The following is a 57229-nucleotide window of genomic DNA, read 5'->3' as shown; positions in this document are numbered from 1 at the left end:
GGCACCAGCCATTTGCATCCGCACGCGGGGCCGGCCCGACCGAGCGATGCTTTGCGGCATGAAAGCGAAACTACGCTTGACGGCGACATCTCTACCGATCAAGTTGAGTTGCCGGTTTGATCCCGACCGGCATGGGCGTTTTCCCGGGATCCGCGGCTTTTGACCGGGAAGCAGCTTGCTCCGCGTTACCAACAGCTAAAGCGCGCGATGCTCAGGCGACAGCGCCAGGTATCGTGTTCCCCTCTGCAAGGCATGAGGCGATACGATGCACATCCTCCGAAACAACCCTAGACGTGCCGGAAGGCACCGCACCGAGCCACCTGCCGCCCGCAGAGGCGGCTAGCCCCTCCCCTTTTTCCGGCGCCATTTGTCGCCGCCCCCGTTTCGTGTGCCGTTGCCGCGGCTGCACTCCCTTTCTTGCGCCGTTTCGGCCGCCATCCAAGGATTAGCCAGATGACCCTCCAGACCCTCGACCGCTCCACGGAAACCAAGCTGTTTGATGTCACCCCGCTGCAACCGAGCCTCGGCGCGTTGATCAGCGGCATCGACCTCGCGAAGCCGCTCGACCGTCCGACCTATGACGCGCTGCGCGCCGCGCTGCTCCAGTATCGCGTGCTGTTTTTCCGCGACCAGAATCTGACGCGCGAACAGCATATCGCGCTCGGTGCCGCATTTGGCGACCTTGAGGAGCATCCGGTTTTCTCGCTGCCCGATTATCCGCAGATACTGCCGCTGATCTCGCAGGAGCTGAAAGGCAAATATCGTCAGTCAACCGACAGCAACTGGCACGCCGACACGACCTTCCGCACCGAACCTTCGGCGGCGTCGATCCTGATCCAGCGCATCTCGCCCTCGCTCGGCGGCGATACGGTTTTCGCCAACGCCGTCGCCGCTTATGAGACGCTCGACGAGGAAACGAAGGCACGGATCGACGGCCTCACCGCGATCCACGACCCGAGCATCTTCATCCAGTTCCTCGACACCGAGGAGAAGAAGGACGCGCTGCGCGCCAGTTACCCGCCGGTCGAGCATCCGGTCGTGCGTATCCATCCCGAAACGGGCGAGAAGGTCCTCTACGTCAATTCGGTGTTCACGCGACATATCGTCGGGCTGCCCGAGGACGAGAGCAAGGCGCTGCTCGCGCGGCTGTTCGACCAGGTCAAGCGTCCCGAATTCCAGGTGCGCTGGAGCTGGCAACCGGGCTCGATCGCCTTCTGGGACAATCGCGCGACGCAGCATTACGCCGTCCCCGACTATAGCGAAGCACGCCATATGGAGCGCGTGACGATCGTCGGCGACCGCCCCGTCGGCCCGAACGCCGCCTGACCGGAACTCAGCGGATGAAACTCTCCCTCACGCCCTTTCGCACGCTCGCCGCCGGTGCCTTCCTGTCGCTCGCGGCGTGCGGCGCTGCGCCCGATAGCGGCAAGACGCTCAAGATCGGCGACCAGCTCCACGCGCTGAAATCCTCGCTCGACGTGTCGGGCGAAGGCGCGCCGACTGGCTACAAAATCGAATGGGCCAATTTCGTCGGCGGCCCGCCGATCATTGCGGCGCAGACGGGCGGGTCGCTCGATGTCGGCTGGATGGCCGAAACACCGCTGATCTTTGCGCAGGCCGCGGGCAGCCCGGTGAAGGTCGTCGCGGTGAGCAAGACGGTCGCAGGCGGCGGCTCGCCCTATGCACTCGTCGTCAAACCCGATTCCCCGATCCGGAGCATCGCCGACCTCAAGGGCAAATCGGTGTCGTTCATGAAGGGCACGGTGCTGCACTATTTCGTCGCGCGCCTGCTCGACAAGCAGGGCCTGTCGCTGAAGGACATCAAGACGGTGCAGGCGACGGGTTTCGGCACCGGGCTGCTCGACAAGGGATCGGCCGATGCGATCACGATCGGCGAGCCCTATCTGACGCAGGCGCTCGACGCCGGGAAAGTGCGCGTGCTCGCGAGCGGGGCGCCGCCGAACACGCCGGGCTTCTTCTATCTGGTGGCCTCCGACGCCGCGCTCGCCGATCCGGTGAAGGCGAAGGCGATCGGCGATCTGGTCGCACGCGCGGCGCGCGCGACGCGCTGGCAGCGTGAGAACCCGGCCAAGGCCGCACCAGCACTCGCCAAACGCTATAATGTCGATGCGGCGGTCGCGGAAAAGATCATCACGCGCGCGCCCGCCAGCTATGCGCCGATCGACGACGCGATCATCGCGGCGCATCAGGACGAGGCAGACCTCTTCTTCAAGGAAGGGTTGATCCGCAAAAAGCTCGACGCGGCGCAAATCTTCGACAAGCGCTACGATGACATCGTCGCGGCGCAGGAGTCGGCGAAGTGAACGCGCAGTCGCCGATCGCGCTCGCGGGCGATCCCGGCCGGCTCGTCCAGCCGATCGTACGCAAGACGGCGGGCCGCTCCGAGCGCTTCTCCGTCGCGCGCCGCGCGGCGGGTCCGCTGATCATCGTCGCGCTGTGGGCGATCTCGACGAGTGCGGGGTGGATCGATCCGTCGATCCTCCCCTCACCCGCCGGGCTTGTTGCGGGGTGGCAGCAGCTCTGGACCGAACAGGCGCTCGCGTCGCAGATTGCGACCTCGCTCACCCGCGCGCTCGTCGGCGGCGCGGTCGGCATCGCCTTCGGGCTGATCCTCGGCACGATCGCGGGCCTTTCGAAACTCGGCGAGGAAATGTTCGACGCGTTGCTCCAGATGCTGCGCACCATCCCCTTCCTCGCGCTCGTGCCGCTGTTCATCGTCTGGTTCGGGATCGGCGAGGCGCCGAAGCTTCTCCTCATCGCGCTCGCGACGATGTTCCCGATGTATCTCAACACCTATGCAGGGGTGCGCAACGTCGACCGCAAGGTGATCGAGGCGATGCGCAGCTTCGGCCTCGGCGGCCGCCGCCTGATCCTCGAGGTCGTGCTGCCGCTCGCGCTGCCGCAGATCTTCACCGGGCTGCGCTTCGCACTCGGCGTCTCGGTGCTCGTGCTGATCGCCGCCGAGCAGATCAACGCCTCGGCCGGGCTCGGCTATTTGCTCAACAGCGCGCAACTGTACCAGCAGGTCGACGTCATCCTGATCTGCATCGCCATCTACGCCGTGCTCGGCCTTAGCGCCGACCTGATCGTCCGCTCGCTCGAACGGCTGTTCATGCCGTGGCGCGCGGGCATCGCCATCCGATAGGAGACATATCGATGACCGCCGTCCTTTCGATCGATTTCGCCGCCGCCGAACGCGTTGCCGCTCCCGATTTTTCGCACCGCCCGGTCGCAGTCGAGGTCAGCGAGGTGAGCCGCAATTTCACCGGCAATAGTGTCCTCGACAGCCTGAACCTGACGATCCACAGCGGCGAATTCGTCGCGCTGCTCGGCGCGTCGGGCAGCGGCAAGACGACCCTGCTGCGCATCCTCGCCGGGCTCGACGCGCCCGACGGCGGCGAAGCATGGGTGCCGGAGGCGCGCACCGTGGTGTTCCAGGAACCGCGCCTCGTCCAGTCGAAGAGCGTGTGGAAGAATGTCGTGATAGGCCTGCCCGGCAAAAACGCATCGCGCGAGCGTGCCATCGCGGCGCTCGCCGAGGTTGGGCTCGACCATCGCACCGACGCCTGGCCCGCGACGCTGTCGGGCGGCGAGGCGCAGCGTGCGGCGCTCGCGCGCGCGCTGGTACGCGAACCGCGGCTGCTGCTGCTCGACGAGCCTTTCGCCGCGCTCGATGCGCTGACGCGGCTCAAGATGCAGCGGCTGATCGGCGAGCTGTGCCAGGCGCACGGCCCCGCAACTTTGCTCGTCACGCACGATGTCGAGGAAGCGATCCTGCTCGCCGACCGCATCCTCGTGCTGAAAGAAGGGCGGATCGGCTTCGACACGCGCGTCCGCCTGCCGCACCCGCGCCGCGCCGGCGGCGAGGAATTCGACGCGCTGCGCGATACTTTGCTCGCGGAACTGGGCGTACCGCAGGCGCATTAGCCCGCCATCAGCGAACCACAGCAAAGGCTTTGACCGCCCCGGCATGCATCGGCATGCTGGGGTCAGGGGGATTTGGACTCATGGTAATTTCGCGCGCACGGGCCTGGGCCACGCGCATGCCCGGATCGGGCTGGATGATCGTCGCGCTCGTCGTCGGCTTTACGATCGGCACCTTCATCGCGGCATCCTCGCCCGTGGTCGAGGCGGCGCAGCTGGTCGGCGGCATCTGGCTCGACGGGCTCCGCATGACGATCGTCCCGCTGATCTTCGCGCTCGTCGCGACCGGCGTCGCCAGCCTTGGCATGGGCGACCATCACGAAGCAGCACGGCTCGGGCGGCGCCTGCCCCTTGTGCTGATCGGCCTGCTGATCGTCTCGGCGGTCATCGGCGCCCTGATGGTCCCGCCGCTGCTCGGCGCGGTTACGACCGCCCCCGCCGACATCGCCGCGCTGCGCAGCCTCTTCCCCGCCTCACCCGCACCGGCGGTCCCCGGCGCGGCCGAGACAGTGCGCGCGATGATCCCAACCAATGTCGTCGCGTCGGCCGCCGAAGGCGCGGTGCTGCCGCTGGTCATCTTCGCGCTCATACTCGGGCTCGCGGTCGGCAAGATCGACCGCGACCGCGCCGAGGCGGTGATCCAGCCGCTGCGCGGGCTCGCCGACGCGATGATCGTCGTCGTCGGCTGGGTGCTGCGCGTCGCGCCCATCGGTATCTTTGCGCTCGCGCTGGCGATCGGCGCCACCGTGGGGACCGCGGTGCTCGCAATCCTCGCCCAATATCTCGCGATCTCGATTGCCGTGACGCTGGTGCTGATCGTCCTCGGCTATGCCATCGCACGCTTCGCGGGAGGCGTCCCACTCGGGCGTTTTGCCCGCGCGATAGCGCCGGCGCAGGCCATCGCGGCGAGCACCCAATCGTCGATCGCGACGCTGCCCGCGATGATGGTGAGCGCCGACCGCATCGGTATCGAGGAACGCAATGCCGCGGCGATCCTGCCGATGGCGGTCGCGACGTTCAAGATCACCGCCCCGTCGAACACCGTGATGATGGCGCTGGCGCTCGCGTGGATGGTGGGGGTCGAAGTGTCACCGCTACAGCTCGCGGTGGCCTTGCCGCTCGCGGTGCTGTCGTCGCTGGCGATCCTCGGGATGCCGGGGCAGATCAGCTTCTATGCGTCGGTGGCGCCGACCGCGATCGCAATTGGCGCGCCGATCGAATTGCTGCCGATCCTGCTCGCGATCGACGTCATCCCCGACATGGTCCGCACGGTCGCCAATGTGACACACGATGTCGCCGCCGCGGCGGCAATCGCGCCGCCCGTCGCGGTCGATCAATAGCGGCCGGACAGCAAAGCCCCGGCGCCCGGAACCTCGGTCGGCAGCCCCAGGCGCGTGAGCATCTGGTGCGCGGTGCAGATCGCCGCCGATACGACGGGCAAGCCGATCGCATCCTCGATCTTCTGCACCGAGGGAAGCGACGGCATCTGGACGCACGCCGACAGCACGAGCGCATCAATTCCGGTCAGATCGAGACGCTTGTAGTGGTCGAGCAGGTTCGCCGGATCCTGCGCCGCGACCTCCAGATTGTCGGGGATTTCGAGCGCAAGCCAATCGCTTACCTCGACGCCTTCATTCTGAATGTAGGACACGACCATCTGCGTCAGCGGCTTCATATAGGGCGCGACGAGCGCGATGCGCTTCGCGCCTAGCGTGTTGAGACCTTCGATCAACGCACCGGCGCTGGTGACGACGGGCGCAGCGCGGCCGTTCTCGACCGTGCGCTGGTGCAGCCGTGCCTCGGACACGCGATGATAGCCCTCGCCCATGCTCATAATCGCGACGAGGCAGGCATAGCCGAGCACATCGACCGCGGCGTCGGACAGTTCGAGCGCGCAGCGATCGGAATCGGCGTCCATCGCCGCGAGTTCTTCCTTCGTCACCTTCTTCATCCGCATCCGCGACGAATGAAAGGTAAAGCGTTCGGGCGCGATGCCTTCACGCGCACGGAGCAGCGCGGGGATCTCGGTCTCCATCGTGACGTTCGAGCTGGGCACGATCTGCCCGATGCGGATAAGTCTGGTCATACCCCGCCCCCTCAGACCGCGACGATCGGGTTGCGCAGCGTGCCGATCCCCTCGACGGTGCATTCGACGACGTCGCCCGGCCACATGAACTCCTGCGGGTTTCGCCCGGCGCCGACGCCCGCGGGTGTGCCCGTCGCGATGATGTCGCCGGGTTCCAGCGTCATCACGCTCGAAATGTCGGCGATCAACTGGTTGATATTGAACAACATGAAGCGCGTGTTGCTGTTCTGTTTCTCAACCCCGTTCACATGGGTCAGGATGTTGAGGTTGTGCGGATCGCCGATCTCGTCGGCGGTGACGATGCACGGGCCCATCGGGGCGAAACTGTCCTGCCCCTTCGACACGATCCACTGCCCGGCGCGGCGGCAGTCGCGCGCCGACACGTCGTTGATCACCGTATAGCCGAACACATGGTTCAACGCGTCACTCTCGGCGACGTGGCGCGCGGTGCTGCCAATGATCACCGCGAGTTCGGTTTCCCAGTCGAGCTGCTGTGTAACCTTGGCATTGTGACGGATCGGATCGTTCCACGCGACAACCGCGGTCGGCGGCTTCGAGAAGATTACCGGCTGCTGCGGCAGCTCATTCGACGTGTCGAGCGAACGCGCCGATTCAGCGACATGCTCGGTGTAATTGAGACCGATCCCGAAGATATTCTTGCGCGGCCGCGGGATCGGCGCGAGCAAGGTCACATTGCCCTCGGGAAGCGAGGTGCCGACCAGATCGGCGGTCGTAGCCGCCGCGACGGCTTCCTGCAGGAAGCGCAGCGCGACCGGGCCGAGATCGATGAAATCGAGCATCGTCGACGGCAGATCCTGCCCGATCGCGTCGCCGAAATATTCGACGTCAATCACGAGGCCGCCATGAAGAAGGCCGAGCCGCGGTTCGGTCTCGACCGTGCGATAAGTCACGAAACGCATATTCTGTCCTGTCTGTTCAGGCGGGCTGATGGCCGCCATTTTCGGAATAGGGTTCCTCGATCCGGACGCCGAGCGCCTCCATCACGGGGAAATCGTTGAACGAGAAGAGGAAAGCCTCTTCGGAAGGATCGAGATTGACATGCTCGTGCCAGGTCCATGCGGGTACGCAGAAAATGTCGTGCATGCCCCAGTCGAAGCGCTCGCCGCCGATGATCGAATAGCCGCGCCCGCCCGCGACATTATAGACGACATTGCCGGTGTGGCGGTGCGCCTCGCCGCGGAAGCCGGGTTTGAGCATCTGCATATGCGCGCCCATCGTCTGAAGCGCCCAGCCGCCGGTGAGCGGGTTCGAATAGCGCACCATATGCCCATCGAACGGCGTGCCGTTGGAAACCTTGGCGAGGTTCCACAGCGCGTCGCGCGTTGCTTCCCAGCGATAGACCATCACCGGCGAATAGGGCTTGTCCCATCCGCCGATGCCTTCGGGCCGCAGCGACCCGCCACCATAGCTCAGCGGCAGGTCGTCGGTCGGAAAAGCCGCGGTCTGCGCGGGCTGGTCATAGACCGCGTAAAAATTGGTCTCGAGGCTGTTCATCAGCGGGATGTCGAGCCCGTCCTGCCAGATCGACACTTCGCCCTCGGCGACGACGCCATGATCGTGCCAACAGCCGCCAGGCGTCAGCACATAATCGTTCGCGCCCAAGGTGATATGGTGCCCGTCGACGACGGTATAGGCGCCCTTCCCCTCCATGATGAAGCGGTGCGCCGACGCGGTGTGGCGGTGCGCGGGGGTGATCTCGCCGGGGCGCATCGCCTGCATCCCGCTGAACAGCCAGCCGCAGACCGCGGTGTTCTCGCGCCCCGCGTCGCTGTCGTTGAGCAAGGTGACGACGCGGCGCCCCGCCTCTTCGGGCTTCACCAGATCGAGCGCGCGGAGGCACATGTCGCGCATCTCGGCGTAGCGCCAGAGCGTCGGGCGATAGCGTGTTTCGGGCTCCCACGGCTCGATCGCATTGGCGCGCTTCCAGAAGGCACCTGCATTGCGCCCCGCAAGCTCTTGATAAAAAGCTTCGAGTTCGGGCGTGTCGGTCACGCGGGCGCGGCCGAGCACATCGTCGCGCGGATCGATGATGGTGGAATTTTCCGTCATGACGGCTCCTCCTCGCCGGGATCGACGGGCTGCGGCGCGTCGACAAACAGGGCCGACGCGCGGGGAGTCCGGTCGACCGTCAGGTTGAAGATGTCGAAGCGGTTATAGCCGCCGATGATGTCGTGCATCAGCTTGGGCCGGATGCAGTCGCCGAGGTCGATATCGGCATAGACAATGCCCTCTTCGTCAATCAGCGCCTGACCAACCAGATTGCCGTGCGGGTCGATCACGCCCGAAAAGGCACTGTTTGGGCGCGACAGCAACTCGCGGTTCTGCGGGCGATCGGCGCTCATCGCGTCGATGATTTCGGGGCTCACCGCCGAGCAGGCGACGATGGTGAAGACCTTGCCCTCGAAGCTGTGCGCGGTCGCGCGGATCTTGATCGCTTCGGCCATATTGTACGACGCGGGCGCGACGGGCAGCGCGATATAATTGGCGACATGGACGAGTTCGCCCTGCGACAGCAGCGCAAAGCGCGCGAGCGTGTTGGTGTTCTCGCCGCACGCCAGCGTACCGAGCGGCCCGACCGGCGTGTCGTAGACGCGGATCGAGCTGCCGTCGCCGCCCGCCCAGGTCAGCTTCTCGGCCCAGGTCGGCACCAGCTTGCGGTGGCGTCCGAGCAAGCTGCCGTCGGCGCCGATGATGAGGTTGGTATTGTAGAGCGTCCCGACGCTCACCGGATCACGCTCGTTGATGCCGATGACCACGGTGCAGCCGTGATCGCGCGCGGCGGCGCAAAGCGCCGCGACCTCGGGACCATCGACCAGCACCGACGCGCGATACTGCCGCTCATGCCACTCGGCGCCCTCGATCGGTGTCATCAGCCAGTTCCAATAGGGATAGGCGGAAACGAACACTTCGGGAAAAGCGACAAGCTGCGCTCCGTTTCCAGCCGCCTCGGCGATCAGCGCGCACGCCTTGTCGACCGTGCGCGCGGTATCGAGGAAAACGGGAGCGGCCTGTACCGCGGCAACGCGCGACTTCGGCAGGAAAGGCGCCGACACATCGCTCATGTCACCGCTGCCCGCTGGTGATATTGCGGTTTGTCCCATGCGCGGGTGGCGCAGACCTTTTCCAGTCGCTCGACAGTTTCGACGATGTCGCGATAGCGCAGGTAAAGCGGCGTCAGGCCGAAGCGCAGGATATCGGGGGCGCGGAAGTCGGCGATGACGTCAAATTCCTTGAGCGCCTGCACGATCTGGTAACCCTGTGGATGCGCATAGGCGACCTGGCTACCTCGCTCGGCGTGCCCCTGTGTACTCACCAGCTCGAAGCCATAGGTCTCGCACAGCGGCTGCATCTGCTCGATAAACAGGTCGCCGAGCGCGAGCGACTTGCGGCGGATTTCGGTCATGTCAGCTTCGAGCATCAGATCGACGCCGACTTCGAGCGCGGACAGGCCGAGCACCGGCGGGGTGCCGCACTGGAAACGCTCGATCCCTGCCGCGGGATCATAATCATCTTCGAAAGCGAAGGGCCGCGCGTGACCGAACCAGCCCGACAGCACCGGCGTGGCGGCATGGTGCCGCGATGCAGCGAACAGATAGGCGGGCGCGCCGGGGCCGCCATTGAGGAACTTATATCCGCAGCCGATCGCGAAATCGGCGTTTGCGCCATTGAGATCGACCGGGATCGCGCCCGCGCTGTGGCTGAGGTCCCAGACGACGAGCGCGCCGACTTCGTGCGCGCGCTTCGTGATCGCGGCCATGTCGCGCACGCGGCCCGACTTGTAATGGACCTGCGTCAGCAGCAGCACCGCGACATCCTCGTTCAGCGCATCGACGATGGCGTCGGGCGCCACGGTGACCGCCTTGACGCGCCCGCCCGAAAACGCCTCGATGCCCTGCATCATATAGACGTCGGTCGGGAAATTTGTGGCTTCGGACAGTATAACCGTCCGTTCACGCCGCAATGAAAGGGCGGCGGTCAGCGCCTTGAAGATATTCACCGAAGTCGAATCGGTCGCGACGATCTCACCCGGATTCGCGCCGATCAATCGCCCGATCTTGTCGCCGATGCGGCGCGGCGCGGTCGACCATTCGGCGCCGAGCCACGAGGTAATCAGCCCCTCGCCCCATTCGCTGCCGACAACCTCGGCGAGCCGGTCGCCCGTCGCTTTGGGCAGCGCGCCGAGCGAATTGCCGTCGAGATAGATCAGCCCTTCGCGCAGCTGGAAGCGGTCGCGGAAGGGCGCGAGCGGGTCGGCCGCGTCGAGCGCCGACACATCGGTGGCAAGGAGTGTGTCGGTCATGCAATTTCCCTCAGGATAGCGCGCACCGGGCTGGCGTCGGCGCCGACGATGCGGAGCGGCAGCGCGACGAGTTCGTACCGCCCGGGCGGCACGTCATCGAGCACCAGCCCTTCCAATATCCGCATGTCGGCCGCCTTGACCGCGTGGTGCGCGTCGAGCGTCTTCGACTGTTCGGGATCGAGCGAGGCGGCGTCGGTGCCGATCAGCCGCACGCCCATCGTGCCGAGCCGCGCGATCACATCGCTGGCGATCGCGGTGAAATCCGAGTCCCATTGGTCGTGCGGGAAATGCTCGTAGGTCCGCAGGAGCACGCGTGTCGCGCCTTCGATCGCATCCCAGTCTACATCGCCAATCTCGACCCGCCCGCGCGCATGACGGACATCCAGCAGCATGCACGGCCCGATATAGACATCGAGATCGCAATCGGCCGACGAGGCGCCGTCATTGGCGTAATGCAGCGGCGCATCGCCGTGCGTGCCCGCGTGCAGCGGCGTGAACATGCCGCCGACATTGACCGGGCAGCCGTCGCCGATCACCGCATGGCTGTGCAGCGCGAAAGCGGGCTCGCCCGGCCACACCGGCACTGCGGCATGGAGCGGCTGCGAAATGTCCCAGATCCGGCTCATGCGCCCTTCCCTTCGGCATAATCGCCACCTTCGCGCGGCGCGACCATCTCGGTCCGCATCGACCAGAGTTCGGGGAAGAAGCTGAGGCTCAACGCCTTGACGAGATAATTGACCCCCGACGATCCGCCGGTGCCCGGCTTGTGCCCGATCACGCGCGCGACGGTCTTCATGTGCTTGAAGCGCCATTCCTGGAAATAATATTCAAGCGCGGTGATCTTTTCGGCGAGCGTATAGAGATCCCAGTGCCGGTCGGGTTCGGTGTAGATCGCGAGCCACGCCTTTTCGACCGCCTCCGACGCCTGATAAGGCTTGGTCCAGTCGCGTTCGAGAATGTTCGCCGGAATATCGAAACCGCGCCGCGCGAGCAGCCGCAGCAATTCGTCATAGAGCGACGGCGCCTCGAACGCCCCGCGCAGTCTTTCAGTCGCTTGCGGGTCGTCCTTGTGGACGATCATCATATCCTCGCGCTTGTTGCCGAGCAGATATTCGAGTTCGCGATATTGCTGCGACTGGAACCCTGACGCGCGGCGCAGGAAGCCGCGGAAGGTCAGGAAATCATGCGGCGTCAGCGTCGCGAGCACTTCCCAGCTGTGGATCATGTGCCGCTGGATCGTCGCGATGCGGTCGAGCCCCTTGCCCGCGATCTCGAGCCTGTCGGCCTTGATCGCGTCATAGACCAGCCGTCCCTCGTGCAGCACCAGCTTCAGCCACAACTCCATCGTCTGGTGCATGATGATGAAGAGCATCTCGTCGGGCTTGTCCGACACGGGCACTTGCGCCGAGAGCAGCTGCGCGGTCTGCAGATGCCGCGCATAGGTCAGGCCATTGTCCCACTGGATCGTCTCGCCATCGATCTCGGTCTCGAAAATGTCGGTGCTGCCGTCGCGCGTCTGCCTGATCATAGCGTTGCCTCTCCGCTTGCCGGCGCGGCCGGCAGGCGTCCTTCATATGCCAAGTCGCCGCGCCAGGCATCCCCGGGTTCAAGCGCCGGTTCACCGGCGATTTTCCGGTAGATGCTCGCGAAGTCGGTTTCCTCGGTCGCGCGCAGCAAATCCTCGAAACCGGCGACGACGAAATAGGTCTGCTGGAATTCGTCGAAATTATAGCGCGTGCGCATCACGCGCTCGATATCGAGCCAGATGCGGCGCGGTTCGGGCGACGTCAGCGCGGAAAGCGTTTCGGCGAAGCTCGACATGAGGCCGCCGCCAAAGGCGCGGAGTTCGCCGTCCTCGACGACCAGACCAAACTCGACGGTATAGAGCCAGAGCCGGCCGAGGTAGTCCGACGCCCCGAGCTTTTCGGCGCGCAGCCCCGCCTGCCCATAGGCAACGAGGAAGTCCGAAAAGGCCGGATCGGTGAGCATCGGGATATGGCCGAAAATGTCGTGAAACATATCGGGCTCTTCGCTGTACGCGACCTGCTCGGGCGGACGGAGGAAGTTGGCGGCGGGGAAACGCTTGTTCGCGAGATGCTCGAAAAAGGGCTCGTTCGGAATCCAGCCGGGCACCGCGACGACCTCCCAGCCCGATACGGGTTTCAGCAGCGCGTTGAGTTCGGCGAAATCGGGCACCCCCGGCCTCAGCTTGCGAAGAATGTCGAGGCCATCGAGGAACGACCGGCAGGCATAGCCACCCAGCGCCGCCGACTGCTGATCAAACAGGGCTCGCCACGTCGCATGTTGCTCGGCGGTGAAGGCCGACCAGTTCTGCGGCATCGTCCAATTGGCCGCGACACCTTCGGGCGGTGCGTCGAATATATGTGTCGCGGCCATCGGTCTCTCTCCAAACCTTCGGCGCAAGTGATAGCGCGGGGCCGCGCGAACATTGTGCGGATTTCGCGTCAACGGGGTGCGGAAAATCGATAATCGTTCTGTAAATTATCATATTTGCAGGAATTTGTTCTTAGGTTTAGAATAGATCGGCTGAATTCTCGCATAAACCCGATTCAGGACGGAACGTATGGACAAGCTCGACTGGAAGATCATCGCCGAACTCGAACGCGACGGACGGCAATCCTACGCCGATCTCGGCGAGCAAATCGGCCTGTCGAAATCGCCATGCTGGTCGCGGGTCAAAAACCTCGAAGAGAGCGGCGTGATCGAGGGCTATGCGGCGCGGGTCGATCCGATCGCGATCGGCCTCGCGGTGCAGAGTTTCGTCGAGGTCCAGATCCGCTTCGACGCGCATACCGATTTCGAGGCCGCGGTGCTCGCGCACCCCGCCGTCGTCGAATGCCACACGACCGCGGGCGAGAGCGACTATCTGCTCAAGATCTTCGCGCGCTCGGCCGATCATCTCGACGAATTGCTCCGCCACAACCTGTCCAAGCTGCCCGGTGTCCAGCGGTTGAAGACGGTCGTCTGCCTCAAGACGATCAAACGGCACGGCCGTCTCGCTGAATGGGCGCGGACGACGGAGGGGCGTGCGTCTCTGCCCTCCTGACGCCGCCGCGGCGTCAGTGCTTCAGATACTGGCTCGGCGGCACGCCGAAGGCACGGCGGAACATCGCTGCGAAGCCACTGGGGCTGTCGTAGCCGACGTCATAGGTGACCTGCGTGATCGACGCGCCCGCGGCGAGCATCGAAAGCGCCTCCATCAACCGCACCTGCTGCCGCCAGACGGCAAGCCCCATTCCCGTTTCCTGCTTGAAACTGCGCGTGAAGGTGCGCCGCCCCATCGCCGCGAGCGCCGCCCAGTCGTCGATATCGCGCGGGTCCGACGGGTCGGCGATGATCGCGTTGCAGACGCGGAGCAGGCGCGGGTTCGACGGCATCGACACCTGATAGGGCGCGTTCGGCATGCGTCCGATCTCGTCGAGCAGCAGCGTGATGATCCGCCCCTCGCGCCCGTCGACATCGTAGAGTGCGGGAAAATCGACGACCTCGAGGATCAAGGATTTGACGAGGTTCGACACTTCGAAGACGCGGCATTCCTGCCCGGTCTCGTCGCCCCGGCACGGCAGGTAGAGCGTGCGGAGCGACACCGCGCCGCGGCACGCGACCTCGTGCCGTGTCCCCGCGGGCAGCCATACCGCGCGTTGCGGCGGGATGACGAAGCTGGTCTCCGGCGTGCGGACCGACATCACGCCCGACGAGGCGTAGAGGATCTGGATATGGTCGTGGCTGTGCATCGGATCGATGAAGCCGGCAGGATATTCATCCTGCAGCGCGATGACCGGGCGGTCGTTCGTCAGAACATCGGCACTATGCTTCATGGCCCGATCCTCACAAGCCTTGGACAATTGCACAATATAGGCCGCGCACGCCGCTGGCCAGCGATGATGTGCCCGCTGGCCTGTCCGCTGCGGTGATTGGCCCAAATGGGCGATAGATGGGGACGCGCAAAAGCTATCAGGCAATCAAGGATCGTTTCGAGAAGGATAAGCGAAATATGTCAAAGGGCTTAAGCGTCATGCAGAACGACATGGCCGACCCCGATATCCGGCGCTTTGTCGATGCGATCAACGCCGCCTATGTGGAACATGGCGCGCCGGCGGGGGCGAGCATGGCGACGCGCCGCGCTGTCGCCGAACGCGTCCGCGCACCGTGGCGCGAGGGTGGCCCGATAATGGCCGATAGCCGCGAAATCGACATGGGCGGCGTCCGCCTGCGGCTCCACCGCCCGGTCGCCGATGCGAAGCTGCCGGTCATGCTCTATATTCACGGCGGCGGCTGGACGCTGTTCAGCATCGACACGCACGACCGGCTGATGCGCGAATATGCCGCGCGTGCGGGCATCGCGGTGCTCGGCATCGATTACAGCCTTTCGCCCGAAAGCAAGTTCCCGGTCGCGCTGGAGGAATGCGCGGCGGCGCTCGACTGGATCGCGGCAGAGGCGGACGCGCTGAACCTCGATGCCACGCGCGTGCTGATCGGCGGCGATTCCGCGGGCGCCAACCTGTCGGTCGCGGCGTGCCTGTTGCAGCGTCAGCGCGGGCGCCCGCTGCCGGCCGCGATGCTGCTGAACTACGGCGCCTTCGCGCCTGAGCGGACGCCAAGCTATGCCCGCTTCGGCGCGGGCGACTATTCGCTCGAGGCCGACGAGATGGACGCCTTCTGGGCCTCCTATGTCGGCGGCGTCGAGCAGCTTGCCGACCCGTTGGTCGCACCGCTCAATGCCGACCTGACCGGCCTGCCGCCCGCGTTCCTCGCCATCGCCGAGTGCGACATATTGGCCGATTGCAATGCCGCCTTCGCAAGCAAGCTCGAAGAGGCGGGCGTGCCGACACGCGCGGTCACCTATCGGGGGGCGACGCACAGCTTTCTGGAGGCGGTATCGATCGCCCCGCTCGCGGGTCGCGCGCTCGACGAGCAGGCGGCGTGGATCCGTGATATCGTCGCGGCATGACCGACCTCTACACGCCGCGCGGCCCCGCCGACATCGGGCAGCTGATCGCCGAATATCCGCTCGCCTGGGTGATATCGGGTGCCTTCCATTCCAGCCCGCTGCCGCTGATCGCCGAGACCGACGATGCGGGCGCGGTGGTCGCGCTGTTCGGTCATTGTGCGCTCCGCAATGCGCTCGTCGGCGATTTCCGCGCCAACCCGCGCGGGCTGATCCTGTTCAACGGGCCATCGGGCTATGTTCCGACGACTTTATTGTCGAAGCCCGACTGGGCGCCGACGTGGAATTATGCGGTGCTCCGCTTCACCGTCGAGGTCGAGTTCGTCGGCGACGAGACGCAGGACGCGATCGAGCAGCTCGTCGCGAAGATGGAGGGCGGCGGCTGGTCGACAGCGAGCCTCGGCGCGCGCTATGAAAAGATGCTCGACCAGATCATCGCCTTTCGCGCGCACGTCCGCTCCGCCGAACACAGCTTCAAGCTCGGGCAGGATGAGAGCGCCAAGGGCTTTGCAGAGATCGTCGCGGGTCACAGCGACCGGACGCTCGCGAAATGGATGGAAGGACAAAGGTGAAGCTTTTCTTCGACGATCGCCAGACCGCCCACTCCCCCTTGCGCGAACTCCACAATGGCGACTGGGTGCCCTATGCCGAAAATATCGAGCGTCCGCGCTCGATCGTCGAGCAATATAGCGATTGGCAGCCGGTGCGCGATTTCGGCATGGCGCCGCTGCTCGCCGTGCACGACGCCGATTACCTCGCCTTCCTCGAACGCGCGCATCGCGACTGGGTCGCGGCGGGGCGCAATGGCGACGCGATCGGCTACACCTTCCCGATCCGGCGCCGCCGGCCGCTCGCGTTCGGGCGCATCGACGCCGATCTCGGCGCATACAGCTATGATGCCGGGACGCCGATCGCGGCGGGCACGTGGGAATCGGCCTATTGGTCGGCGCAAGGCGCGCTGACCGCGCTCGACCATCTGGCGACGAGCGGCGACGCGCATGCCTTTGCGCTGTGCCGCCCCCCGGGGCATCACGCCGGGCGCGACTATATGGGCGGCTATTGCTATCTCAACAACGCCGCGATCGCCGCGCGCGAGGCGCATAAGCGCCGTCTCGGGCCGGTCGCGGTGCTCGACATCGACTATCATCATGGCAACGGCACGCAGGACATCTTTTACGAGGATCCCGATATCTTCTTCGCCTCGATCCACGCCGACCCGCGTACCGATTACCCCTTTTACTGGGGGCATGCCGACGAGACCGGCGAAGGCGCGGGCGAAGGAGCAACGCTCAACCTCCCGCTGCCCCGCGGCACCGACGGGCAAAGCTATGCGCCCGCGCTCGACACCGCGCTCGCGGCCATTGCGGATTGGGGGGCGAAGTTCCTCGTCGTCTCGTTCGGCGCCGACACGCACAGCAGCGACCCGATTTCGAGCTTCGCGCTCGAGCGCGAGGATTATGTGGAGCTCGCGGGACGCATCGCGGCGCTCGGCATCCCGACGCTGATCATGATGGAGGGCGGTTACGCCGTCGGTGATCTCGGAAAGAATGTCGCCGCTTTCCTTTCGGGCTTCTGAAAAAAAGGCCGCCCCGCTCGATGAGCAGGGCCGGCCCGTTTCTCTTTGTCAGTTCAGGCTGAAGCGAATACTCGCGCCCAACGTGCGCGGCCGCGCGACCGATCCGGCGAAGGCGAAGGGCGCATTCAAGATGCCATATTGGTTGAACAGATTCTTCGCGAAGAGGCTGAGTTCGATCCGGTCGCTCACCGTCACCGACGCGTTGAGATCGACGAGGTGGAAGTCGCCCTTGTCGAGCGTCCCGGCGAAATCGACGGGTGCGCTCGACAGATAGCGATGCGCGATCCCGAAGCGCGGCTTCAGCGACATGTCGGGGAAGCTCAGGTCGAGCGAGTTCGACAGCGTCCATTCGGACGCGCCCGGCAGGCGCGTTCCCTTGGCATAGCCGCCGCCCGGCGCGAAGCTGTCGGGCAGGAGCGACGACAGCCGCGCATCGTTGTACGCGATATTCGACGTGAAGCTGAGGTTGCGCGTCGGGCGCAGGTTGAGGCTGATTTCGACGCCGTCGATGTCCGCGCCGCCGCCGTTCACGGTATAGGCGCGGAAATCGCCGGGGGTGAACAGGCGCGCCTGAATATTACCCCAATCGATATGATAGGCGGTCACATCGACGCTCAGCGTGCGGTCGATCAGGTCGAAGCGCGTGCCGATTTCATAATTCTTCGTCGTGTCGCTTTCGAAGGTCAGCGGCAGCCCCGCGGTCGCGAGCGAATAGACGTTTAGGCCGCCGATGCGGAACCCTTCGGAATAGAGGCCATAGATCATGAAATCCTTCGACGGCTTCCAGGTCAGCGACGCCTTCGGGATGAAATCCGAATCCTTGCTCGTCTCCGGCGCATAATCGAAGGGCGGTATCAGGTCGGCGTTCGGCAGATATTGCAGCCGCGGCGCGGTGCGATATTCGAACAAGCGCCCGCCGAGCGTCAGCGTCAGCGTATCGACGATGTCGAACGACGCTTCGCCGAATACCGCCTTTTCGGTAACGCGGTTGCTGCTCACCGTCCGCGACGCCAGATCGTCGGGCGCAAGCTCGCTCCCTGGCCGCCCGCCGAACTCGCCGGGATTGGCGTCGATATAGTCGGAGATGCCTTCGATAAAGGTGCCGTCGGTGTTGTTCGAACGCAGCCGCGTATAGTTGACGCCGAGCAGCCAGCGGAAACGCCCGCCGTCGGGCGACGCGAGCCTGAGCTCGCCATATTCGGTTTTCGACTTGCCCTTACCGCTCGCGAGTTCGGGGGTGCCGGTGCGCGGGTCGTTGCCGCCAAAGATCGAATTGTCGAACGCCAGGTCGGCCTTTTTCTCGGTATAGCTGCCCACCGCGGTCAGCGTCGCAAAGCCCAGATCCTGCTCGATCCGCAGGCTATGCATCATGAACTGCGTGTCCTGATATTCGGCAACGTTAGTGGCGCGCTCGAAGGTCTTGGGCGGACCGAAGATCACATAGGTCTGATCGTCGAGATCATATTCCTGATACATGCTGAGCGCCGAGACGCGCGTGGTCTCGGTCGGCGTGAAAACGATCGAACCGCGCAGGCCGCGGACGCGCAGGTCGTTGCTGCCCTTCTTGCCGAGCAGCGTGTTGTTGAGGTAACCGGCGTCATAACGCTGGAGCGCGACGAGACGGACGGCGAGCTTGTCGGTCGCGATCGGCACATTGACCATCGCCTTGACCGCATAGCTCGCCTCCCCCGCGCGCTTGGTCGTCGAAACGCCGCCTTCGAAACCCGCATCGAACCGCGCGGGATCGGCCTCGTTCACGACATAGTTGATCGCGCCGCCGAGCGACGAGGAGCCGAAGAGCGTGCCCTGCGGTCCGCGCAGCACCTCGACGCGGCTGATGTCGAAGCTGTCGACGTCGGGGATGACGAGCGGGAAGCCGGGTTCGATCAGCGGAACTTCGTTGAGATAATAGCCCGTCGTCGCCTGGTTCGCCTCGTGATAGGTCGACGAGGCGACGCCGCGGATCACGACTTCGGAAACGCCCGGCTGGTAATCGTTGAAGATGACGCCGGGGACGCGCGTGATGTAATCGGAGAGGCTTTGGGCATTGAGCTTTTGCAGCGTCGCTTCGCTGACCGCGGCGACCGAACCGCTGACGTCGCGCACCGACTGTTCGCGCTTCGCGGCGGTGACGACGATCTCGTTGTCGTCGACCTCCTGCGCCAGCGCGCCCGATGCCTGTCCCAGCGCCAGGATCGAGATGCCACATGCGGCGATCCGCCTGATCGATGCAAAGCCCATTTTTGCCTCCCTTATTGATTTTGCCTATTGGTAAGAAGATCCGATGCTGAAGCTAACATGCGAAATTGGCGTGGCGGCGATGGTCGGGCCAGTTTCCAGCCGGATCGGGCCAGCAGCTTTGCTAAGGAAAGCGCGGTTTCATGAGGGCTTGCGGCCAATTTGCCCGATCGATGGATTGGGCGGCCTGATCGGCGCAGTAAGCCAACCGGCACGACATAGACTGGGCGCGACATCCCCACCGGGCGAGAGAGGGTCCCATGCAGAACATCGAGAACAAGGGTCGGCGCGCGTTTATGGGGAGCGCCGCGATAGCCGCACTCTTGCTGGGAAATCGTGCGGCTTGGGCGCTCGAACAGGGCAGCACCGGGCGCTGGCCGAAGATCGCGCCGCCGCAATCGCCGCGCATCTCGCATGTGATCGATCAATTGGGCCGCCAGCGCGACGATGCCTATAGCTGGATGAAGTTCATTCCGACCACGGGCGAGCGCACGCGCGATAATTTGCCCGACGCCGTCGGCGCGATGCTGAAGGCCGAGAATGACTACGCCGACGCGATCCTTGCGCCGCTGGCCGGCGAGCGCGCGAAGCTGCTCGAAGCGATGCTCGCGCGGGCGTCGGGCGAGGTGGCGCCGCCGGCGCTCGAAAAGGACGGCTGGGATTATGGATCGGCGCGGCCCGCCGGCGCGGCGCATGCGATCTATACACGCAAGCGGAAGGGCGAGAAGCCCGAACAGTTGATCGACGAGGCGGTGCGCGCGAAAGGCCAACCTTATTTCCGCAGCACCGGGCATCAGCCGAGCCCCGACCACCGCTATTTCGCCTGGGCCGAGGATGTGATCGGCAACGATCGCCATCGCATTGTCATCCGCGACAATCAGAGCGGCGACGTCCGCACGATCGTCGACAAGGACGCTTATGGTTACGGCGGGCTCGTCTTCGCGCCCTCGTCGCGCTGGCTGTTCTGGATCTGGCGCGACGCGCGCAACCGCCCGACGCGGCTCTATCGCACGTCGGTCGACGGTAGGGTCACCGACCTCGTCTATGAGGAAAAGGACCCGGCGATCTTCATGCAGGTGAAGCGCACGGCCGCCGACGGCTTTATCGCGCTGACTCTCGCCGGCCCCGAGACCGCCGAAGTGCGGCTGGTGTCCGCCGCCGATGAAACCGCCGCCCCCGCCGTCGTCTGGCCGCGCAAGACGGGGGTGCTCTACGACATCGACGAGTGGAACGGCGGCCTGATCGCGCTCACCGATACCGGCGAAGCATTCGACATGGCGCTGCTGCGCCTCGATCCGAAGAGTTTTCGTACGCTCGCTACGCTCGTGCCGCACCGCGCGGGCACGCCGATCCTCCAGATCCAGCCCTTCGCAGCCGCACTCGTCCGCCTCGAGCGCGTCGACGGCCTCCACCGGCTCGTCATCCTGCGTCCTGACGGGTCGGAACAGACGGTTGCGTTCGACGATCCCGCCTATGCGATCGAACTGCCGGCCGAGCAAAGCTATGGCGCGTCATCGGTGATGATCGTCCACCAGTCGCCAAAATCGCCGCGCCGCTGGATCCGCGTCGATCTGGCCAGCGGCAAGCAGAGCGTCGTCCAAGAGCAGGCGGTCGCGAACTTCGACCCCGGTGATTATGAGGTCGAACGCCTGCTCGCCCCCGCACCCGACGGCGAGATGGTGCCGATCACCCTGCTCTCGCGCCGCGGCGCGCCGAAGGACGGCAAGGCGCCGCTGCTCCAATATGGCTATGGCTCCTATGGTGTTCCGAGCGATCCCGAATTTTCGATCCCCGCGCTCGCCCTCGTCGATCGCGGCTGGCGTTATGCCATCGCGCATGTGCGCGGCGGCTCGGAGAAAGGGCGCCGCTGGTTTCTTGGCGGGCGCAAGTTCACCAAGCGCAACAGCTTCACCGACTTCATCGCCTGCGCCGAACATCTCGCCGCCGAAGGCTATACGGCAAAGGGCAAGGTCGTCGCTTATGGTCTGTCAGCGGGCGGCCTGCTCGTCGGCGCAAGCATGAATATCGCCCCGAGCCTGTGGGGCGGCGTGATCGCACAGGTGCCGTTCGTCGACATGCTCAACACGATGAGCGACGGCGCGCATCCGCTGGTGCCGCTATTCCGTCCCGACTGGGGCGACCCGCTCGCCGATCCGAAAGCCTATGATTATATCGCATCGATTTCACCCTATGAGAATGTCCGGGCGGCCGCCTATCCGCCTTTGCTCTGCACCGCCGGCCTCAAGGACGACCGCGTCGCCTATTGGGAGCCCGCCAAGCTGGTCGCCGAAGTGCGGCGCCGCTCGACGAGCGGCAACCCCGCGCTGCTGCACACCGACATGGACAGCGGTCACCAGGGCAGCGCCGACCTGAAAAGCGAATATCAGCAGAAGGCGCTGTTCTGGGCCTTTGCGATGCGCTGTGTCTAGAAACCGCGGAACGACGGCACCGGCGCGAACATCAGCGCGATGAAGCCGTAAGCGCTCGCGAGCAGCAACAACACGCCCGCAGCGCCGACCAGCCAGTCGGCGCGCAGGCGGCGGACCAGATACGCCCCGATCGGCGCGGCGATCACCCCGCCGATGAGCAGGCCGATCGCCGCGGTGCTGAAGCTTTGCCAGCCCATCGTGCCGATGAAACCCGCCGCGATCGTCACCGTGACGAAGAATTCGGACGCGTTCACCGTGCCGATGACGGTGCGCGGTTCGGCGCCCTGCGCGAGCAGGTTGGCGCTGACGATCGGTCCCCACCCGCCGCCGCCCGATCCGTCGGCGATCCCGCCGATCAGCCCGAGCGGCCCGACGAACTTGATGCTGCGATAGGTTTGCGGACGCCGCGCGCCGCGCCACAGCAGATAGATGCCGACCGCGCCAAGATAAGCGAGCACGACCGGCCGCGCGATGCTGTTGTCGATATTGGTCAATAGCCACACCCCGATCAGCCCGCCGACGATCCCCGGAACGACGAGGCGGCGGAACAATCGCCAGTCGACGTTGCGCTGCATCGCATGCGCGAGGCCCGACACGCCGCCGGTAAAGCTTTCGGCGACATGCACCGCCGCCGACGCCGACGCCGGCGGCAAGCCCAGAACGAGCAACAGCGCAGTGCCGATGACGCCGAACGCCATGCCGAGCGCGCTGTCGATCAACTGCGCCGTAAATCCCACGACGATGAAGGGCAGCAGCGCCCAGAGCGTCAGCCCGTCGAATATCGTCATTGCGCGGCGGGCCGGCGGCGCGTCGTCTTCGGGGTCCGGCGCGTGAAGAGGAAGACCGCGGGGAAGCAGAGTGCGATCAGCGACAGCGCACCGGCGAAGATCGGCTCGCCGCCCGCCAGCCACGGCAGCACTGCGGCCCAGATCGACACGCCGAGCACGGTCAGAAAAATCTGTTCCTGATCGATATCGGTGGCAACCGCGAGCGGGACGCCGCGCGCATCGGCGCGCAGCGCTTCGAGGCGGCGCGCGACCGGACTGTGCGGCGCCGCCCGCCGCCCGGGGGTCAGCGACGACAACACCGATCCCAGCCCCGCGCCGACCAGCCGGACACCGACCGCGCGGGCAAAGGCGCGCGGTTCCTCGAGCCGGTCGCCGACCGCACGTAGGCTGAGCCGCCCGCCAAACACCAGGTCGATCAGCGCCTCGCCGGTCACCGCCTTGATCGGCCGGTCCTGCACCTCGTGGCTGGCCTCGATCCAGTCGAAGATCGCGCCCGGCACATCGATGCTGCACGCGCGTTCCAGCCCCTGGAACCCCGGGGCGCTGTTCGCCTCGCAGATCCGGTAGCCCTCATTGTCGAACAAGATGTCGATCCCGGCGACTTCCAGCCCCAGCGTGTCGGCGGCGCGCGCGGCGAGATCGGCCATTTCGCCCGTCGGCGTATAGGCGATACCGACGCCGCCGAGCGATACGTTCGATTTGAAATGGCCCGCGGGCGAGCGCCGCTCCATGGCGGCGATCACCCGGCCGCCGATCACGAGCACGCGCACGTCGCGTCCGTGGCTCGACCGGACATAATGCTGGAACAGGAAATCGGCCTTGGCATCGGCGCTTTCGAGCAAGCCGGCGAGATCCTCGAACTGGCTGCGATCCTCGCATTTGAGGACGCCGGTGCCGCGCGTCCCGCGCAGCGTCTTGACGATCATCGGGAAACCCAGCTCCTCCTCGACGATATCGACCCCGATCGGGAATTTGCCGAGGATCGTCGCCGGGATCGGCAATCCGGCGCGCGCGAGGCGCTGCATCGTGTGGAGCTTGTCGGCGACAAGGTCGATGGCTTCGGGGCCATTGATCAGGCGCACGCCGCGGCGTTCGAAATGGCGGAGCACCGCGAGCGTGAAATAGTCGGTCTCGGCGCCCGTCCGGCACAGGATGAAGTCGGGCCGGGCCAGCGAATGGCCCTCATAATGCACCGACCAGCCTTCGACCGGCGCCGCGACGATGTCGAAATTATGCGGTTTCAGGACGTGCAGTTCGATCCCGCGCGCCGCGGCGGTCTCCTGAAACCGCAGGATTTCGGGGACCTCCGGCAGGGCCGGATCGAGATCGCGTTGGAAGAATATCCAGCCCAGCACCGATTGGCTCCTTCACCATCTGGTCGAACGCCCATGCTCAGTGCCAGAGAACGGTCCGTTCGTGCAATCATTCATGCCGAACTTTCGGTTAAGCCCCTGATTTGCCGGTTGGATTGAGCCGATCGCTCCGAACCGGAGCAAATCCGCCGGAAAATATGCCTTTGACGGCGCAAATCGGCCTTAAATCTTTCCCTTCCCGCTCGTTAAACATCGCATGACCACCAAAGCAACACAATCGAACGAGCCGGTAGGACGGCTCATGGGTTGGCTGGGGCTTCGCCAATCGCGCGGCGCCCCCCCCGAAGGCGGCCGTGCGCCGCCGGACGGCGCAGGGCCGTATGACCTTGCACGGCAGGCGCGATACGAACTCGCCGCCTCGATCACCTCTTTCCTCGTCGATAATGACCTCGACGTGTCGCCGGCCAATCTGCTGCTCGCGCATAGCGCCTTTTCGGGCCGCAATCCCCGCCTCGCGCGGCAGATCGTCGCGCAGGCGCAGGCTCCCGGGGGAATCAGTCAGAAATGGCTGAGCGAACTCGACGAACAGGAAGCAGGTCAGCCCGATCGCGTCGAGCTCGACCGGTTGATGACCCGGCTCGAAACCAATATCGAAGCTTTTCAGGCGAATACGAAGGAAGCGCGAACCGCCACGACCGACTATGGCACCGAGCTGGAACAACATGTCGTCGACCTCGAGCAGTTGCAGAAGACGGGCCGCATCGTCTCGAGCCTCGCCGACCTTGCCAAGGTCATGCTCGAACGCACGCGCAAGGCCGAGGACGACATGCGCAAGAGCGAGGACGAAGCAAAAGCCCTGCGCAAGAGCCTCGACCGCGCCAAGCGCGACGCCGAGGTCGACTATCTGACCGGCCTGCCCAACCGCCGCGCTTTCGAGGCTTTGCTCGATCGGCACTATAAGGAAGCGCGCGCCACGGTCGAACCACTGAGCATCGCCTTTTGCGACATCGACGAATTCAAGAAGGTCAACGACATCCACGGCCACGAAGCAGGCGACCGCGTGATCAAGGCGATCGCCGACACGCTGGCGCGGATTTCGAACGATCATTGCCATGTCGCGCGCCACGGCGGCGAGGAATTCGTCATGCTGTTCCGCGGCCTGACCCCGACGCAGGCGGCCGAAAAGCTGGACGATGCGCGCGAGGCGCTGGCCGACCGGCGCTTGATCAACCGCAAGACCGACGAGCCCTTTGGCCAGATCACCTTCTCGGGCGGGGTCGCCGACGTCTTTGGCTATGGCGACACGCGCGCCGCGCTCAAGGCGGCCGACGCCGCGCTCTACAAGGCCAAGGCCGGCGGACGGAACCGGATCGAAATCGCCGACCCGGCCTGAATTTCAGCTATTCCCGCGAGGGGGCGGGAGGCCGCGGGCGATTGCGCACAGAGCGCGATCGCCCGCGGTTTTATTTGTCTCTACCGTTATGCGGTCGCCCGACGCGCCGCCCACAGCCCGAAACTCGCGATGATCGCATAGCAGATCAGCGGCACCGCCAGCGCGAGACGGATGTCGCCGCTGAGATCGGCCACCGTTCCGAACAGGAACGGGACGATCGCCCCGCCGATGATCGCGGTGCACATGATGCCCGACCCCTGCGGCGTCCGTTCGCCCAATCCCTCGGTCGCGAGGCTGAAGATTGTCGGGAACATCAGCGAATTGCAGAAGCCGACCAGGATCAGCGCCCAACCCGACAGCGCGCCCGTCGTCACCGCCGACAGGATGATCAGTGAAATCGCGCCCGCCGCAAAGGTCGCGAGCACCCGTCCTGGCTTGGCCAGTCGCAGGATGAAACCGCCGAGCAACCGGCCGACCAGCGCGCCCAGCCAGTACATCGCCACCAGCTTGCCCGCCGCCTGGAGCCCCAGCCCCATCACGCTCGGCTCGGCAAGATAGGCCATCAGGTTCGAACCGATCGCCACTTCGGCGCCGACATAGACGAAGATGCAGAGCGCGCCGAACTGGACGCGGCGGTTATGGGTCAAGAGGCCCCAGGTGCCCTCCAGCTTCACATCGTCGGCTTTGGCGTGGTCGATCGCCGACCGATACATCCAGAACACCGCCGCGATCACCAGCATCAGCACGCCGAGCCACATATAGGCGGTGCCGATCGATGCGCCCTCGGCGACGCGATACGCCTGAATCTGCGCCTCGCTCGCGGTCTCGGCGTCGATCGGCTGTTCATCACCGAGCAGGAAGGCCGCGCCGCCATAGACCATCAGGAAAACCCCGATCGAATTGAAGGCCTGCGCGAAGGTCAGCCGGCTGTGCGAGGTTTCGACGGGTCCCAGCGTCGTGATCACCGGATTCATCGCCACCTGCAGGACTGTGATCCCCGCACCGATGCAAAAGAGTGCCGCGAGGAAGCCGGGGTAGGAGGCCGCGGCCGAAGCCGGGATGAAGAGGAACGCCGCCGCTGCCACGATGATGAACCCGAGCACGAAGGTGCGGATATAGCCGAGCTTCGACATGATGATGCCGGCGGGGATCGAAAAGGCGCCATAGGCGATGAAAAACGCCATCTGCACCAGGTTCGCCTGCGCATGCGTCAGGTGGAACATCGGCTTGAACTTGCCGACCAGCAGGTCGTTGATGTTGGTCACCCCGCCCAGCAGGAAAAACACCGCAAAGGCGAGGATCAGAACCACTCGCGTGCTGTTACCGCCCTTGCCGGGCTGTTCGGCCGCGTTCGTCGCGACGTTCGGCGCTAATGCCATTATCTCTCTCCCCTTGCCTTGTCTCAGGCTAACCCGGATGACGGTCTTGTCATTTTACCGCCGGTGGGCAAGGCAGATTCTCCCCGACCGCCTCGACATTCGTATTCAACAGCGTCGCGGCGAAGCCCTTGTCGCTTTGGATCGAGACGGCATAGTCGACCTGCCGCAAATTGGCGCCCGCATCGGCGAAGCAGCGGAGCGGCAACTTGATCGTCGAGACCTGCCCCTTTGGCGCCGCCTTCACCGCCGCCGAGATGTCGAATGCCTTGCCGCCGAGCGCGAGGCTGACCGGCGCGCTGCCCACTGCATCGATCCGCCAGTCGATACGCAGCGCGAAGCTGTTGTTCAGCTGGCGCGACAGATCGGCATAGGGTCCGCTGAGGTGCAGCGCGGCGGGTCCGGTCCAGACGAAGGATTTGCCATCCTCCTGCGCGCGCACATCGACCGAACGCGCAGCGATGAGCCCGCCGGGGCTCGATACGGGCGGAGATTCCACCGGGCGCGATCCGCCCGCATCGGTGACCGTCAACACCCAAGGCGCGCGCGCGCGGCCGCCCGAGAAGAAATTCTCGACATTCAACGCCGCCGCAATGTCGACGCCCAGCTCTTCCGACAGCTGCGGGACCGTCGTGCTCGCGCCATATTTCAGGCCGTAGCCGACCGCGAACTGCGGCTTTTCGACGGGCGATCGCGCATCGGCGGGCCAGGCGAAAGGCAGCGTGCCGGTAAAGCCGCGCACCGTCCTGCCATCCTTGCCCGCGACGAGCACGTCGGCGACGCCGGCGCCCTGCGACCCCGGCAGCCAGCCCGCGACGAACGCATCGGCGGCGTTGATTTCGGGGTTGGTGAACATCGGCCGCCCCGACAGGAACAGCGCGACCACGGGAATGCCCGCAGCCTTCAGCTTCTTGAGCGTCGCGAGATCGGTCGCCTCCGACGGTTGATAGTCGAGCGTCGCGACGTCGCCCTGGAATTCGGCATAAGGCGCCTCGCCGAACACGACGATCGCGACGTCGGGCTTTTCCTTATACGCACCGCCGTCGGACAGCGACGCGACGCCGCCCGCATCGCGCACCGACTTGTCCAGCGCCTCCCAGATCGTCTGGCCGTTGGGGAAGTCGGCGTGGGTGACGTCGGTCCCCTGCCAGCTGATCGTCCAGCCGCCCGACTGGATCGCCATGCTGTCGGCCGCGGGACCGGTGACGAGCACGCGCGCGCCGGGCTTGATCGGCAGGACGCTGCCGTTGTTCTTGAGCAGGACGAGCGACTTGGCGACCGCTTCGCGCGCGACCGCCAGATGCTCGGGCGTGCCGACGGCTTTCACGATGCTGCGGTCGACATGGCCTTCGGCGAACAGGCCGAGCTTGTATTTGACGCGCAGGATGCGCCGCACCGCATCGTCGAGGCGCGCCGCTGATATCGTCCCGTCCTTCGCATGTTTCAGCGTGCTGTCGTAAAGCCCTTTCCAGCTGTCGGGCGCCATGAACATGTCGAGCCCGGCGTTGATCGACTGCGCGCAATCGGTGACGCTGCATCCCGCAACCTGCCCGTGCCCGTTCCAGTCGCCGACGACGAAACCCGCAAAGCCCATCTTGTCCTTGAGCGCGTCGGTCAGCAGCCCTTTGTTGCCGTGATGCTTGATGCCCTGCCAGCTTGAGAAGCTGGCCATCACGGTCAGCGCCCCGGCGTCGATCGCGGCGGGATAGCCCATCGCATGTTTCGCGATCAGTTCCTTCTCGTCGACCTTGGCATCGCCCTGGTCCTTGCCCTCGAACGTCCCGCCATCGGCGAGGAAATGCTTGGCGGTCGCGGCGACATGGCTCGCGCGGACCGTGCGGCCGGCGACCAGCGGGCCTTGCAGCCCCAGCACCATCGCCTTGGCATAGTCGACGATAAGCTTGGGATCGGACGCATAGCCTTCATAGCTCCGCCCCCAGCGCAGATCCTGCGGCACCGCCAGCGTCGGCGCAAAGGTCCATTCGATCCCGCTGCCCGCGATTTCAGCCGCCGTCACGGCGCCGATGCGCTGGATCAGCTCGGGATCGCGCGCGGCGCCGAGGCCGATATTGTGCGGAAACAGCGTCGCGCCGGGGATATTATTGTGGCCGTGGACGGCATCGACGCCAAAGATGATCGGGATCGCGACGCCGTTCGCCTGCGGGCGCGAGGACACCGCGCGGAAATCGCCGACCAGCTTCGCCCAGTCGGCGGCGGTCGAGCGTTCATTGCCGTTCGGGCCGCTGTTTCCACCGGCGAGGATCGAGCCGAGCGGATAGGTTTCGAGATCCTTGGGCGTGATCGTGCTGATGTCGCCCTGGATCAACTGGCCGACCTTTTGCTCGATCGTCATCTTCTTCATCAGCGCATCGATCCGCGCCTCGGTCGCAGCGTCGGTGATGGCCGCGGGACTTTTGGCCGCGGGCCACAATTCGGGATGGACCTTCGCCGCTTCGGTTCCCGTGGTTTGCGCGGTCGCGGTTGCCGTTCCTGCCAGCAGCAGCGCGGTCGCCATACCCATTGCCTGTCGGCGCATCGTCTCTCCCATTCCTCTTATGTGAACGTTATCAATATTCACTTCGCATAGTGGGTGAATGAAAGCAAGCGCTCTGTTTTCGGGCTATATCAGCGCAGCCGCGGCATCGTCGCGAGCAGCAGCACCGCGATCGCGGAGAGGCCCGCGAGCAACAGGAAAAGCGCATCGAAACCGAAACCCGGGACGAGCGAGATCGTCAGCCAGGGCATGATCAGCGACGGCACGGTGTTGGTGAGGTTGAAGATGCCAAGGTCGCGCCCGCGCCGGTCCGGCCGCGGCAGGATGCGCAGCGTCTGACCGCTATGCAGCGACAGGAACACCGTCGACGCGATGCCGAAGACGAGGTAGCTCGCCTTCGCCGCGTCGAGCCCTGTCGCCAGCGCCATACCGACCATTCCGAGGCTCGACACCGCTGCAGCGGCGACAAGCGGCACGAACGGCCGGTCGGTGCGATCGGCCCAGCGTCCGCTCGCCAAGGCGATCGGAATCGCGATCGTCAGCGCCATGCCGAACAATCGCGCCTTTTCATTGTCGTGCATGCCGGGATCGATCGAGCGGAACCAGAAATAGAGATAGGCGAACAGCGCCGCCTCGGCGATCTGGACGAGCAGACGCGCCAGCCACATCCGCACCGCGGGGCCGGTCGGCCGCCGCCGCGCCGCGCCAACTGCGCGCGCAGGGGGCGGCGCGGTGAGATCGGGGAATGCGCGCGGGCGGCCAAGCAGCAGCACCGGCAGGACGGCGCTCGCCACCAACAGCGCAATGACCACCAGCCGCTGCTCCGCCGACACCAGCCCCGGCCAGGTGACGAGCCATCCCGACCAGCCACCGAGCGCCGGCGAAAAGGCGAGCAGCCCGCCGAGCAGCCCCTTCTGTTCGTCAGGAACGAGGTCGCCCGCCCATGCCGCGAGCGGCCCGAGCATCATGTTGAGCGTGAGCTGCCAAACGACGATGATCGCAACCAGCGACCAGATATCGTGCGCGAGCGGAACGGCCAGCAGCAAGGCGATCGTCAGGACCAGCCCCGCCAATATCCAGCCGCGCCGATTGCGCGTCACATCGCTGAGCCAACCGAAACCGATGCCGCCGGCGCTCGCCGCGACGGCACCGAAAAAAGTGACATAGCCCAGCGTCTGGACGTCGGCCGTCCCCGCCAGCTCGGTCATGCGCCCGGGCAGCCAGATGGTCAGGAAGGGAACATAGGCGATCGCCCCGCCCGCCGACGCAAGCGCATAAAGCAGGAGGAAAGGAAGAGACTGGCGGCGCGGACCTTCTGTGTCAGCCATGGACGGCGACAGGCGGCGCTGCGGTCGATCCGCGCTGGACGAGGCCGCCCTGAACACGCGTCGGTTCGGTCGGGCGCGGTGCCCCGCGCTGCGCGGCGATGATCAGCTCGACCGCACGCGACGCGGTTTCGGCGACGGGCTGGTCGACCGCGGTCAACGCGGGCTGGGTGAAGCGGACGACCGGCGTGTTGTCGAAACTGACGATCGACAATTGTCCCGGCACGTCGATGCCAAGGTCGCGCGCAACCTCTAGCGTCGCGAGCGCCATCTGATCGCTGCTCGCGATGATCGCCGTCGGCGAATTGGCGCTTCCCAGCAAGTGCCGCGCCGCGGCGGCACCCGATGCATAGGTGAAATCGCCCTCGGCGAGCAACCCGTCGGTGGCGAGGCCGGCCGCCGCCATTTCGCCTTCCCAGCCGTCGATGCGCCAGCGGCTGAGGCTATATTCGGGCGAGCCCGGAATGAATCCGATGCGTTTGTGACCGAGATCGATCAGGTGCCGCGTCGCGCGCCGCGCCGATCCTTCGTCGTCCATCGTCAGCGCGATGCCCGCCGCGCCGCCGCGCGACCCGATGCGCGCGAACGGGATCTTCTGCTGGTCGAGCAGCCCGACGATCAGCGGATTGTCCGAATGCGGCGGGGTCAGGATCACCCCGTCGGGCTGCAACGCCGCGATCGCCGCGCGCAGTTCGCGCTCGACATGATCATTGTGCGTGTCGACCAGCTCGAAGATCATGCGGTAGCCATATTCGGCGCATTTCAGCATCCCGCCGAGCAGCATCTGGTCGACCCAGTCGACCCCCTGCCGCCCCTGCCAGTCGGCGATCGTGCGTTCGCGGTCGTTGATCGCGAGGATCAGGTAAGAGCGCGACCCGCTCATCCGCTGCGCCGCGATCGACGGGACATAGCCGAGCTTGTCGATCGACGCCTGGACGCGTTCCTTCATTTCGGGCCGGACATTGGGCTCGTTGTTGATGACGCGGCTCACCGTTTGCAGCGACACGCCCGCGTCGGCTGCAACATGCTTGATCGTAACCGACTGCCGCCGACGCCCCATTATCTTTCCCGGCCCCCTATCGTGTCGCAATCGCTAACCGCATCGTCACCACAATGCCAGCCACTAACCCGTTCTGCTTCCATAATTTCCGCCATTTACGCCGCTTGCGGGACCGCGGCGCCGCAATAGCGGGCGACATAATCCTGATGCGCGGGCAGGCTGGCGACCGTCTGGCGCACCTCGCTGCGGATCGCTTCGAGCAACCGGTCGAGCTCGTCGTCGCGCAGCTTTTCGGCGATCGGGTGATGGCTTTGCGGCTCGATCCCCTGCCCCATCATCACCTGCACCCAGCTGTTCTCGGCGAACAATTCCTCATTCTTGCGGAATACGCGGCCGGTTTCGCGAAACAGCTCGATCTTCTGCGCCAACGTATCGGGGATCGGCATCGCCGCGCAATGGCGCCAGAACGGGCTATCGCGGCGGTTGGTCACCTTGTAATGGAGGACCAGGAAATCGCGGATTTGCAGCATGTCCTGCATCTGCTGTTCGTTGAATTCGGCGACGTCGCGTTCGCTGACGCGGCCCGCGGGCAGCATGCGGATGAAGCGCAGCACCGATCGCTGGATCAGGTGGATCGCGGTCGATTCCAACGGCTCCATAAAGCCCGCCGACAGCCCCATGGCAACGCAGTTGCGATACCATTGCTTGCGCCGCGTGCCCGCGGTGAAGCGCAGGAAATTGGGCTCGGTCAGCACGTCGCCCTCGATATTGCCGAGCATCCGGTCGAGCGCCGCATCCTTGTCGAGATAGCGGCTGCAATAGACGATGCCGTTGCCGGTGCGGTGCTGGAGCGGAATGCGCCATTGCCAGCCGGCGTCGTGCGCCATGACGCGCGTATAGGGGACCGGCGGGTGGACGTTCGGGGTCTGCAGCGCGATCGCGCTGTCGCACGGTAGCCAGTTGCTCCAATCGTCGAACCCGGCGTGGAGCGCGCCTTCCATCAACAGCGCGCGGAACCCCGTGCAGTCGATGAACAGATCGCCCTCGATCCGCCGGTCGCCGTCGAGGACGAGCGCCGCGATATCGCCGCTTGTCCCGCCGAGCTCGACCCGCGCGATCTTGCCCTCGATGCGCTTCGTTCCGTCGGCCTCGGCCATCTCGCGCAAGAAGCGCGCATAGAGCCCGGAGTCGAGCTGATAAGCGTAGTTCATCCGGTCTTCGGGCAGATGCGCGAACTTGCCCGCGATCGCCGCCTTCAACTCCATGCAATAATCATCATAGGGCTGCTGATGCCCCTTGGTCCGCCCATAAAGCCAGAAATGCTGGAAACCCGCCGACCAGTGATCCTTGCCGGTCAGGCCGAAGCTGTGGAAATATTGCGTCCCCAGATCCTTCCAGTCGTCGAACAATATGCCGAGTTTGAAGGTCGCCTGCGTCGCGCGCATGAAATCGGCTTCGTTGATGCGCAATATGCGATTGAAATTGACCAGCGGCGGAATGGTGGATTCGCCGACACCGATCGTCCCGATCGCTTCGGACTCCACGAGGGTCAGGTCGACCGCCTGCCCCAGCGTGCGTGCGATGGCGGCGGCGGCCATCCAGCCCGCGGTGCCGCCGCCTGCAATCACGATGCGCTGGACGCGTTTGTCTTCATTCATCGGCTGAGTGTCCTCAACAGGAAGGCGCGCAGGCGCCCGGCGCTTTCGGGAGTAAGCCGCGCGAGGATGCTGCGCGCCTTTTCGGGAATATGATTGGTAACCTGCTCGTCATTCTCGAACACATAATGGTCGAACAGCTCGCGCCAGATCGCCTTGTCCTCGGGCGGCAGGTCGCGGATCGCGAGGATCGCGTGGTTCAGCGCAACCTGCGGCTGGCCGAGCCAGGCGGGCGTGCTGCGCCACCAGTAATTGACCAATATGTTGAAGTCGGCGAGCCCCTCGACATGGTGCCACCACATCGACGGGATGAAGATCGCGTCGCCGGGTTCGAGTTCGATCGTCCGTGCTTCCGCCATCGCATCGACAAAGCGCGGAAAGGCCGCAAGATCGGGCGCATCGAAATCGACCATGCTGACCGCGCGCCCCGCGGGCGTGTTGTCGATCGGCCCCAGATAGAGGTTGCGGAACTGGTGCGGCGGGAACAGCGTGAAGCGGCGCCGGCCAACCGCGCAGCAGGCGAGATTGTCGGGAAAGTCGTTATGTGCCGCGATCTTGGTGCGCGTTCCGATCCAGATGCTCTTCAGCGGATCGCGCGTGCCCAGATCGACGGAGTTTGCTTCGTCGAGCCCATCGAAATGCGACGGGATGTCGATCGACGCGAGATAGACGGTGCGGCTTTCCCCGCGTTCCTCGGCGGTATCGATGCCGCCAAAGATGTCGGCGAGCTTGCCCGTCCCGATGCGGAAATTCATTTCCATCTCGGCATTGTAGAACAGCCGCCCGTCGTGTCCCGGCGCGCCGATCGACACCTTGAACGGGCGGTCGCGCGCATGATCGAGCAAATAGCGCCGCGCGTCGCGCGCCGAGCGCTTGCCCGCTTCGACCAGCGGCCAGTCGCCTACCAGCCCGCGAAGGACAAAGGGCTCGCGCGCACCTTCCAACAACGCGTCGAGCCCCGCCCCCTTATTCCATTCGCGCTCGGGCACTGGCGCGAGGTGGTCGTATAGGACGCGGTCGCGCTCAGCCACCGGCCAGCCTGCGGTTCTTGCGCGCAACGAGCACCGACAGTTGCGACAGCGAGGCGAGCGCCATGAACATCGGCATCAAATGCCCCGCCGCGTGGAGCGCGCCGAGCGCCTCGCCGCCCAGCGCGCGCAGCTTCGCCTCGTCGATGATGTGGAAGCCGACGAGCGAATGGATCGATCCATCGTCGAGCGTGACTTCGAGGCTGAACGGTTCGAGCAGGTCATAGGCGAGCAGCGCGTCGTAGAATGCGCCGCTCTCGCGATAGCCTTCGTCGAGATCGCCGAGCCGCCCGGCGATCTCGTCGAGATAGGGTGTCGCCATGCCATCGACATCGAACAGCCTTATGCCCTCGCCGGTCACGGCGATGCGCGGATGTTCCATGTCGATGTGAATCTGCCCCGGACCGTCGCCACCCGCCGGGCGCCCGATCAGGAACGGCTGGATCGCGGCCGACAGCGGGCGATAGCGCGCATCCCAGCGGTCGCCGTCGAGGAACAGATTCTCGCCATTCTCGAACCCGAACATCGCCAGCGCCGTAAACGCCTCGCGCCCGGTTTCGCGGCGGAAGAGGATCGGGAAATGCGCCTGCACGCGCCGGAACTCGCTCGGCACCGTCAGTGTCGCCATGATGTCGTCGCCCAGCTCCGCCCCCGCGTCGGTCCGGATGCGCAAGTCGCGGTGGGTCTTGTTGTCGAGGACGGCGTGACGGGTCATCAAATTCCTTTCCTATCGCGCCGCGGCGCTATGGGCGCCCGGCGCGAGGGCGTCGAGATAGTCGCGATTGGCGGGCAGCGCCGCCGCGAGCGCGCGGGCGCGCTGCCGGTTCTCGGCGAGCAAGGCGGCCGCCCGTTCGCTCGCGGGCAGATCGGCGGGCACCGGATAGCCCATGCCATAGAGGATATATTGGTGGCTTTCGGCCGAGAAAATCTCGTCAACGCGCGGAAAATCCCAAACCGACGGCGGCTGATCGCGCCACAGCTCCAGCATCTCCGTCAGGCGCGGCGGCATGTGCGCGGGGTCGCGCTGCACGCGCCAATAGGGCTCTTCGCGCCGGCTGAGTGCATAATGGAGCTTGAGGAATTCGACGATGCGGTCCCAGCGATAGCGGAACAGCTCGTTGAAGCGGTCGGCGTGGATCGGCATCGCCGCGTGGCGCACCGGGAAATTGTCGATGAGCGCCTTGAGCGACAATTCGATCATCACGATCGCCGACGCCTCCAGCGGTTCGATGAAACCCGCCGACAGGCCGATCGCGACGCAATTGCCTTCCCAGAACCGCGCGCGATGCCCCGTCGGAAAGGTCAGGCGCCGCGCCGGGACGTCGGGCGCATCGGGCAGGACGCGCGCGATATAGGCGCGCAGCGTGGCCTCGGCCGCATCGTCGTCGATGAAGCGGCTGGCATAGACGCAGCCGATGCCGCGGCGTCCCGGCAGGCCGATGTCCCAGATCCAGCCGGCGGAATGCGCGGTCGACACCGTCTGCGACGCGATCGGGCTGCCCGGCGCGACCGGGACCTGCGCCGCGAGCGCACGGTCGTTGAACAAGGTGTCGCTGCGGTCGATCCATTCGACGTCCAGATGATTGCCGATCAGCAGCGCCGCATGCCCGCTGCAGTCGATGAACAGATCGCCCGAAATATCGCCATTCCGGCGCGTCGCGACCGACGCGATGCCGCCGTCATCGTCGCGCGTCACATCGACGACATGGTCCGAAATATGGCGCACTCCGAGCCGCTGCACCGCATGCATCGCAAGCAGCGCCGCGAACTTGCCGGCGTCGAGGTGATAGGCGTAATTCGCCGCGCCCTGATAGTCGGGCATCGCGCGCTGGCGCGGCGCGAGGTCGAGATCGCATACATGCGCTTGCGCGGTCATCGCCGCCGCGAACGGCAGGTCGGGCGCGCCCGCCTGCCACGCCGCGAGCAGCTCGGCTGTCGGCGCGGTGGGCGGGGAGGTGAACGGGTGCAGATAGCGGTCACCCTCGGCGCCGGTCACCCAGCCATCGAACCGCGAGCCCTGTTTGAACGATCCGTCGCACGCGGCAAGAAATTCGGCCTCGCCGATCCCGATCGCCGCCAGCGTCGCACGCATCGTCGGCCAGGTGCCCTCGCCAACGCCGATCGTCGGGATGTCGGGCGCCTCGATCAGCGTGACGTCGAGCTTTGCGGCGCGGCGCGCGCTGGCGAGGAGGCAAGCCGCGAGCCAGCCGGCGGTGCCGCCGCCCACGATGACAACCCTCTCGATCGCGCTATTCATTGCCGTCGATCCTAAGCCAACCCACCGCCGCCGTCACGCAAAAGAGCCGCACCCCGAAAGGTGCGACCCTCTTGCCTGCGACCCGGCGGACATGGCCCACCGCCTTAGAAGCTGAACCTGACCCCTGCCGCATAACGGGCGAAGCCCGGCTGTACGAAGTTGACATTATTCTTGTGCCGCAAGTGCCCTCGGCGCCCCTCGCCGGTCAGGTTGATCGCCTCGACGAATGCCGTGAAACCCGGGATGAACTCATAGCTCGCACTGGCGTCGATCTGCCAATATTCCTCGATATATTCGGGATTGGGACCCGTTCTCGTGAGGAATTCGTCGCGCCAGTTCCACGCGACACGCGCCTGGAGGCCATTCTTGTCATAATAAGCGACCGCGTTGGCGCTGTCGCTGAGACCCGTCAGTGCGAACTGCGGCACCGACGAGGGCTGCGTATTGTCGTAAACCGCGTCGCCGTTGACGATCGTGTAGTTCAGGATGACGCCAAAGCCGGTGTCCCAGAAGCTGTGCTGTATCGCGAATTCCCAGCCGTTGAGCGCTGCGGTCTGATCGCTGTTGATCGGCGTCGTGATCTCGAAATTGACCAGCGGATCGCCCGGCGCCGCATTGATGATATTGCCGGTCACCGTGCTCGGGAAGTTGGTGATGATATATTGCCGGATCTGGCTGACGGTCGCATTGGCGCCAAGCGCGGCCAGCGCAGCATTCCAGCGCGGTCCGCCGATCGGCGTCGTCAGCCCGAACGCGTTGGAGTCGATGCGCGTCGTCGATATGAAGTTGCTCACATCCTTGTGGAAATAGCCCACCGACACATAGCTGTCGGGTGCGTAATACCATTCGGCCGACAGATCGATATTCTTCGATTTGAACGGGATCAGCCCGGGATTGCCCTGCGCGCCCGTGCCGCCGCCGACGCGGAACAGCGTGTCGATCGTGCGCCCCCCCTGCAAATTGGCGAAGTTGGAGCGCGTGATCGTGTGGCTGTACGACGCACGCAGTTTGACATTCTCCATCGGCGAGATGTCGAGATCGAAGGCGGGCAGCCAATTGTCATACGATCCCTTGAACCGCGTGAAGTCGCTCTCTCCCGAAAAGACGACGTTGAGCTCGTTATCGCCTACCCACGTGGTTGTAACCGGCACCGGCACCAACGCCGCCGACGCGACATCGGTCGTTTCGTAGCGGATACCCGCCACGAAATGGGCCGGATTCTGGAACAGGTCGAACTCGGTCGCGACCTGCAGATAGGGAGCCAGCGTTTTTTCGCTGATGCGCCGGTCGGTGTCGAAATTGGCGAGGCATGTACCGGACTGAGCCGAACCCGTCGCCGGATTGCTGCACGCCTGATAATTTTGCTCGAAAAGATCGGCCATCCGTTCAAAGTTGAAACCGTAGAAGCTCTGGATCATCCCCGGCTGGGCAAGCCCCGGGAACTTGTCCGGAAGCGTCACGAGATCGAAGATATCGTCGGGAATCCCCGATGCCGGCCCCGCGCCACCCCAGGTATCGTCGTTCTGGATCGTACCGAACGCCGAGCGCACCTTGCTGTCGACATAGGAGACGCCGAAATCGATGCTGTCGAGGAAGCCGCCTTCATGGTCATACTGACCGCGCAATTGCACCTGATTGATCCGGTTGCGGAAATAGGCATTCCGAAAGGCGCTGCCCGTCGGGGTGACCAGCGACCGGTTCAGCGGATCGATCCCCGAGAACATGTTATAAGAAATGACCGGCAGGTCGTTTTCGAAATTGATCGTCTGGTTCTGAACGCCGAAGACGGCGTTGCCCAGCGACATGCTCGAACCGAAACGGTTGACCGGCTTGACTTCCGCCGTCGAATGATGCGCGTCGAGTTCGAAGGTTACGCCGTCCGGCCCCTTCCATTCGAGGTTGAAACCCGCCGATTTATTCTCCGCCCGATTTTCCTGGAGGGCGCCGCTGTAGGACAGATCCTTACCGCCATAGAGTGCATTCGGGCCCGGAACCCCCGTCGGCGCGGCGAAGCGCTCGGTGTAGAAGAGCGGGCCGGCAATCGGACCATCGGTCCACGCGCTCGACGTATCCTCATGGTTGAACCACACGCCGACATTGCTGTTGCGCGTTTCGACGGTGTTGCGTGAATAGATATAGTCGACCGTCGCGGTGAGATTGTCGCTGGGACGGAATTGCAGCACCGCCTGACCATTGATGCGCTCGCGATCGATATCTTCGAGCGCATAGGACGCGTTCTGCGGGACCTGATACACGTCGTTCGCTTCGGGACGATTGGTAATATTCGCGGCGCGCGGCGTGCCCGGCTGCGCCAGCGAACCCCAGTTGTTCTCACTGCCAAGATAGCCGTCACGCCAACCGACGTTCGCCGTGTTCGTGCTCGATTTGCGCTTCTGATAAGAACCGGCAATCATGATGCCGACCCGGTCGTCGGCGAAGGTCGTGCTGATGATGCCCGACACTTCAGGCGTGATCGGTTTCCCCTCGTTGCGCGAACTGTCGTACACGCCCTTGACCGAAAGGCTGCCGCGCAGCCCAGGATTGTCGAGCGGGCGCGGGGTGCGGATGTTGATCGTCGACCCGATGCCGCCCGATTCGATCGTCGCACGGCCGCTCTTGTAAACTTCGACGCCCGCAATGCCTTCCGACGCTAGGTTGGCGAAGTCGAACGAGCGCGACGAGGGCGCGCTGCCGCCGTCGCCGATCAGCGCGGTCGGTATCTGGCGACCGTTGACCGTCACCAGATTGAATTCGGGACCGAAGCCGCGAACGGTCACCAACTGGCCTTCACCATTCTGGCGATCGATTGACACGCCGGTGATGCGCTGCAGCGACTCGGCGAGGTTGGTATCGGGGAATTTGCCGATGTCTTCGGCGGAGATCGCATCAACGACGCCCTGCGCCTCGCGCTTGATATCGGCCGATGCGGCAAGGCTCGCGCGGATGCCGGTGACGACGATCTCATCGCCGCTCACTTCGCCCTCGGCCGGAACCTCCTGCGCGGCCGCCGCTTGCGCCATGCCCATCAAGGACAGCGCCGACGTACCGACCAGAAATTTGGCAAGCCACTGCTTTTGAGACGCCCGCATCCCCATTCCTCCCAAATAGCCACTCTTTTTTGGCGGCATTCCCGTTATGTGAACGTTATCTAAATGGGAACGTTCTCATTGTCAACGCATCGGCTGTGGCATTTCGGTCACAATATTACAGATACTGTGCCGCAAACGTATGCGACATAATAAGCGCGAAGTCCGCGATCAGCGGCTCCAGCGCGCAAAAATCGCGGTTGGGAGCAGCAATCCCCGCGCCTCTTCGCGCACCGCGAGTTCGCCGCACTCCACCTTGCCGGGCAGGTCGGCGAAAAGCTGCGCGAGCAACTCGCCGATCGCGAGCGCCGACATACGCACCGCATAGACGGTAAGGAACAGCGCGCGGCTGTCCGCGTCGAGCAGCTGACGGCAGTCGGCGAGCAAGGGCGCGAGCCCCTCCTCGATCTGCCAGCGCTCGCCGGTCGGACCGCGGCCGAATTTGGGGGGATCGAGCAGGATCGCGTCGTAGCGCTTCTCGCGCCGGACCTCACGCGCGGTGAACTTGCCCGCATCGTCGAGGATCCATCGGACAGGCTTGTCGGCCATGCCCGCAAGAGCGGCATTCTCGCGCGCCTGCCCCACCGACTTTTTCGACGCATCGACATGGGTGACCGACGCGCCCGCGGCGGCCAGCGCCTGGCTGCCGACGCCGGTATAGCCGAACAGATTCAGGAAAGCGGGGTCCGCCTTGTCCGCGACGCGTTCGCGCAGCCAGTCCCACACCGGCGCCATGTCGGGAAAGAAGCCGAGGTGGCGAAACGGTGTGCACGACGCGGTGAAGCGCGTTTCGCGCCACGCGAGCGGCCAGCCTTCCGCGGGCACGGGCTTGTTGTAATACCAGCGGCCGCCGCCATCGTCGTCCGACGCAGGGATGAATTCACCGTCAGCCGTTTCCCATTCGCTCGCAGGCAGCGCGGGCGCCCACATCGCCTGCGGTTCGGGACGGATGAAGCGATAGCGGCCATAACGTTCGAGCTTGCGCCCGTTCCCGCTGTCGACCAATCCATAATCGTCCCACGCCTCACCGACGAGCGTGACGAGGGGCAGAAGATCAGCCACGCGCCGCTTCCGCGAGGACAAAGGCCTTCACCGCGTCATAGTCGCCGGGCAGGCGCGTATAGCGCTCTTCGCGGTCGAACAGATTGCCGAGCCGCGCGGGCAGCGGCGGGCGCACGCCGGTCGCGCGCTCGACCGCTTCGCGAAACTTCGCCGGATGCGCGGTCGCGAGCGTGACGACGGGAATATCGGCATCGATCTCAAGCGCGCGCGCCGCAGCCAAGCCGACCGCGCTGTGCGGGTCGATGATCTGCCCGCCATGTTCCTGCGCCCAGCGCAGCGCGAGCGCCATCGCATCGCCGTCGATGCTTGCGCTGGAGAAAAGCCCATGTGCGCCCGCGAGCATGTCGGCGGGGATTGTCATCGCGCGGTTCTTGTCGAACTCGCCCATCATGCCGGTAATCGCGGCGCCGTCGCGGCCCGCGAGGTCGAACAGCAATCGTTCGAAATTGCTGCTGACTTGAATGTCCATGCTGGGGGTCGCGGTCGCGGTGACCGTGCCCGCGCTATAGTCGCCGCGGGTCAGCGCGCGGTGGAGGATGTCGTTGACGTTCGTCGCGACGACGAGCTTTGCGATCGGCAGCCCCATCTGCGCCGCGACATAGCCCGCGAACACGTCGCCGAAATTGCCCGTCGGGACGCTGAACGCGATCGGGCGGTCGGGGCCGCCGAGGCGGACCGCGGCGTAGAAATAATAGACGACCTGCGCCATCAGCCGCGCCCAGTTGATGCTGTTCACCGCCGACAGCGTGACCCGGCTGCGCGCTTCCTCGTCGCCGAACAGCCGCTTCACCATCGCCTGCGCGTCGTCGAAGCTGCCGTCGATCGCGATATTGTGCACGTTCGGCGCGAGCACCGTCGTCATCTGGCGCCGCTGGACGTCGCTGACGCGGCCTTCGGGATGCAGCATGAAGATCTGGATATGCTCGCGCCCCGCGACCGCCTCGATCGCCGCCGACCCGGTATCGCCCGAGGTCGCGCCGACGATCGTGATGTCGGTGTCGCCGCCGGCGAGGAATTTCTCGAACAGCTCGCCCAGCAGTTGCAGCGCGACGTCCTTGAACGCGAGCGTCGGGCCGTGGAACAGTTCGAGCAGCCAGTGGCGGTGATCGAGCTGGACCAGCGGCGTCACCGCATCATGGCTGAAGCGGCCGTACGCGGCGCGGCACAGCGCGCGCAGCTCGTCCTCGGTCAGCACGCCCGCGACGAAGGGGCGCATGATCCGTACGGCGGTTTCGGCATAGTCGAGCCCCGCGAGCGCACGAATTTCGTCGATCGTCATCTGCGGCCATTTCGCCGGCACATAGAGGCCGCCGTCGCTGGCAAGGCCGGCAAGCGTTGCGGCACGAAAGTCGAGGGTCGGCGCAGAGCCGCGGGTGCTGATATATTCCATGACGGACACAGCGCCTAGCGGCGCTCTGTCACGGCTGCAAGCGGCGGCGGACCGCGAGGATGTAGATAATCAGCGCAACGATCGCGAAGAAGAACCATTGGAACGCGTAGGCAAGGTGGTTGTTCGGCGTATCGTCGGCCGATGGCACCGCGCTGGCCCGCAATCCCGCGACCGGTTGATCGGCGATCAGCATCGCGCGCGCGGGAGTCGCCTTGCCCATCGCGCGCTCCATCACCGTCGGCTGTTCGGGTCCGGGAACGATCGTCCCCTGCACCGTTCCGCCGGTCCACTTCGGCGTCGTAAAACTGTCACCGATGCCGACATCGACGAGCACGCCCGGCCCTTCGGCGCCGGTGCGGCAATCGGCGATCATGCGGATGCCCGACGTGCCCCTGCGGTCGGTGCCGCTGCGCGGATCCCAGCGCACGGGTTCGAGGCAGACGACGCTGCTCTTGCGATAGAGCATGGCATCGGGAACGGGCGGCAATTCGGGATAGGCGACCGTCGACGACATCGCCACATTGCGCTGGTAAAGCGCGATCAGCGCTTCCTTCTCGCTCTTGCGCTGCAACTGCCACACGCCGAGCGCGATCATCACTGCGACCGCGGCGAACACAAGGATCGTCGGGATCAGCGGCCAGCGCCGCGTCGGCTGTTGGGCTGGTTCAGTCATTCTTGTCCACCTTACGACCTTCGGCTGCCTGACGCTGATGCTCGCTCGCCAGCAGCGCGCCCTTGCCGACGCGCAGGCCATAGACGACCGCGGCGGCAGTCAGCGGCACCCACAGGATGATATGCACCCACAAAGGCGGCCGCACCATGGCATCGAGCGTCAGCGCGATCGCGATCAGCAGCGCGCCGATGATCAAAGTCAGGAACGCCGCGGGACCATCGCCGACATTGTAGCGGCCATAATCGAGGCCGCAGCTTTCGCATTTCGCCCGGAACTTCACCGGCCCGTCGAACAGCGTGTTGGCGCCGCATTCGGGGCAGAGACCAAAAAGGGCAGCGCGCCATACCGGCGGCTGCCCTTTTTGAAATTTGTCGCCAGCCGGCAACTTAGTGCGCGGCGACCGGCGCACCCCAGCCGCCCCAGACATAGACGATGATGAAGAGGAACAGCCACACGACGTCGACGAAGTGCCAGTACCAGGCAGCGGCTTCGAAACCGAAATGCTGCTGCGGGGTGAAGTGGCCCTTGTAGGTGCGCACCAGGCAGACGATCAGGAAGATCGTGCCGACGAGCACGTGGAAGCCGTGGAAGCCGGTCGCCATGTAGAAGGCCGAGCTGTAGTTGCTCTGACCGAAGCCCCATGGCGCGTGCATATATTCGTAAGCCTGGATCGACGAGAAGACCGCGCCAAGGATGATCGTCAGCCACAGGCCCTTTTTCAGGCCTTCGCGGTCGCCGTGGATCAGAGCATGGTGCGCCCAGGTGATCGTGGTGCCCGAGCAGAGCAGGATCAGCGTGTTGAGCAGCGGCAGCGAGAAGGGATCGATGACTTCGATGCCCTTCGGCGGCCACATGGTGATCGCGTCGGCGCCGTCCTGGCCGAACAGCGAAGTGACCGCGCCTTCGGCATATTCGATCGGCACCGGGAAGAGCGAGAAGTCGAACCACGCCCAGAACCAGCCGACAAAGAACATGACTTCGGACGCGATGAACAGGATCATGCCGTAGCGCAGGTGCAGTTGGACGACCGGAGTGTGGTCGCCGGCATGCGCTTCGTTGATGACGTCCGACCACCAGCTGAAGAAGGTCGCGATCACGCCCATGAAGCCGAGACCGAGGACCCACTTGCCGACGCCGCCGAAATAGTCGGCGTGCATCGCCATGACGAGCCCGAAGAACATCACGAGCGCAGCGACCGAGCCGATGAGCGGCCAGACGCTGGGATTTACGAGGTGGTAGTCATGATGTTTCGCACCGGACATGGCGTGTTTCCCGTTTTTAGCAGCCCCAGCATGATGATTCCCCATCATCTGCCGGTCTTGTTAGACTCTTGTTCGCGGCCTTAGCTCGCCTTTTTACCCTCGTCTACAGGGTGGAAGGTGTAGCTGAGGGTGATTTCCTGCACGTCGCGCGCGTCGGGGTCGTCCATGATCTTCGGATCGACGAAGAACAGCACCGGCATGCGCATTTGCTGCCCCGGCTCCAGCCGTTGTTCGGTGAAGCAGAAGCACTGGATCTTGGTAAAATATTTGCCCGCCTGGTCGGGCGTGACGTTGAAGCTGGCGGTCCCGACGACGGGATGCGCCGAATTATTCTCGGCGATAAAGATCGCCATGTCGCGCGCGCCGATGCTCACCGTGTCGGTCGGATGCTCGGGATAGAATTTCCACGGCAGGTTCGGCGAGACATTGGCGTCGAAGCGGACCGAAACCGTCTGGCTCAATATTTCGGGCTCGGCCGCCGCGGCAACCGGATCATAGCGCTGCGTCGTGCCGCCGAAGCCCGTGACGCGGCAGAACAGGTCGTAGAGTGGCACCGCCGCGAACCCGAGTCCGGTCATCGCGAGCGCCATCAATGCGGCGAGGCTTGCGGTCTTCGCGTTCGGGGACATGCGCCCAAGGACCGGAAAAGACGTCATGAGAAAATCTGCATCTTTGCGATGGTGATGAAGAAGAACAGGATCGCCAGTGCGCCGAGCATCCATGCCATCAGGTTCGCGCGGCTGCGCTGACGGCGGCGATATTCGACCTCGTCAAACGGTTCGTTCGGAGTTTCTTCGGTCATAACGGCCACCAATGGTCGGCGACGACAGCGCCGAACAGAATGAAAAGATAGGCGATCGAATAAGCGAACAGGCGCTTTTCGGGCTGCATCAGGTCGCCCTCGCCCGTCGTGCGCGTGCCGACCTGGACCGACAGCAGGACGAACACTGCCGAAAGCACAACCGCGGTCCAGCCATAGAGCGCGCCGGTGTAGCCGAGCGGCCATGGCGCGATCGCGGCGACGGCCATGATCAGCGCATAAACGAGGATCTGGCGCCGCGTCGATTTCTCGCCCGCGACGACGGGCATCATCGGAATGCCCGCGGCGGCATAGTCCGAGCGCATGAACAGCGCGAGCGCCCAGAAATGCGGCGGCGTCCACAGGAAAATCAGCAGGAAAAGCAGCACCGGCAGCGGCGCGATCGATCCCGTCGCGGCGACCCAGCCGATCAGCGGCGGAAAGGCGCCGGCAGCGCCGCCGATGACGATATTCTGCGGCGTCCGCGGCTTCAGCCACATCGTATAGACGAAAACGTAAAAAAGGATCGACGCAGCGAGCAGCAGCGTCGCCTGCCAGTTCGACGCGAACAGCATCAGGAACAGCGAAAAGGCCGCGAGCCCAACGCCGAACTGCAACGCGGTCTGCGGGTCGAGGCGCCCGGCGGGAAGCGGCCGGCCGGCGGTCCGCTTCATCTTCGCGTCGAGTCCGGCCTCATACCATTGGTTGAGCGCGCCCGAAGCCCCTGCCCCCAGCGCGATCGCGAGGATCGACGAGAAGGCGAGCACCGGCGGCACATGGCCCGGCGCCGCGAGCAGGCCGCACAAGGCGGTGAACACCACCAGCGACATGACGCGCGGCTTCGTCAGCGCGAACAGGTCGCGCCAATCGGCGGGAAGTGCCGTTTCGCCGTGGGTCAGGCTCTGCGCCATATTTACTCCGGCCTGTTGTTTGCGGGCCCCCTGCCGTCAAACGACAGGGGGCAACACAAATCAGGCGATACGCGGCAGTTCGTTGAACTGGTGGAACGGCGGCGGGCTCGACAGCGTCCATTCGAGCGTCGTCGCGCCTTCGCCCCACGGATTGTCGGCGGCCTTCTTGCCCGCGAACAGCGAGTAGCCGATGTTCAGGAAGAAGAAGAGCATGCCGACGCCCATGATCACATAGCCGAACGACGAGACATAGTGCCAATAGGCATAGGCTTCCGCATAGTCGGGGTAACGGCGCGGCATGCCCTGCTGACCCAGGAAGTGCTGGGGGAAGAACATGACGTTCACGCCGATGAAGAAGACCCAGAAATGCAGCTGGCCGAGCAGCTCGCTGTACATCCGGCCCGACATCTTCGGGAACCAGTAATAGAAGCCGGCGAAGAGCGAGAAGACCGCGCCCAGCGACAGCACATAGTGGAAGTGCGCAACGACATAATAGGTGTCGTGCAGGTTGGTGTCGACGCCGCCATTGGCGAGCACAACGCCGGTCACGCCGCCGACGGTGAACATGAAGATGAAGCCGAGCGACCACATCATCGGCGTCTTGAACGTCATCGAGCCGCCCCACATGGTGGCGATCCAGCTGAAGATCTTGATGCCCGTCGGGACCGCGATGACCATCGTCGCGGCGGTGAAGTACATCTTAAGGTTCACGCTCATGCCGACCGTGAACATGTGGTGCGCCCACACGATGAAGCCGACGACGCCGATCGCGACCATGGCGTATGCCATGCCGAGATAACCGAACACCGGCTTCTTGCTGAAGGTCGAGATGATCTGGCTGACGATGCCGAAGCCCGGCAGGATCATGATGTACACTTCGGGGTGGCCGAAGAACCAGAAGAGATGCTGGTAGAGGACGGGGTCGCCGCCGCCGGCCGCATCATAGAAGGTGGTGCCGAAGTTGCGGTCGGTCAGCAGCATGGTGATCGCCGCGGCGAGAACCGGCAGCGCGAGCAGCAGCAGGAAGGCGGTGACGAGCACCGACCACACGAACAGCGGCATCTTGTGCAGCGTCATGCCCGGCGCGCGCATGTTGAAGATGGTGGTGATGAAGTTGATCGCACCAAGGATCGACGCCGCGCCCGCAAGATGGAGCGAGAAGATCGCCATGTCGACCGCGGGACCGGCCGAACCGCTGGTCGACAGCGGCGCATAGACCGTCCAGCCGGTGCCGGCGCCATTGCCGCTGCCACCCGGAACGAACATCGAACCGAAAAGCATGACGAACGCAACCGCGGTCAGCCAGAAGGACACGTTGTTCATGCGCGGGAACGCCATGTCGGGCGCGCCGATCATCAGCGGCACGAACCAGTTGCCGAAGCCGCCGATCATCGCGGGCATGACCATGAAGAACACCATGATCAGGCCGTGCGCGGTGATCATCACGTTCCAGAAATGCTTGCCCGCAACCTCGTCGCCCGCGCCGCCCAGCATATGGGCCCAGCCTGAAAGATACTGGACGCCGGGTTCGGCGAGTTCGAGGCGCATCATGCCCGACAGCGCGCCGCCGATGATGCCCGCGAGGATCGCGAAGATCAGGTAGAGCGTGCCGATGTCCTTGTGGTTCGTCGACATGAACCAGCGGACAAAGAAGCCGGGCGTATCGTGATCATGGTCGTCGTGCGCATGGGTGTGGCCGTGCGCGGGTGCAGTCGCTGCGATATCGGTCATCTGTCGGACCCCTTATTAATTCTTGGCGGCCGGCGCGGCGGCGGGCGCCGCTGCCGGTGCAGCTTCGGTCGTGGCGGCGGCCGGCGTCGCGGCGGGCGCCGCTGCCGGAGCGGCGGCAGCGGGAGCCGGTGCGGCAGCGGCGGGAGCCGCGGCGACCGGACCGGCCGGGTTGCCGCCCTTCGAGCGGACCCACGCTTCCCACTTGTCGACCGGAAGCACTTCGACGGCGATCGGCATATAGCCATGATCGACACCGCACAGTTCCGAGCACTGGCCGTAATAGACGCCGACCTTGTTCGCGGTGAACGTCGTTTCGTTGGCACGGCCGGGGACCGCGTCCATCTTGGTCCAGAAGGCGGGGACGGCGAAGCTGTGGATCACGTCGGCGCCGGTGATGATCAACTTCACCTGGCGACCGACGGGGACGACCATGCGGTTGTCGACGGCGAGGTGATAGGGCTCGCCAGCGGCCTTGGCCTTGTCCTCGGGCAGGATCTTCGAGACATATTCGCCAATACCCTGGTCGGGATAGGCATAGCCCCAATACCATTGGTAACCCGTGACCTTGATCGTCAGCGCTTCCTTCTTCGGCGGTTCATATTGCGCCGCGAGCAGGCGGATCGACGGCACCGCGATCACCGCGAGGATAAGGACCGGGATCGCGGTCCAGATGATTTCGATGAAGGTGTTGTGCGTCGTCTTCGACGCCACCGGGTTCGCCTTGGCGCGGAAGCGGAACATCACCCAGAGCAGGAGGCCGAGGACGATCAGCGTGATCACCGTGATGACGGGCAGCAGGATGACATGGTTGAACCAGTAAGCCTGTTCGCCGATCGGGCTGACCTGCGGCTGGAAATCGATGCCCGCGTCGACCGGCTGGCCAACCCCGGGGGTCGGCTTCATCGGGACGTAGGTTGCATCGCCAGCCGGCGCCGCAGCGGTCGTCGCGACCGGTGCCGCCGCCGGAGCAGCCGCATCGGTGGCGACCGGAGCCGGATTCGCCGGAGCCGTTGCGGCGGGTGCTTCGGCCGGAGCCGTTGCGGGTGCCTGCGCATGGCCGGCGCCCACCGCGCCCAGCGACAATGCCGCCGCAATTACAAGGGTTTTCAAGCTCTTCATAAGGATAGTGCCGCCCGTTGCCTGTTGTTCTTATTGATGCCCCATCCCCTCTTCGACAGCCGCCGGACACGCGTCGCGGCAGCCTGCCAAGGGGCTGAATCTCGCGGGCGCTATAGACCCGCTTGCCGCTTGCCTCAAGCATCTCTAACACTATTTTGCGGCTGGATAATCTTCGCCGCCAAAACCCGGTCGCCCATGATGAGCGACGCACAGGACAAAAGAACAACTCCTCCATGACCGATGATGAAATCCTGGCCGAATTCCGCGCCGCCGACGCCCTGCTCCAGGGCCACTTCCTGCTTTCCTCGGGCCGCCACAGCGAATATTATCTGCAGTGTGCGCGCGTATTGATGGACACCGAGCGCGCCGGACGGCTCGCCGTCGCGCTTGCGGCGAAGCTGCCGCGCGACCTGAAACAGGCGATCGACATCGTCGTCTCGCCCGCGATGGGCGGGGTGATCATCGGGCATGAAATGGGCCGCGCGCTGGGCAAGCCCGCAATTTTCGTCGAGCGGCCGACGGGCACCTTCGAATTGCGCCGCGGCTTTACGATCGACCCCGGCGCCAAGGTACTGATGGTCGAGGATGTCGTGACCACGGGCCTGTCGTCGCGCGAGGCGATGGAGGCGGTGCGCGCCGCGGGCGGCGAAGTCATCGCCGAGGCCGCGCTTGTCGACCGCTCGGCGGGCAATGTCGAACTCGGCGTGCCTTTCTATCCGCTCGTCGCGATCAATTTCCCGACCTATGCGGCGGATGAATTGCCCGAGACGCTGGCAGGAACCGAAGCAGTGAAGCCCGGCAGCCGGAGCAAGGCGGCTTGACCGGCGCCTCCCCTGCCCGCCTGCGGCTCGGCGTCAACATCGACCATGTCGCGACGATCCGCAACGCGCGCGGGGGCGAGCATCCCGATCCGGTGCGCGCGGCGGAAATCGTCGCGGCGGTCGGCGGCGACGGGATCACCGCGCATCTGCGCGAAGACCGGCGCCATATCCGCGACGACGATCTCGCGCGCATCCAGGCCGCGACCGATCTGCCGCTGAACCTCGAAATGGCGGCGACCGACGAAATGCTTGAGATCGCGCTGCGCCACATGCCGCATGCGGCGTGCATCGTCCCCGAAAAGCGCGAGGAGCGCACGACCGAGGGCGGGCTCGACGCCGCGGGGCAGCATAACCACCTCGCGCCGATCGTCTCGCGGCTGAACGATGCGGGCATCCGCGTCAGCCTGTTCATCGAACCCGACGCGCGACAGATCGAGGCGGCGATGCGCCTCCGCGCCCCCGTCGTCGAATTCCACACCGGCCGCTACGCGCATGTCGAGGGCGAGGAACGCGCCGCCGAACTCCGCCGCCTCGCCGATGCCGCGGCGCTCGCGTGGAAGAACGGCATCGAGCCGCACGCCGGGCACGGCCTGACGTATGAGAATGTCGTGCCCGTCGCCGCGATCCCGCAGCTCGCCGAACTCAACATCGGCCATTATCTGATCGGCGAGGCGATCTTTACCGGGCTGGAAGATGCGGTGCGCCGCATGCGCGCGCTGATGGACGAGGCACGAGGCGCGCTGTGATCATCGGTCTCGGCTCCGACCTTTGCAATATAGAGCGTATCCAGAAATCGCTCGGCCGCTTCGGCGAGCGCTTCGAAAATCGCGTCTTCACCGATGTCGAACGTGCCAAGGCGGCCCGGCGGCCGTTCACCCGTGCCGGCACCTACGCCAAGCGCTTCGCGGCGAAGGAGGCCTTCTCGAAAGCCGTCGGCACCGGCTTCAAGCGCGGTGTGTTCATGAAGGACATTGGCGTCGTCAACGCGCCGTCGGGCGCCCCGACGCTGGCGCTGACCGGCGGCGCCGCCGAACGGCTCGCGCAGATGATCCCGCCCGGCCACACCGCGCATATCCATCTGACGCTGACCGACGACCATCCGTGGGCGCAGGCGTTCGTCATCATCGAAGCAATCAAGGACTGACAATATATGGCGAAGGACAAGACGAAGGATGACGGGAGTTGGGGCAAGCTGATCCGCGATGTCGTGGTGATCTTGCTGCTCGTGCTCGGCATCCACAGCTGCGTCGCCAAGCCCTTTTACATTCCGTCCGATTCGATGATGCCGGTGCTGCGCAACGGCGACCGGCTAATCGTCAGCAAATATCCCTATGGCTGGTCCTATTCGTCGGTCAGCTTTCACTTGGCGCCCAAGGTCGCGGGCCGGCTGTTCGGCAAGCTGCCCGAGCGCGGCGATATCGTTGTGCTCGAACATCCGGTGACGCGCATCGACTATATCAAACGCGTCATCGGGCTGCCTGGCGATACGATCCAGCTCAGCAACGGCGAACTCAGCATCAATGGCAAGCCCGTGAAGCGCGAGGTCCAGCCGATGTTGTCGATCCCGGTCGATCCGAACCTGCCCGGCCCCGACAGCAGTCTGTTCCGTTTCGTGAACCGCGATGCGAAGGGCAAGGAAGTGCTCGAACTGCCGATCGTCCGCGAAACGCTGCCCGGTGGCGCAACCTTCGACACGATCGACATGGGTCCCGGCCACACGACCGACGATTATGGCCCGGTCACCGTGCCCGCCGATCATGTATTCCTGATGGGCGACAACCGCGACGGCAGCGCGGACAGCCGCGTCGACACCAGCCAGAAGGGCCTCGGCGGCTCCGTCCCCTTCGACGCGATCGCCGGGCGCGCCGAGGTCATCAGTTTTTCGACCGACGGAACCGCCCAGTGGTATAACCCTTTGAGCTGGTTTAGTGCCTTGCGATCGGGGCGCGCGGGAACCGACCTGCGACCCGAGCGTCAGGGCAGCTAACACAACGGGGAACAAGACATGGCGGCGACAAGGAAGACAACCGGAACGCGCGCCGCCAGCGCCGCCGCCAAGGCAGACGCGCACAGGGAGGCCCCCGGCCCCACCGAGATCCGCAGTCAGCTCGTCCGCACCGAGCTGTTGAAAGCCGGCGTTTGGATCGGCCTCGCGCTGCTCATCGGCCTATGCATCGTTCTGATCCAGCCGATCCTGCTGATCTTTGCCGGCATCGTCATGGCGTCGATGCTCGACGGCGGGGCGCGCCTGCTCGGCCGCGTGCTACCGATCGCGCGCAGTTGGCGGCTGCTCATCGTCTGCCTGTCGCTGCTCGCTTTCCTTATCTGGACCATCATGTTCGCCGGGTCGCAGATCGCCGATCAGGCCGCGACCTTGCAAACCGTCGTGATGGCACAGATCGAACGCATCGCGGCGTGGGCAAGCGATCATGGCATGGGCAACCTCCAGCTCGATACGAAGACGATCACCGACAATATCGCGGGCACCGTCGGCCGCGTCACCGCGGCGGTGGGCACCGTGCTCGGCGGACTCACCAGCCTGATCATGATCCTCGTCCTCGGCATCTTCATCGCGATCGAGCCGCGGCTCTATGAGCGCGGCGTCGCGTGGATGCTGCCGATGAAGAGCCGCGAGAATTTCTACATCACCACCGCGCGCATGGGTTTCACGCTGCGCCGCCTGATGGCGGGGCGCCTGCTCGGAATGCTGGTCGAAGGGATCGGGACATGGCTTGCCTGCCTTGCCGTCGGCATCCCGATGGCCGCGCTGATGGGCCTGCTCACCGGCCTGCTCGCCTTCATCCCCAATATCGGCGCGATCGTGTCGGGCGTGCTGCTCGTCCTCGTCGGTTTCTCGGCGGGGACCGACACCGGCTTCTATGCGATCCTGATCTATTTCGTCGTCCAGACGGTCGACGGCTATCTGATCGTCCCGATGGTCGCGAAAAAGACGGTCGACCTGGCCCCCGCGCTCGTGCTCGGCGCGCAGATATTGTTCGGCGCGCTGCTCGGACTGATGGGGCTGTTTCTCGCCGATCCGATTATCGCGATGATCAAGGTTGCGCTGGAGCGCGAGGCCGAGCGCAATGCGGACACGGCCAATACGAAAACGGCGGCGGGCACCTAAGCCCGCCGCCGCTTCGATTTCGTCAAGATCGCTCGCTTATTGCTGCGGCGGCATGCCCGGGGGCGGACCAGCCGGGCCACCGGGGCCGCCCTGCATCATCTGTTGCTGCTGCATCATCTGTTGCTGTTGCTGCATCTGCTGCTGCATCGCGCGAACCTCGGCTTCCGAGCGGAAGTCGAGCAGCGTGACGGCGAAGTGCAGCGTGCTGCCGGCCGGGATCGGACCGACGGCGCGGTCGCCATAGCCGAGCTGCGCGGGGATGGTGATCTTGTACTCGCCGCCCTTTTTCATCCGGGTCAGTGCTTCGGAGAAACCGGGAACGACCTGCGCGACCTGCATCGGCGCCTGTTCATTGGCGTCGAAGACGGTGCCGTCGTCGAGCTTGCCTTCATATTTCACGAGGACAACGTCGGCCTTGGTCGGGCTCGGCCCGGTGCCTTCCTTCACGACTTCGAACCCGATGCGCGGGGTCATGTGCCAGGCAAAGGCCGCACCGACTACAAGCAGCGCCGCGAGGCCGAACCACATCAGCCACAGGCCGCCCTTGCTCACCGGACGCAATGGAACCGTCGTTACGCTCATCTTGGATGATCCTTCCGCTGCCCCGGCCGGGGCGAAAATGCTGGCGAGGCCTATAGGCGGTGCGGCGCGCGGCGGTCCAGAGGCAATATGCGAGCGCAGCGCTTATCCGCTAATGCCGGTTTTAGATGGATACGAGATATTCCCCTCCCTTGTAGGGAGGGGAGAGGAAAGACCGCAATCGTTCGAAAACCGCGATCCCACCCCGCACCAACGAAAAAGGGCGCCGCGTTGCCGCGGCGCCCTTTTCACGATCAGGATCCCGAACGGGAGACGGTCTTACTTGATACCGTCGCGCTCCATCCGCTTGCGCTCCATCTTGCGGGCGCGGCGGACAGCGGCGGCGTGCTCACGCGCGCGCTTTTCGCTGGGCTTCTCGTAATGACGGCGCAGCTTCATTTCGCGATACACGCCCTCACGCTGCAGCTTCTTCTTGAGCGCGCGAAGGGCCTGGTCGACATTATTGTCGCGAACGATGATCTGCATACGCCGTGTCGTCTCCTGTTCGTCAAAACGATTTGGGGCCACCGGGCAACCCGGTTTGCCGTAAATCGCCGATATTCGGGCAATAAAAAGAGCGCCGCGATCACGCGACGTTCCGATGAAGCGCCAACTAGAGGGATTCGCGCCGAAATGCAAGCCCCCGCGCGGTGAACCGCGCCCGCCGGTCTATCGGGGCGCCCCGCCCGCTCCCGGCCCCGCTCGCGGGATTGTGTCCGACCCGTGCCTTATGGCATAGGTAGCAGGACGAAACTAACATCATAATGAGGGACAGGCCATGGCGACCCAGCTCAAACGCAACAGCAAATATAGCGAAGCCGAATGGACGGCGCGGCAGGAGCTTGCCGCCTGCTATCGCATCTTCGCGATGATGGGTTGGGACGAGATGATCTTCAACCATATCACGGTGAAGGTGCCGGACGAGGAAGGTGCCTTCCTGATCAACCCCTATGGCCTGCATTTCAGCGAAGTGACGGCGTCGAACCTGATTAAGATCGACATCGACGGCAACAAGGTCGACGAGGATAATCCTTGGCACGTCAACAAGGCGGGCTTTGTCCAGCACAGCCTGTTCCACCGCGTCCTCCCCGACGCGCATGCGATCATCCACACGCACACCACTGCGACGATGGCGGTCTGCGGGCTCGAGGGCGGGTTGCAGCCGACGAACTTCTATGCCTGCAACTTCATGGGCCAGCTCGCCTATCATGATTTCGAAGGCATCACCGTACGCGAGGAAGAGGGCGAACGGCTGGTCCAGAATCTCGGTGACAAGCGCATCCTGATGTTGCGCAATCACGGCCCCGTCGTGATGGGAAAGTCGCTTCCCGAAGCCTTCCTGAAATATTGGGTGCTCCAGCGCGCCTGCGAGATCCAGCTCGCGACGATGAGCATGGGTCAGCCGATCATGGTCGGCGACGATGTGGTCAAGGTCCACCAGCGCGACCTCTACATGGCACAGATTCCAGGGGGCGCCGGCCGCGCCGAATTCGACGCGATGGTGCGCAAGGTCGACAAGATCGACACGAGCTGGCGTGACTAATCCGGCGAGACGGCTACAGCTGACCGCATGACACGATTCTCGGTCAACGACCGCCCGGTCGAATATCGTATGGAACCCGAAACGCCCCTGCTGTGGGCGCTGCGCGATGCGTCGAACCTGACGGGGACCAAATATGGCTGCGGCACCGGCGAGTGCGGCGCGTGCACCGTCGACATCGACGGCGAGGCGATTCGCAGCTGCATGGTCACCATATCCGAGTGCGAGGGGCGCTTCGTAACGACGATCGAGGGACTGGCGCGCGATCGCAGCCATCCGGTGCAGCAGGCGTGGGTCGCCGAACAGGTGCCGCAATGCGGTTTCTGCCAGTCGGGCATGATCATGGCAGCCGCCGCCCTCCTCCGGTCGAACAGCAATCCCAGCGATGCCGAGATCGACGCGGCGATGACCAATATCTGCCGCTGCGGCACCTATCCGCGCATCCGTACCGCGATCCGGCTCGCCGGCCGCGTGATCCGCGGCGAGGAACGCATTGCTGCCGCGCCGCCGCCGGGAATCCGTCCCGAAGACGCAGCGCAGGCTGTCCCCGCGCTGCGTCTGCCGCCGGGTAGCTGAACGCACCTGTTCATCTAGCTGAACAGCAGGCAACAGCGCGGTCAGCCATCGATCATCTTGCGAAGAGTAAGAATCGATTCATCATCCCGGCTGGCGTCTCCAGCACACGGGACATGAGTTGGAGAATGGCGAGATGAAGAAGATGTTTGGAGGGTTGCTGATCGCAGCGACGATCCTGACCCCGATCGCCCCGGCCGCCGCGCAGGCGTCGGGCGAGCGGGTACAGATCGCGCAGCGTGGCGACCGCGGAGAGCGCGGTGACCGCGGCGACCGTGGACCACGCGGCCCCGAAGTGCGCCGCGGCGGCGGAAACTGGGGCGGTCAGGCCCGACCCGAGCGCCAGCAGAGCGAGCAGCCGCGAGTCGAACGCCAGCAGCGCAGCGAAATGCGCCAGCAATGGCGAGAGCAGCGCGGCAATGACCAGCAGCGTCAGGCGCAGCGCGAACAATGGCGCCAGCAGCGCGGGAACGACCAGCAGCGCCAGCAATGGCAACAGCGCAGCAACGAGCAGCGCCAGCAATGGCAGCAGCAGCGCGAGGCGCAGCGTCAGGCGCGGCAGGTCGATCGCCAGCGCGGCGGAGTTTACGACCGCAACAACGATGGACGCATCGACCGCCGGTGGGACCGCAACCGCAATGGCGAGGTCGATCGGCGTTATGATCGCAACGACAATAATCGCGTCGACCGGCGTTACGACCGCAATCGCAATGGCGACCTCGATCGCCGCTGGGATCGCAACAACAACAACCGCATCGACCAGCGCGACCGGCGTTATGATCGCAACCGTGACGGCCAGATCGATCGGCGGTACGACCGCAACAACAACGACCGCGTAGACCGGCGCTATCGCGACGGGCGCAACGATCGCTGGGACCGCGGCGACCGCCACAATCGCTGGAACCGCGACTGGCGCAGCGACCGCCGTTACGACTGGCACAGCTATCGCGAGCGGAACCGGCACTATTACCGCATGCCGCGCTATTACAACCCGTATCGCGGCTATGGCTACACGCGGTTCAGCATCGGTTTCTCGCTGAACTCGCTGTTCTACAGCCAACGTTACTGGATCAACGATCCCGGCTATTACCGCCTGCCGCCCGCTTACGGGGGCTATCGCTGGATCCGCTATTATGACGACGCACTTCTGGTCGACACCTATTCGGGCGAAGTGGTCGACGTGATCTACGATTTCTTCTGGTAATATTCCTTTCGGTTATCAGATGACAAACTGAGGGGCCGGTTCGCCGGCCCCTTTTTTTGGGAGTGGCCGCTAACGACCGATTGCAAACTTTTGCCGTGGGCCTCTTTTCATAAGAACTGGTCGGGGGCGCCCAGGAGGATACGAGCACCTTCGTGGAAGTGGTCTACTTGCGGCTGCTTCAATCTAAACTGCCGCAGCACAACCTCATCCGCCGCCGTCTTCAATCTAAAATTGCCGCTCTCCAGCAGTCGCGCGACCCAGTCGAGGAACTGACCGAGCGATTCCGCGAGCACGACTTTCACATCCTCATCGCGCCCGTAGAGGATCACTTGCCCAGCCCTGCCGCCGGGCCATGGGTCAAAGTCGAGACCGATATGACCGCTTGAGCCATCATTGGTCAACGGTATCCAACGGGGATTGGCGTAGGCTGGGTCGACTGCGCCTTCAGGCCACCCTCCACCTGGAATAGCGTAACGATTGCCCCCAAACGCGGCCAATGTGCTCGTCCAAGTCTTCCAATCCGCCGCCGCGTGTTCCAGCGTCAGCAGCGGAAGTCCGTAGATGTGACCCCAGCGGTCGTCGTTCTCGCCATTATGCCATTTGTACAGTTGGCGATATGAGCGCGGCATCCTGAAGCCGACCAGGTGCTCAAAGGCATCGAGTTGCGCGTCGGTGGCCGGTGGATTGAACATATATTTGTCTGCTGCCAGATGCACGGCATACCACGCATCAAGCCGCGCAAGCACCGGCGCAATGTCTTCATCCAGCAACGGCTTCGCTTCGCCCTCTGGACGCTTGGGGATGGCATTCGGCGACATCGCTGACTTCCTGGTCAACTGGCGCATGGCGCAGACGGACGGCAGCAGCCCACCTATGGCGCAGGCACCAAAGATGGAACCGCTGATAAGCAGGTTGCGCCTACTCCGATCCATGTTCGTCCATGCCGATCATATACGGGGGTAGTTGCTAACATCTGCTTTCCTCCCATTCCGGGCGGCGGCGGAACGGCAGTTCCCCCTTGCCCTCCCCCGCCCGCCGCCCGCCGGCCGCGTCAGCCGCGGTCCGTGCGCCCAGGTCCTCCGGCGGCATCTGCTGGGCGGGTTTGCGCTCAATGGAGACGAGCCGCTTCGCTATCTCGGAAAGCGTGCTGCCATAATCC

Annotated in this window: 54 protein-coding genes; 19 read left to right on the top strand and 35 right to left on the bottom strand. The window is 64.8% G+C overall.

Annotated features, from left to right (window positions below):
- The first annotated feature begins 453 nt into the window (after nucleotides 1-453).
- From FG91_RS00265 to FG91_RS00245, 5 genes are all read left to right on the top strand, one after another.
- Nucleotides 454-1326 carry a TauD/TfdA dioxygenase family protein gene (locus FG91_RS00265; protein WP_037510377.1) on the top strand — a complete coding sequence of 291 codons (873 nt, stop codon included), beginning with the start codon at nucleotides 454-456 and terminating at the stop codon, nucleotides 1324-1326.
- Between the two features lie 14 nt (nucleotides 1327-1340).
- A complete protein-coding gene (locus FG91_RS00260) occupies nucleotides 1341-2324 on the top strand; it encodes an aliphatic sulfonate ABC transporter substrate-binding protein (protein WP_052187169.1) in 984 nt (327 codons plus the stop codon).
- A complete protein-coding gene (locus FG91_RS00255; protein ID WP_081940338.1) occupies nucleotides 2321-3166 on the top strand; it encodes an ABC transporter permease in 846 nt (281 codons plus the stop codon). Before FG91_RS00260 ends, FG91_RS00255 begins: the two co-directional genes overlap by 4 nt.
- Before the next feature lie 11 nt (nucleotides 3167-3177).
- Entirely contained in the window at nucleotides 3178-3948 is a 771-nt protein-coding gene (locus FG91_RS00250; RefSeq protein WP_037510375.1) for an ABC transporter ATP-binding protein, read from the top strand.
- An 80-nt stretch (nucleotides 3949-4028) separates the two neighbouring features.
- Nucleotides 4029-5285 carry a dicarboxylate/amino acid:cation symporter gene (locus FG91_RS00245; protein WP_161785603.1) on the top strand — a complete coding sequence of 419 codons (1257 nt, stop codon included), beginning with the start codon at nucleotides 4029-4031 and terminating at the stop codon, nucleotides 5283-5285.
- Here FG91_RS00245 and FG91_RS00240 read toward each other — a convergent pair.
- From FG91_RS00240 to phhA, 8 genes are read right to left on the bottom strand one after another with little or no spacing between them, the layout of a single operon-like run.
- On the bottom strand, nucleotides 5279-6031 hold the full coding sequence (locus FG91_RS00240; RefSeq protein ID WP_037510372.1) for a maleate cis-trans isomerase family protein: 753 nt from the start codon (nucleotides 6029-6031) through the stop codon (nucleotides 5279-5281). The genes FG91_RS00245 and FG91_RS00240 overlap by 7 nt on opposite strands.
- An 11-nt stretch (nucleotides 6032-6042) precedes the next feature.
- Complete coding sequence (locus FG91_RS00235; protein ID WP_037510997.1) at nucleotides 6043-6951, bottom strand: fumarylacetoacetate hydrolase family protein; 909 nt, start codon at nucleotides 6949-6951, stop codon at nucleotides 6043-6045.
- 16 nt (nucleotides 6952-6967) lie between these two features.
- Entirely contained in the window at nucleotides 6968-8101 is a 1134-nt protein-coding gene (locus tag FG91_RS00230) for a cupin domain-containing protein (RefSeq protein WP_037510370.1), read from the bottom strand.
- Nucleotides 8098-9114 (bottom strand): carbon-nitrogen hydrolase family protein, encoded by a 1017-nt coding sequence (locus tag FG91_RS00225; protein ID WP_037510368.1) that lies wholly within the window; start codon nucleotides 9112-9114, stop codon nucleotides 8098-8100. Before FG91_RS00225 ends, FG91_RS00230 begins: the two co-directional genes overlap by 4 nt.
- Nucleotides 9111-10352, bottom strand: a complete 1242-nt coding sequence (kynU, locus tag FG91_RS00220) for a kynureninase (protein WP_037510364.1) — start codon at nucleotides 10350-10352, stop codon at nucleotides 9111-9113. The genes FG91_RS00225 and kynU overlap by 4 nt, the downstream gene beginning before the upstream one ends.
- Complete coding sequence (gene kynB / locus FG91_RS00215) at nucleotides 10349-10978, bottom strand: arylformamidase (RefSeq protein WP_037510358.1); 630 nt, start codon at nucleotides 10976-10978, stop codon at nucleotides 10349-10351. The genes kynU and kynB overlap by 4 nt, the downstream gene beginning before the upstream one ends.
- On the bottom strand, nucleotides 10975-11880 hold the full coding sequence (locus tag FG91_RS00210) for a tryptophan 2,3-dioxygenase (protein ID WP_037510353.1): 906 nt from the start codon (nucleotides 11878-11880) through the stop codon (nucleotides 10975-10977). The genes kynB and FG91_RS00210 overlap by 4 nt, the downstream gene beginning before the upstream one ends.
- Nucleotides 11877-12749 carry a phenylalanine 4-monooxygenase gene (phhA, locus tag FG91_RS00205; RefSeq protein ID WP_037510351.1) on the bottom strand — a complete coding sequence of 291 codons (873 nt, stop codon included), beginning with the start codon at nucleotides 12747-12749 and terminating at the stop codon, nucleotides 11877-11879. Before phhA ends, FG91_RS00210 begins: the two co-directional genes overlap by 4 nt.
- A gap of 187 nt (nucleotides 12750-12936) precedes the next feature.
- Between phhA and FG91_RS00200 the strand changes: the two genes are divergently transcribed.
- Nucleotides 12937-13419, top strand: coding sequence for an Lrp/AsnC family transcriptional regulator (locus FG91_RS00200; RefSeq protein ID WP_037510348.1), 483 nt, complete (start codon nucleotides 12937-12939; stop codon nucleotides 13417-13419).
- A gap of 13 nt (nucleotides 13420-13432) precedes the next feature.
- Here the strand turns inward: FG91_RS00200 and FG91_RS00195 are convergent, their stop codons facing one another.
- On the bottom strand, nucleotides 13433-14191 hold the full coding sequence (locus FG91_RS00195; RefSeq protein WP_037510345.1) for an AraC family transcriptional regulator: 759 nt from the start codon (nucleotides 14189-14191) through the stop codon (nucleotides 13433-13435).
- A 176-nt stretch (nucleotides 14192-14367) separates the two neighbouring features.
- On the opposite strand from FG91_RS00195, the gene FG91_RS00190 reads away from it, so the two are divergent.
- Genes FG91_RS00190 through FG91_RS00180 form a run of 3 tightly spaced genes read left to right on the top strand, consistent with a single transcriptional unit; the run spans nucleotide 14368 to nucleotide 16897 of the window.
- Complete coding sequence (locus FG91_RS00190) at nucleotides 14368-15324, top strand: alpha/beta hydrolase (protein WP_052187207.1); 957 nt, start codon at nucleotides 14368-14370, stop codon at nucleotides 15322-15324.
- Complete coding sequence (locus tag FG91_RS00185) at nucleotides 15321-15893, top strand: FMN-binding negative transcriptional regulator (RefSeq protein ID WP_037510342.1); 573 nt, start codon at nucleotides 15321-15323, stop codon at nucleotides 15891-15893. Before FG91_RS00190 ends, FG91_RS00185 begins: the two co-directional genes overlap by 4 nt.
- On the top strand, nucleotides 15890-16897 hold the full coding sequence (locus tag FG91_RS00180) for a histone deacetylase family protein (RefSeq protein WP_037510339.1): 1008 nt from the start codon (nucleotides 15890-15892) through the stop codon (nucleotides 16895-16897). Before FG91_RS00185 ends, FG91_RS00180 begins: the two co-directional genes overlap by 4 nt.
- Nucleotides 16898-16945: 48 nt before the next feature.
- Here FG91_RS00180 and FG91_RS00175 read toward each other — a convergent pair whose 3' ends face one another.
- Nucleotides 16946-19138, bottom strand: a complete 2193-nt coding sequence (locus FG91_RS00175) for a TonB-dependent receptor (RefSeq protein ID WP_037510336.1) — start codon at nucleotides 19136-19138, stop codon at nucleotides 16946-16948.
- A gap of 257 nt (nucleotides 19139-19395) precedes the next feature.
- Between FG91_RS00175 and FG91_RS00170 the strand changes: the two genes are divergently transcribed.
- Nucleotides 19396-21564: a S9 family peptidase gene (locus tag FG91_RS00170; RefSeq protein ID WP_200878375.1), complete on the top strand. Its 2169-nt coding sequence runs from the start codon at nucleotides 19396-19398 to the stop codon at nucleotides 21562-21564.
- Here the strand turns inward: FG91_RS00170 and FG91_RS00165 are convergent.
- The gene (locus FG91_RS00165) at nucleotides 21561-22352 is read right to left on the bottom strand and encodes a sulfite exporter TauE/SafE family protein (protein WP_037510334.1); all 792 of its coding nucleotides are present in this window, start codon (nucleotides 22350-22352) and stop codon (nucleotides 21561-21563) included. The genes FG91_RS00170 and FG91_RS00165 overlap by 4 nt on opposite strands.
- Nucleotides 22349-23707 (bottom strand): ATP-grasp domain-containing protein, encoded by a 1359-nt coding sequence (locus FG91_RS00160; RefSeq protein ID WP_037510331.1) that lies wholly within the window; start codon nucleotides 23705-23707, stop codon nucleotides 22349-22351. Before FG91_RS00160 ends, FG91_RS00165 begins: the two co-directional genes overlap by 4 nt.
- A 214-nt stretch (nucleotides 23708-23921) precedes the next feature.
- Here FG91_RS00160 and FG91_RS00155 point away from each other — a divergent pair, with 214 nt between their 5' ends.
- Nucleotides 23922-25058 (top strand): diguanylate cyclase, encoded by a 1137-nt coding sequence (locus FG91_RS00155; RefSeq protein ID WP_235211887.1) that lies wholly within the window; start codon nucleotides 23922-23924, stop codon nucleotides 25056-25058.
- Between the two features lie 86 nt (nucleotides 25059-25144).
- Here the strand turns inward: FG91_RS00155 and FG91_RS00150 are convergent, their stop codons facing one another.
- From FG91_RS00150 to coxB, 19 genes are all read right to left on the bottom strand, one after another.
- Entirely contained in the window at nucleotides 25145-26437 is a 1293-nt protein-coding gene (locus tag FG91_RS00150; protein ID WP_037510326.1) for a sugar MFS transporter, read from the bottom strand.
- A gap of 49 nt (nucleotides 26438-26486) precedes the next feature.
- A complete protein-coding gene (locus FG91_RS00145; protein ID WP_037510992.1) occupies nucleotides 26487-28970 on the bottom strand; it encodes a glycoside hydrolase family 3 protein in 2484 nt (827 codons plus the stop codon).
- 89 nt (nucleotides 28971-29059) lie between these two features.
- On the bottom strand, nucleotides 29060-30256 hold the full coding sequence (locus tag FG91_RS00140) for an MFS transporter (RefSeq protein ID WP_037510323.1): 1197 nt from the start codon (nucleotides 30254-30256) through the stop codon (nucleotides 29060-29062).
- A complete protein-coding gene (locus tag FG91_RS00135; RefSeq protein WP_037510321.1) occupies nucleotides 30249-31313 on the bottom strand; it encodes a LacI family DNA-binding transcriptional regulator in 1065 nt (354 codons plus the stop codon). Before FG91_RS00135 ends, FG91_RS00140 begins: the two co-directional genes overlap by 8 nt.
- Nucleotides 31314-31408: 95 nt before the next feature.
- Nucleotides 31409-32911, bottom strand: coding sequence for a tryptophan halogenase family protein (locus FG91_RS00130; protein WP_037510319.1), 1503 nt, complete (start codon nucleotides 32909-32911; stop codon nucleotides 31409-31411).
- Nucleotides 32908-33939, bottom strand: coding sequence for a cupin-like domain-containing protein (locus FG91_RS00125; RefSeq protein ID WP_037510316.1), 1032 nt, complete (start codon nucleotides 33937-33939; stop codon nucleotides 32908-32910). The genes FG91_RS00130 and FG91_RS00125 overlap by 4 nt, the downstream gene beginning before the upstream one ends.
- Nucleotides 33932-34651 (bottom strand): SapC family protein, encoded by a 720-nt coding sequence (locus FG91_RS00120; protein ID WP_037510313.1) that lies wholly within the window; start codon nucleotides 34649-34651, stop codon nucleotides 33932-33934. The genes FG91_RS00125 and FG91_RS00120 overlap by 8 nt, the downstream gene beginning before the upstream one ends.
- Before the next feature lie 12 nt (nucleotides 34652-34663).
- Complete coding sequence (locus FG91_RS00115; RefSeq protein ID WP_037510310.1) at nucleotides 34664-36193, bottom strand: tryptophan halogenase family protein; 1530 nt, start codon at nucleotides 36191-36193, stop codon at nucleotides 34664-34666.
- 104 nt (nucleotides 36194-36297) lie between these two features.
- Nucleotides 36298-39282, bottom strand: coding sequence for a TonB-dependent receptor (locus tag FG91_RS00110; RefSeq protein WP_037510989.1), 2985 nt, complete (start codon nucleotides 39280-39282; stop codon nucleotides 36298-36300).
- Between the two features lie 168 nt (nucleotides 39283-39450).
- The gene (locus FG91_RS00105) at nucleotides 39451-40329 is read right to left on the bottom strand and encodes a class I SAM-dependent methyltransferase (protein WP_037510987.1); all 879 of its coding nucleotides are present in this window, start codon (nucleotides 40327-40329) and stop codon (nucleotides 39451-39453) included.
- 4 nt (nucleotides 40330-40333) lie between these two features.
- On the bottom strand, nucleotides 40334-41731 hold the full coding sequence (thrC, locus tag FG91_RS00100; protein WP_037510306.1) for a threonine synthase: 1398 nt from the start codon (nucleotides 41729-41731) through the stop codon (nucleotides 40334-40336).
- Between the two features lie 28 nt (nucleotides 41732-41759).
- Nucleotides 41760-42404 carry an SURF1 family protein gene (locus FG91_RS00095; RefSeq protein WP_037510303.1) on the bottom strand — a complete coding sequence of 215 codons (645 nt, stop codon included), beginning with the start codon at nucleotides 42402-42404 and terminating at the stop codon, nucleotides 41760-41762.
- Nucleotides 42397-42831 carry a DUF983 domain-containing protein gene (locus FG91_RS00090; RefSeq protein WP_081940335.1) on the bottom strand — a complete coding sequence of 145 codons (435 nt, stop codon included), beginning with the start codon at nucleotides 42829-42831 and terminating at the stop codon, nucleotides 42397-42399. The genes FG91_RS00095 and FG91_RS00090 overlap by 8 nt, the downstream gene beginning before the upstream one ends.
- Nucleotides 42791-43666, bottom strand: a complete 876-nt coding sequence (locus FG91_RS00085) for a cytochrome c oxidase subunit 3 (protein WP_037510299.1) — start codon at nucleotides 43664-43666, stop codon at nucleotides 42791-42793. Before FG91_RS00085 ends, FG91_RS00090 begins: the two co-directional genes overlap by 41 nt.
- Before the next feature lie 80 nt (nucleotides 43667-43746).
- Nucleotides 43747-44322 carry a cytochrome c oxidase assembly protein gene (locus FG91_RS00080; RefSeq protein ID WP_052187168.1) on the bottom strand — a complete coding sequence of 192 codons (576 nt, stop codon included), beginning with the start codon at nucleotides 44320-44322 and terminating at the stop codon, nucleotides 43747-43749.
- Nucleotides 44319-44468: a hypothetical protein gene (locus FG91_RS22145; RefSeq protein ID WP_162835104.1), complete on the bottom strand. Its 150-nt coding sequence runs from the start codon at nucleotides 44466-44468 to the stop codon at nucleotides 44319-44321. The genes FG91_RS00080 and FG91_RS22145 overlap by 4 nt, the downstream gene beginning before the upstream one ends.
- The gene (locus FG91_RS00075; protein ID WP_037510297.1) at nucleotides 44465-45376 is read right to left on the bottom strand and encodes a heme o synthase; all 912 of its coding nucleotides are present in this window, start codon (nucleotides 45374-45376) and stop codon (nucleotides 44465-44467) included. The genes FG91_RS22145 and FG91_RS00075 overlap by 4 nt, the downstream gene beginning before the upstream one ends.
- 60 nt (nucleotides 45377-45436) lie before the next feature.
- Nucleotides 45437-47107 carry a cytochrome c oxidase subunit I gene (ctaD, locus tag FG91_RS00070; protein WP_037510294.1) on the bottom strand — a complete coding sequence of 557 codons (1671 nt, stop codon included), beginning with the start codon at nucleotides 47105-47107 and terminating at the stop codon, nucleotides 45437-45439.
- Between the two features lie 15 nt (nucleotides 47108-47122).
- On the bottom strand, nucleotides 47123-48226 hold the full coding sequence (gene coxB, locus FG91_RS00065; protein ID WP_037510291.1) for a cytochrome c oxidase subunit II: 1104 nt from the start codon (nucleotides 48224-48226) through the stop codon (nucleotides 47123-47125).
- Nucleotides 48227-48459: 233 nt separating this feature from the next.
- Between coxB and pyrE the strand changes: the two genes are divergently transcribed.
- Genes pyrE through FG91_RS00040 form a run of 5 tightly spaced genes read left to right on the top strand, consistent with a single transcriptional unit; the run spans nucleotide 48460 to nucleotide 52174 of the window.
- Nucleotides 48460-49047 (top strand): orotate phosphoribosyltransferase, encoded by a 588-nt coding sequence (gene pyrE / locus FG91_RS00060; protein WP_037510288.1) that lies wholly within the window; start codon nucleotides 48460-48462, stop codon nucleotides 49045-49047.
- Nucleotides 49044-49793: a pyridoxine 5'-phosphate synthase gene (locus FG91_RS00055; RefSeq protein ID WP_037510283.1), complete on the top strand. Its 750-nt coding sequence runs from the start codon at nucleotides 49044-49046 to the stop codon at nucleotides 49791-49793. The genes pyrE and FG91_RS00055 overlap by 4 nt, the downstream gene beginning before the upstream one ends.
- A complete protein-coding gene (acpS, locus tag FG91_RS00050; protein ID WP_037510281.1) occupies nucleotides 49790-50191 on the top strand; it encodes a holo-ACP synthase in 402 nt (133 codons plus the stop codon). Before FG91_RS00055 ends, acpS begins: the two co-directional genes overlap by 4 nt.
- Before the next feature lie 6 nt (nucleotides 50192-50197).
- Nucleotides 50198-51034, top strand: coding sequence for a signal peptidase I (gene lepB, locus FG91_RS00045; RefSeq protein ID WP_037510279.1), 837 nt, complete (start codon nucleotides 50198-50200; stop codon nucleotides 51032-51034).
- Between the two features lie 18 nt (nucleotides 51035-51052).
- Nucleotides 51053-52174, top strand: a complete 1122-nt coding sequence (locus FG91_RS00040; RefSeq protein ID WP_037510276.1) for an AI-2E family transporter — start codon at nucleotides 51053-51055, stop codon at nucleotides 52172-52174.
- Between the two features lie 36 nt (nucleotides 52175-52210).
- Here the strand turns inward: FG91_RS00040 and FG91_RS00035 are convergent, their stop codons facing one another.
- Both FG91_RS00035 and rpsU read right to left on the bottom strand, forming a co-directional pair.
- A complete protein-coding gene (locus FG91_RS00035) occupies nucleotides 52211-52756 on the bottom strand; it encodes an FKBP-type peptidyl-prolyl cis-trans isomerase (protein WP_037510273.1) in 546 nt (181 codons plus the stop codon).
- A 276-nt stretch (nucleotides 52757-53032) separates the two neighbouring features.
- Nucleotides 53033-53239, bottom strand: coding sequence for a 30S ribosomal protein S21 (gene rpsU / locus FG91_RS00030; protein ID WP_037510267.1), 207 nt, complete (start codon nucleotides 53237-53239; stop codon nucleotides 53033-53035).
- Between the two features lie 292 nt (nucleotides 53240-53531).
- Between rpsU and FG91_RS00025 the strand changes: the two genes are divergently transcribed.
- The 3 genes from FG91_RS00025 (at nucleotide 53532) to FG91_RS00015 (ending at nucleotide 56070) form a co-directional block, all read left to right on the top strand.
- Nucleotides 53532-54296 (top strand): class II aldolase/adducin family protein, encoded by a 765-nt coding sequence (locus FG91_RS00025; protein WP_037510265.1) that lies wholly within the window; start codon nucleotides 53532-53534, stop codon nucleotides 54294-54296.
- Nucleotides 54297-54323: 27 nt separating this feature from the next.
- Nucleotides 54324-54869, top strand: coding sequence for a (2Fe-2S)-binding protein (locus tag FG91_RS00020; RefSeq protein WP_037510264.1), 546 nt, complete (start codon nucleotides 54324-54326; stop codon nucleotides 54867-54869).
- Nucleotides 54870-55002: 133 nt separating this feature from the next.
- On the top strand, nucleotides 55003-56070 hold the full coding sequence (locus tag FG91_RS00015; protein ID WP_037510983.1) for an RcnB family protein: 1068 nt from the start codon (nucleotides 55003-55005) through the stop codon (nucleotides 56068-56070).
- Nucleotides 56071-56177: 107 nt separating this feature from the next.
- Here FG91_RS00015 and FG91_RS20770 read toward each other — a convergent pair whose 3' ends face one another.
- Together FG91_RS20770 and FG91_RS22280 are read right to left on the bottom strand one after the other, a co-directional pair.
- The gene (locus FG91_RS20770; protein WP_161785602.1) at nucleotides 56178-56888 is read right to left on the bottom strand and encodes an SMI1/KNR4 family protein; all 711 of its coding nucleotides are present in this window, start codon (nucleotides 56886-56888) and stop codon (nucleotides 56178-56180) included.
- A 148-nt stretch (nucleotides 56889-57036) separates the two neighbouring features.
- On the bottom strand, nucleotides 57037-57229 hold a 193-nt coding region (locus FG91_RS22280; RefSeq protein ID WP_037510263.1), incomplete at its 5' end, for a hypothetical protein.

It is taken from the genome of Sphingopyxis sp. LC81, assembly GCF_000756375.1.
GTDB lineage: Bacteria > Pseudomonadota > Alphaproteobacteria > Sphingomonadales > Sphingomonadaceae > Sphingopyxis.
Note: the sequence above shows the minus strand (reverse complement) of the source record. Positions and strands in the feature narration are given on the sequence as shown.

Bases quoted from the DNA above. Each gene is read 5' to 3' on its own strand.
- FG91_RS00035 (WP_037510273.1), bottom strand. From the start codon at position 52,756: ATGAGCGTAACGACGGTTCCATTGCGTCCGGTGAGCAAGGGCGGCCTG.
- FG91_RS00265 (WP_037510377.1), top strand. From the start codon at position 454: ATGACCCTCCAGACCCTCGACCGCTCCACGGAAACCAAGCTGTTTGAT.
- FG91_RS00080 (WP_052187168.1), bottom strand. From the start codon at position 44,322: ATGACGTCTTTTCCGGTCCTTGGGCGCATGTCCCCGAACGCGAAGACC.
- FG91_RS00040 (WP_037510276.1), top strand. From the start codon at position 51,053: ATGGCGGCGACAAGGAAGACAACCGGAACGCGCGCCGCCAGCGCCGCC.
- kynU (WP_037510364.1), bottom strand. From the start codon at position 10,352: ATGACCGACACACTCCTTGCCACCGATGTGTCGGCGCTCGACGCGGCC.
- FG91_RS00140 (WP_037510323.1), bottom strand. From the start codon at position 30,256: ATGGCTGACACAGAAGGTCCGCGCCGCCAGTCTCTTCCTTTCCTCCTG.
- FG91_RS00185 (WP_037510342.1), top strand. From the start codon at position 15,321: ATGACCGACCTCTACACGCCGCGCGGCCCCGCCGACATCGGGCAGCTG.
- FG91_RS00240 (WP_037510372.1), bottom strand. From the start codon at position 6,031: ATGACCAGACTTATCCGCATCGGGCAGATCGTGCCCAGCTCGAACGTC.
- pyrE (WP_037510288.1), top strand. From the start codon at position 48,460: ATGACCGATGATGAAATCCTGGCCGAATTCCGCGCCGCCGACGCCCTG.
- rpsU (WP_037510267.1), bottom strand. From the start codon at position 53,239: ATGCAGATCATCGTTCGCGACAATAATGTCGACCAGGCCCTTCGCGCG.
- kynB (WP_037510358.1), bottom strand. From the start codon at position 10,978: ATGAGCCGGATCTGGGACATTTCGCAGCCGCTCCATGCCGCAGTGCCG.
- FG91_RS00015 (WP_037510983.1), top strand. From the start codon at position 55,003: ATGAAGAAGATGTTTGGAGGGTTGCTGATCGCAGCGACGATCCTGACC.
- coxB (WP_037510291.1), bottom strand. From the start codon at position 48,226: ATGAAGAGCTTGAAAACCCTTGTAATTGCGGCGGCATTGTCGCTGGGC.
- FG91_RS00115 (WP_037510310.1), bottom strand. From the start codon at position 36,193: ATGAATAGCGCGATCGAGAGGGTTGTCATCGTGGGCGGCGGCACCGCC.
- FG91_RS00150 (WP_037510326.1), bottom strand. From the start codon at position 26,437: ATGGCATTAGCGCCGAACGTCGCGACGAACGCGGCCGAACAGCCCGGC.
- FG91_RS00130 (WP_037510319.1), bottom strand. From the start codon at position 32,911: ATGAATGAAGACAAACGCGTCCAGCGCATCGTGATTGCAGGCGGCGGC.
- FG91_RS00090 (WP_081940335.1), bottom strand. From the start codon at position 42,831: ATGTCTGGGGCGGCTGGGGTGCGCCGGTCGCCGCGCACTAAGTTGCCG.
- FG91_RS00190 (WP_052187207.1), top strand. From the start codon at position 14,368: ATGTCAAAGGGCTTAAGCGTCATGCAGAACGACATGGCCGACCCCGAT.
- FG91_RS00020 (WP_037510264.1), top strand. From the start codon at position 54,324: ATGACACGATTCTCGGTCAACGACCGCCCGGTCGAATATCGTATGGAA.
- FG91_RS00075 (WP_037510297.1), bottom strand. From the start codon at position 45,376: ATGGCGCAGAGCCTGACCCACGGCGAAACGGCACTTCCCGCCGATTGG.
- FG91_RS20770 (WP_161785602.1), bottom strand. From the start codon at position 56,888: ATGTCGCCGAATGCCATCCCCAAGCGTCCAGAGGGCGAAGCGAAGCCG.
- FG91_RS00210 (WP_037510353.1), bottom strand. From the start codon at position 11,880: ATGATCAGGCAGACGCGCGACGGCAGCACCGACATTTTCGAGACCGAG.
- FG91_RS00110 (WP_037510989.1), bottom strand. From the start codon at position 39,282: ATGCGGGCGTCTCAAAAGCAGTGGCTTGCCAAATTTCTGGTCGGTACG.
- FG91_RS00135 (WP_037510321.1), bottom strand. From the start codon at position 31,313: ATGGGGCGTCGGCGGCAGTCGGTTACGATCAAGCATGTTGCAGCCGAC.
- FG91_RS00175 (WP_037510336.1), bottom strand. From the start codon at position 19,138: ATGGGCTTTGCATCGATCAGGCGGATCGCCGCATGTGGCATCTCGATC.
- FG91_RS00165 (WP_037510334.1), bottom strand. From the start codon at position 22,352: ATGACGATATTCGACGGGCTGACGCTCTGGGCGCTGCTGCCCTTCATC.
- FG91_RS00155 (WP_235211887.1), top strand. From the start codon at position 23,922: ATGACCACCAAAGCAACACAATCGAACGAGCCGGTAGGACGGCTCATG.
- FG91_RS00145 (WP_037510992.1), bottom strand. From the start codon at position 28,970: ATGCGCCGACAGGCAATGGGTATGGCGACCGCGCTGCTGCTGGCAGGA.
- thrC (WP_037510306.1), bottom strand. From the start codon at position 41,731: ATGGAATATATCAGCACCCGCGGCTCTGCGCCGACCCTCGACTTTCGT.
- FG91_RS00095 (WP_037510303.1), bottom strand. From the start codon at position 42,404: ATGACTGAACCAGCCCAACAGCCGACGCGGCGCTGGCCGCTGATCCCG.
- FG91_RS00250 (WP_037510375.1), top strand. From the start codon at position 3,178: ATGACCGCCGTCCTTTCGATCGATTTCGCCGCCGCCGAACGCGTTGCC.
- FG91_RS00200 (WP_037510348.1), top strand. From the start codon at position 12,937: ATGGACAAGCTCGACTGGAAGATCATCGCCGAACTCGAACGCGACGGA.
- FG91_RS00025 (WP_037510265.1), top strand. From the start codon at position 53,532: ATGGCGACCCAGCTCAAACGCAACAGCAAATATAGCGAAGCCGAATGG.
- FG91_RS00225 (WP_037510368.1), bottom strand. From the start codon at position 9,114: ATGAGCGATGTGTCGGCGCCTTTCCTGCCGAAGTCGCGCGTTGCCGCG.
- FG91_RS00085 (WP_037510299.1), bottom strand. From the start codon at position 43,666: ATGTCCGGTGCGAAACATCATGACTACCACCTCGTAAATCCCAGCGTC.
- FG91_RS00195 (WP_037510345.1), bottom strand. From the start codon at position 14,191: ATGAAGCATAGTGCCGATGTTCTGACGAACGACCGCCCGGTCATCGCG.
- FG91_RS22145 (WP_162835104.1), bottom strand. From the start codon at position 44,468: ATGACCGAAGAAACTCCGAACGAACCGTTTGACGAGGTCGAATATCGC.
- FG91_RS00235 (WP_037510997.1), bottom strand. From the start codon at position 6,951: ATGCGTTTCGTGACTTATCGCACGGTCGAGACCGAACCGCGGCTCGGC.
- FG91_RS00120 (WP_037510313.1), bottom strand. From the start codon at position 34,651: ATGACCCGTCACGCCGTCCTCGACAACAAGACCCACCGCGACTTGCGC.
- lepB (WP_037510279.1), top strand. From the start codon at position 50,198: ATGGCGAAGGACAAGACGAAGGATGACGGGAGTTGGGGCAAGCTGATC.
- FG91_RS00245 (WP_161785603.1), top strand. From the start codon at position 4,029: ATGGTAATTTCGCGCGCACGGGCCTGGGCCACGCGCATGCCCGGATCG.
- FG91_RS00230 (WP_037510370.1), bottom strand. From the start codon at position 8,101: ATGACGGAAAATTCCACCATCATCGATCCGCGCGACGATGTGCTCGGC.
- FG91_RS00260 (WP_052187169.1), top strand. From the start codon at position 1,341: ATGAAACTCTCCCTCACGCCCTTTCGCACGCTCGCCGCCGGTGCCTTC.
- FG91_RS00170 (WP_200878375.1), top strand. From the start codon at position 19,396: ATGCAGAACATCGAGAACAAGGGTCGGCGCGCGTTTATGGGGAGCGCC.
- phhA (WP_037510351.1), bottom strand. From the start codon at position 12,749: ATGGCCGCGACACATATATTCGACGCACCGCCCGAAGGTGTCGCGGCC.
- ctaD (WP_037510294.1), bottom strand. From the start codon at position 47,107: ATGACCGATATCGCAGCGACTGCACCCGCGCACGGCCACACCCATGCG.